The following is a 45240-nucleotide window of genomic DNA, read 5'->3' as shown; positions in this document are numbered from 1 at the left end:
GTAGAAGGCGACATCGTGAACGTGTACAGCGTAGCAACGGGCGGCACGGCCATCGGCACGGCAACGGTAGCTGCCGATGCCACTTCCGCAACGGTCACGATTGAACAAATCGGTGCGGCTGCAGGAACGGTTTACGTGAGCGTGAAGAGCGAAGACAAGCTGGAGAGCGCAAGAACGGCGAAAACGTACGATACGGAAATTAGCGCTCCCGCATTGGCTGCCAATATCGTGGTGCTTAATAACGACGGCGAAGACGATATCGTTAGAGTGACCGGTTTGGCCGCAGGCGATGTCGTAACCGTGTATGATGCCGCGAAGGGCGGTACGGCTATCGGTACGGCGACGGTCGCGAGCGGAAAAACATCCGTAAATGTATCCATCGAACAGCTTTCCGTCGGTGCCGGCAAAGTGTACGTCACGATTACGAAAGCTAACAAAGCAGAGAGCACGGTTGTAATTAAAGAGTACATTGCCGAGTAAGATCGGTATCATGTAAGTCGCAGCTCCTTGGCTTCTGTAATCAATTACAGAAGCCAAGTTTTTTTTGTTCTCCGATAACTATGTAAATGCAGGAAATCACCCATGCTCCCGGGCCACTAACATTGCGGGAACAGCCGCAAACTGTTACAATTTATGCAAACAGGCGTAACATCGAAAGGGGAAGACCATGCTCGGACTTGTAAAGAAATTATTCGGAGACGCCAACGAACGTGAGATTAAGCGTCTTATGCGTACGGTAGAGGAAATCAATGGCTTGGAGGCGCAGATCGCTCAGCTTTCGGACGAGGCTCTTCGAGAAAAGACGGTGGAGTTCAGAGCCCGTCTGGAACAAGGAGAGGATATCGACGCGCTGCTCCCGGAGGCGTTCGCCGTTGTAAGAGAAGCATCCAAACGCGTGCTGGACAAGCGGCACTACGACGTGCAGCTGATCGGCGGGATGGTGCTGCATGAAGGGCAAATCGCCGAGATGAAAACCGGTGAAGGTAAAACGCTGGTAGGAACGCTGGCCGTTTATCTGAACGCGCTCCTCGGCAAAGGCGTTCATGTCGTCACCGTCAACGATTACCTCGCGATGCGCGACAGCGAACAAATGGGCCAAGTGTATACGTTTCTAGGCATGACCGTCGGCTGCAACCTGCACGGCCTCTCGCATGACGAGAAGCAAGCGGCGTACGCATGCGACATCACATATGGCACGAACAACGAATTCGGCTTCGACTACCTGCGCGACAATATGGTGTTGTATAAGGAACAAATGGTACAACGCCCGCTTTATTTCGCGATCATTGACGAAGTGGACTCCATTCTCGTCGATGAAGCGCGTACCCCGCTCATCATTTCCGGCCAAGCGGCGAAGTCGACCGAAATGTACTTCGCGGCAGACCGTTTCGTGCAGCGGATGAAAGAAGAAGACGACTTCACGGTTGACATCAAGCTGCGCACCGTCACGATGACGGAAGCGGGCGTCGAGAAAGCCGAGAAAGCGTTCGGCATCGAGAACTTGTACGACCATGCGAACGTGCTCATCAATCATCATATCCAACAGGCGCTCAAGGCGCATGTCATCATGAAGCGCGACGTAGACTATGTCGTGCAGGAAGACGAAGTCGTCATCGTCGACGAATTTACGGGCCGTTTGATGGCAGGCCGCCGTTACAGCGACGGGCTGCACCAAGCGATCGAGGCGAAAGAGCAGATCAAGGTGCAGAACGAGAGCATGACGCTCGCGACGATCACGTTCCAGAACTACTTCCGGATGTACCGCAAGCTGGCCGGCATGACCGGTACGGCGAAGACGGAGGAAGAAGAATTCAAGAAAATTTACGGCCTGGAAGTCATTCAAGTGCCGACGAACCGGAAGAACATCCGGGACGATATCGCGGACGTCGTCTACAAGACGGAGAACGGCAAGTTCAAGGCCGTCGTCGAGGAGATCGTCAAGCGCCATGCGAACAGGCAGCCGGTGCTGGTCGGTACGGTTTCCATCGAGAACTCCGAGAAGCTGTCCGAGTTATTGAAGAAACGCGGTATCGAGCATAAGGTTTTGAACGCAAAGTACCATGCCGAGGAAGCGGAAATCATCTCGCGCGCGGGTCAGTCGAACTCGGTGACGATCGCGACGAACATGGCCGGCCGCGGTACGGATATTTTGCTCGAGACCGGCGTCGACGGGATCGGCGGTTTGCACATCATCGGTACGGAGCGCCATGAGAGCCGCCGGATCGATAACCAGCTCCGCGGTCGTGCCGGACGTCAAGGCGACCCGGGCTCGTCGCAGTTCTACCTGTCCCTCGAGGATGACCTCATGCGCCGTTTCGGCTCGGAGAACATCATGGGCATGATGGAGCGCCTCGGTTTCGAGGAAGACCAACCGATCGAGAGCCGTCTGATCTCGCGTGCCATCGAATCGGCCCAGAAGCGGGTCGAGGGCAACAACTTCGATCAGCGTAAAATCGTCCTGCAATACGACGACGTCATGAACCAGCAGCGGGAGATCATTTACAAGCAGCGCCGCGAAGTCTTGTTCTCCGAGAACATCCGCGAGATCGTCCTGGAGATGATCAAGCCGATCATCACGAAGATCGTGCAAGCGCATTGCCCGTCCGACGACATTCCGGAGAACTGGGAGCTGCAAGAGATCGTCGATTACGCCGAAGGCAATTTCCTGAACGAGGGCATGCTCACGAAGGATGACCTGTGGGGCAAGGAGCCGCAGGAAATCATTGATTTCCTCTACGAGAGCGTCATCGGCCTGTACGATCAGCGCGAAGTGGAAATCGGCACCGAAACGATGCGCGAATTCGAGAAGGTCGTCGTGCTGCGCGCGGTAGACAGCAAGTGGATGGATCATATCGACGCGATGGATCAATTGCGTCAAGGGATTCACCTTCGCGCCTACGGCGGCACGGATCCGCTGCGCGAATATCAATTCGAGGGCTTCGAGATGTTCAAGGAAATGATCGAGAACATTCAAGAGGAAGTCACGAAATACATCATGAAGGCGCATGTCGAGAACAATCTGGAGCGCCAAGAGGTGGCCAAGGGCCAAACGGAATCCGGCGGCAGCAGCGAGAACGCGCAGAAACGCCCGGTCCGCAAGGATGAGCGCGTGAAGCGCAACGACCCGTGCCCTTGCGGCAGCGGCAAGAAATACAAGCAATGCCACGGACAATAAGCCCGGCTTTCGCATAAAGTAAGGGCAATGAACCGAATGTTGAGGTGAAGCGATAGTCATGTTAGATATCACGGTGAAGCAAGATCTGCGTGAAATGGCGAAGCGTCTCCAAGAACTCAGGGGGTCTCTTTGACTTAGATATTAAGCAAGAGATGATCTTGAACTTCGAGGAAAAGATGAGCGCCCCCGATTTCTGGGACGACAACGAGCGCGCGCAAAGCACCATCGCCGAGCTCAATGCCGTCAAATCCGTCGTGGACCAATACGAACGGATGAGCGCCGAGCACGAGGACCTGCAGACGATGCTGGAGCTGGCGGAAGAGGAAAACGACGAGGACATGGACGCGGAGCTGAAGAAGAGCGTCTCGGACCTCGTGGCGAAAGTGAGCGAGTTCGAGCTGCAGCTGCTGCTGAACGAACCGTACGACAAACTCAACGCCATTCTCGAACTGCATCCCGGCGCCGGCGGCACGGAGTCGCAGGACTGGGGTCAGATGCTGTACCGGATGTACACGCGCTGGGCCGAGAAGCACGGCTTCAAAGTGGAGCTGCTCGATTATTTGGCCGGGGACGAGGCAGGCATCAAGAGCGTCACGATTTCCGTCAAAGGGTACAATGCATATGGATACCTGAAGGCCGAGAAAGGCGTACACCGGCTCGTGCGGATATCCCCGTTCGATGCTTCGGGACGCCGGCATACGTCCTTCGTATCCTGCGATATCATGCCGGAGATCGACGACGACATCGAGATCGACATCCGCAGCGAGGATTTGAAGGTGGATACGTACCGGGCGAGCGGCGCCGGCGGACAGCACATCAACAAGACGGAGTCGGCCATTCGGATTACGCACGTCCCGTCCGGCATCGTGGTGTCCTGCCAAACGCAGCGTTCGCAGATCCAGAACCGGGAGCGCGCGATGCAGATGCTGCGTTCCAAGCTTTACGAGCGCAAGATCGAAGAACAGCAGAAGCATCTCGCGGAGATTCGCGGCGAGCAATCCGATATCGCATGGGGCAGCCAGATCCGCTCCTATGTGTTCCATCCGTACAGCATGGTGAAGGATCACCGGACCTCGGTGGAAACCGGTAATGTCGGAGCGGTCATGGACGGCGATTTGGATATCTTCATCGACGGTTACTTGCGCAGCAAGATCCGCCACGACGAGAATTAGGCGCGAGCGGCATGCATAGGCGAGGCAAAGAGTTCCGACACTGATAAGTGTTGGAACTCTTTTTTTATGAGAACGGCGACGATAAAGGGGCGGAATACGGTCATGGCCAATCAATCGGATGAAGGGCAGCAATCGAAGCAACAGGGAAAGGAGCGGCTCGACGCAGCCGCGAAACAGCTCATTCGCGCCGAGCGGATCCGTAAACGAAAATCGCGCGTCATGAATGCCAGGACGGAAGCCATGCTTAGCGTGGCATTCCTGCTGGCGGGCTCCTTTCTGATAGCCGTCAGCTTCAATGTCTTTCTCGTTCCGCTCGGCATCGCGGCCGGCGGCGTTTCGGGAATCTCGATACTCGTGAATTACGAGACGGGCTTTCCGCCTGCGTATACGCAGTGGGCGCTGAACGTGCCCCTGTTCCTGCTTGGCCTCTGGCTGCTCGGCAAGCGGTTCGCGCTCAAGACGGCGCTCGGCTCGTTCGTGCTGCCGTTATTCGTGCTGCTCACGTCGCATTGGAAACCGTTGACGGACAACGCGATGCTGGCATCCATTTACGGCGGGATCGGCGTCGGGGCAGGCTTAGGGCTCGTATTTCGCGGCAAAGCGTCCACGGGCGGCCTTGATCTGGCGGCGCAGCTGCTCCACAAGTTCACCAACATACGCCTCGCATTGGCCGTTCCGGTTTTCGACGGCTTGGTGATCGCGGCCGCGGGCATCCTGATCGCGCCGGAGAATGCGCTGTATGCGCTCGTGGGCTTGTTCGCGACAAGCAAAACGATCGACTTCGTGCAGACGGGGCTCGCGATATCGAAGGTCGCCTTCATTATTTCCGGGCGGCCGGACGAGATTACGCAGGTCGTGCTGCATGATTTGGACCGCGGACTGACGAAACTGGACGGGCACGGGGGCTATACGGGAGAAGCGCGGACGGTGCTGATGGTCGTGGTCGGCAGGGGGGAGGTCTCGAAGCTGAAAAGCCTCGTCAGGGCGACGGATCCGAGCGCGTTCGTGATCATCAGCGACACGGCGGAAGTGCTCGGCGAGGGCTTCAATTTGCCCTAAAAACGACCGATTTTATCGTTGTATTTATATGAATTCGTATGTATAATAATACAGAACAAAAGCTATTTCCACGATCCTTCGCTTTGTGTACAATGAATTACTAGGAAGGATAAGGATGGGAGAGAACGGACATGAACACAGTGGTAAAAGCAGCGATTATCGGATCGACCGGCTACGGCGGCGTAGAGCTGATCCGGCTTCTGGCGGGTCATCCGCAAGTGGAAGTCACGTCGGTCGTATCCTCATCGAGCGCAGGCGCTCCGATCGCGGAAGGATATCCGCATTTAACCGAAATTCGCACCGACCTGCTGGACGACGTCGATCCTGCGCTGATCAAGAGCAAGGCGGATGTCGTGTTCATCGCGACTCCTTCGGGCATCGCGGCCAAGCTGGCCCCCTCGCTGCTGGCGGAAGGCTTGAAGGTCATCGATCTGTCCGGCGACCACCGGCTGAAGGAGCGTTCGGACTACGAGACGTGGTATAAGAAGCAGCCGGCCGAGCAGGAGTACCTGGACAAGGCGGTATTCGGGCTGTGCGAAGTATACGGCGAGTCCGTGCGCGGAGCGGACTTCGTGTCCAATCCGGGCTGCTATCCGACGGCGACGCTGCTCGGTCTCGTGCCTGCGGTGAAGGCGGGCTTCATCGATCCGGCTTCGATCATCATCGATGCCAAATCCGGCGTTTCCGGGGCGGGCCGCGGCGTGAACCTGGGGCATCATTTTGCGGAGATCAACGAGAATTTCAAAGCGTATAAGCTCAACCAGCATCAGCATATTCCGGAAATCGAGCAGGTGCTGACGGACGCGTCGGGACGCAAGATCGTGACGACCTTCTCGACGCAGCTGATTCCCATCACGCGGGGGATCATGAGCACGATGTACGCCAGCATGACCGGCACTTATACCAACGAAGATTTTATTTCGCTCTACCGTAATTACTATGAAGGCCGCCATTTCGTGCGCATCCGTCAGGACGGCACCTGGCCGGCGACCAAGGAAGTATCAGGCTCGAATTACTGCGACATCGGCTTTGCCGTCGATGCGCGCACGGGTCGCGTCACGATCGTATCGGTCATCGACAATCTCGTGAAGGGCGCCGCCGGGCAGGCCATACAGAACCTCAATCTGATGATGGGCTGGGACGAGACGCTGGGGCTTCGATTCGTACCGGTGTATCCTTAACATAGAACCACTACGCGCAAAAGGAGAAGCGATTGAACAATGGGACAGGGGAATGCATCCGCATCATACACGGTCGTGCCGAACGGCTCGGTCACGACCCCCAAAGGCTTTAAAGCCGCCGGCCTGCACTGCGGCTTGAAGAAAACGACGCGCCACGATCTCGGCGCCATCGTCTGCGACGTACCCGCGGCGGCGGCCGGCGTGTACACGACGAACGTGTTCCAGGCGGCGCCCATCGCCGTCACGCGCGAGAGCATCGGCGCGGGCGGCAAGCTGCGCGCCGTGATCGTCAACAGCGGCAACGCCAATGCATGCACCGGCAAGCAGGGCGATGCCGACGCGTACGAGATGCGCAGCGCGTTCGCGGACGCGATCGGCGTGCCGGCGGACCAGGTAGCGGTCGCCTCCACGGGCGTCATCGGCGAGCTGTTGAAGATGGACCGGATACGCGGCGGCATCGCTGAGCTTCCGGCCCGATTGGGCGATTCCTACGAAGCGGCGGACGACTTCTGCCAAGCGATTCTGACGACGGACCTCGTCAAGAAGGAAGTATGCGTCGCCGTAACCGTAGACGGCCGGACCGTACATATCGCGGGCGCTTCCAAAGGCAGCGGCATGATCCATCCCAACATGGCGACGATGCTCGGCTTCGTGACGACGGATGCGGCCATCGGCAGCGAGACGTTGCATAAGCTGCTGCGTCAAGCAACGGACCTCACGTTCAACATGATCACGGTGGACGGCGATACGAGCACGAACGACATGCTGGTCGCGATGGCGAGCGGATTTGCCGGCAACGACGAGCTCACGGAGAGCCATCCGGAGCTCGCCGCGTTCGCGGAAGGACTTCGTTACGTATGCGAAGCGCTGGCCAAAGCGATCGCGCGCGACGGCGAAGGCGCGACGAAGTTGGTCGAGGTACAGGTGCGCGGGGCGGAGAACCAGACATCCGCGCAAGCGATCGCGAAGACGGTCATCGGTTCGTCGCTCGTGAAATCAGCCGTATTCGGCGCGGACGCCAACTGGGGCCGGATTATCGCGGCCGTAGGGCGGGCAGGCGTGCCGGTCAACCCGGAGACGGTCGACATCGCGCTCGGCGAGATCGTGACGCTCGCGCAATCCCGTCCGGTAGCCTTCGACGAAGAAGCGGCGCTGGCGTACCTGAAGGGCGACACGGTCGTCATCTACGTCGACCTGCATATGGGCGAAGGCCATGCGACGGCATGGGGCTGCGATTTGACCTACGATTACGTGCGCATCAATGCGGCGTATCGGACTTAATCGGCAGAGAGGAACGGAAGCAACCATGGATACGCGGTTTGTCATGAAATGCGGCGGCAGCACGCTGGCGGCGCTGCCGGCTTCTTTTTTCGAGGATTTGCGGGACTTGCAGGCGCGGGGCGTGAAAGCGGTCATCGTGCACGGCGGCGGACCGGCGATCTCGGAGACGCTCGGCAAGCTCGGCATCGAGAGCGAGTTCGTCGGCGGTCTGCGCAAGACGAGCAACGAGGTGCTGGACGTCGTGGAGATGGTGCTGGCGGGGCGCATCAATAAGGAAATCGTTCGCCGCATCCAGCAGAGCGGCGCGAAAGCGCTCGGTCTCTCCGGCGTGGACGGGGAACTCATTCAGGCGAAGCCGGTGGCGAACGCCGCCGAGATCGGCTTTGTCGGCGACGTCACGGACGTGAACGCGGCGATCATCGAAGGCGTCATGGGCATGGGCTATATCCCGGTCATCGCCCCAATCGGCATCGACGCGGCGGCGCAGCGGTACAACATCAATGCCGACACGGCGGCAGGTGCAGTCGCATCCCATCTGGGCGTGGAGCGGATGATCGTCGTGACCGACGTGCCGGGCATCCTGAAGACGGTGGACGGCGAGAAGCGGGTGCTTCCGTCCGTGACCGTGGAAGAGATCGAAGCGATGATCGCGAGCGGCGACATCTACGGCGGCATGATCCCGAAGGTTCGCGCGGCGATCGCGTGCATTCAAGGCGACGTCAAGGAAGTCGTGATCGTGAACGGCGACTTGCCCGGCGTGCTGAGCAAGGTCGTGCTCGAAGGCGGCATCGGAACGCGGATCGTACGGCAATAATCAACTTATTTCGATTTCATTTCGATTTTATTTCCATTGAGAGGGTGAACGTAAGATGAGCGAATTGAACAAAATCGCGGCGGCAAACGAGGGAAGCTCGCTGTTCCCGACATACGCGAGATATCCGATCGCTTTGGTGAAAGGCGAGGGCAGCTGGCTGTGGGACGACCAAGGGAACAAATATTTGGATTTCATGTGCGGTATCGCGGTGACGAATCTCGGCCATGCGCCGAAGCCGGTGAAGGACGCGCTCGTGAAGCAGCTCGATGAGCTGTGGCATGTCTCGAACTTGTTCCACATTCCGAACCAAGAAGCGGCCGCGAAGCTGCTCACGGACAACAGCCACGCGGACGCGGTGTTCTTCTGCAGCACCGGCGCGGAAGCGAACGAAGCGGCCATCAAGCTGGCGCGCCGTTACCAGCAGAAGGTGAAGGGCAACGGACGCTACGAGATTCTTACGTTTGCCCAATCGTTCCACGGACGGACGCTCGCGACGCTGACGGCGACCGGCCAGGAGAAAGTGAAGGAAGGCTTCCTGCCGCTGCCGGAAGGCTTCCGTTATATTCCGCTGCATGACGTCGACGCGCTGGAGGCGGCGATCACGGACAAGACGGCGGCGGTCATGATCGAGACGATTCAGGCGGAGGGCGGCGTCGTGCCGGTCGATCCGGCGTACTTGCAGCATCTGTCGAAGCTGTGCAAGAAGCGCGGCGTCCTGCTGATCTTCGACGAGATTCAGACGGGGATGGGACGCACGGGCAAGCTGTTCTCGTTCGAGCATTACGGCATCGAGCCGGATATTTTCACGCTCGCGAAGGGGCTGGGAAGCGGCTTCCCGGTCGGCGCAATGCTGGCGAAGGGCGAGCTGGCCGAGGCGTTCTCGGCGGGCAGCCACGGCTCGACGTTCGGCGGCACGCCGATCGCGACGGCCGTCGTGAAGGCGACGATCGAGACGCTGCTGAGCGAGAACGCGGCGAGCCGCGCGGCGGAGACGGGCGAGTACCTGATGAACGAGCTGCGCGACAAGCTGGCCGGCAATCCGTTCGTGAAGGAAGTGCGCGGCAAAGGCTTGCTCGTCGGCATTGGTTGCAGCGGCCCCGTGGCGCCGATCGTCGCGGAAGGCCAGAAACGCGGGCTGCTGGTCATCACGGCCGGTCCCGACGTTGTGCGCCTGCTGCCGAGCCTGCTCGTGTCGCGCGAGGAAGTCGACCAAGCGGTAAGCATTCTGACTTCGATTTTTGCGGACCAAACGGCTGCGGCGCAGTTGTAATGAAAGGAGAGGCTTCCATGTCTCAACTCTTGAAAGAAGAGCTCGCGGTGAGTTTGAAAGGCCGCGATTTTATAGAATTGACCGATTATACGCCCGATGAAATCCGTTACCTGATCGATCTCGCGATCGAACTAAAACGCAAATTGAAAGCGGGCGAAACGCATCATCCGCTCAAAGGCAAGACGCTCGGCATGATTTTCGAGAAGTCGTCCACGCGCACGCGCGTGTCGTTCGAGGTCGGCATGTACCAGCTCGGCGGCCAGGCCTTGTTCCTGAGCCGCAACGACCTGCAGATCGGTCGCGGCGAGACGGTATCCGATACCGCGCAGACGCTGTCGCGTTATCTGGACGGCATGATGATCCGGACGTTCGCGCACCGCACGGTCATCGAATTGGCCCGCGCCGCGACGGTGCCGGTCATTAACGGCCTTACGGATCTGGCGCATCCGTGCCAGGTGCTGGCCGATTATCAAGCCGTGCTGGAGCACAAAGGCCGTTTGGAAGGGATCAAGATCGCCTACATCGGCGACGGCAACAACATGGTACACTCGCTGCTCATCGGCGCGGCGAAGCTCGGCATGCACATGTCGGTGGCGACGCCGGAAGGCTACGAGCCGGACGAGGATATCGTCCGCATGACCAAGGAATACGCCGCCGAGACGGGCGCGCGCATCCACGTCTGCCGCGATCCGCGCGAAGCGATCGAAAGCGCGGACGTCGTGTACACGGACGTGTGGGCGAGCATGGGCTTCGAAGCGGAGCAAAAGGAACGCGAGCTCGCGTTTGCGAACTACCAAGTCAACGAAGCGCTCGTGAGCCGCGCGAAGAGCGATTTCATCTTCATGCACTGCCTGCCCGCGCACCGCGGCGAAGAAGTCAGCGAAGGCGTCATCGACGGCAAGCACTCCATCGTGTTCGACCAAGCGGAGAATCGCCTGCACGCCCAAAAGGCCATCATGGCCGCCATCATGGGTTAACGGCGTTAAATATTAAATGTTAGATGTTCAGGTTCAGAGTTATGGTTCACGGTTCAAGAGCTTCTACCGGTGAACTTGTCTTTCGATTAAGCTTATGGCTTTGCACTGGCTGGCCATAAGCTCTGGCCTTTCTGCCCCAGCTCCCTCCGGGAATTCATCAAGAAATGCCCGGAGGGCGGGACGGAATCACAGCAACGAAGTGTTCGCCTGTGTAATCGGATTTTAACCGCTTAAGCTTTTATATGATAAAAAATCCGATTACAACAGCGAGCGAAGATCCGTTCCGCCCGCAGGGCATGCACTGTAGAACTTCCCGAAATTATTATTCTTTAAGGAGCGTACTCATGGCAAAGGAAAAAATCGTTCTGGCCTACTCCGGCGGTCTCGACACGTCGGTTATCCTAAAATGGCTCAAAGAAACCTACGACGCGGAAATCATCGCCTTCACCGCCGACATCGGACAGAAGGACGAGCTCGACGGCCTGGAAGCGAAAGCGCTCGCGACCGGCGCGTCCAAAGTTTACATCGACGACCTGCGCGACGAATTCGCGCAAGACTTCATCTATCCGATGTTCCAATCCGGCGCGCTGTATGAAGGCCAATACCTGCTCGGCACGTCGATCGCGCGTCCGCTGATCGCCAAGCGCATGGTGGACATCGCGCGCGCGGAAGGCGCGACGGCCATCGCGCACGGCGCGACGGGCAAAGGCAACGACCAAGTGCGCTTCGAGCTGACGGCCGCCGCGTTGGCGCCGGATATCGCCGTGATCGCGCCATGGCGCATCGAGGAGTTCCGCGAGCAGTTCCCGGGCCGCGCCGAGATGATCGCGTATGCCGAGAAGCACAATATCCCGGTACAAGCATCCGCGGCGAAGCCGTACTCCATGGACCGCAACCTGCTCCATATCAGCTTCGAGAGCGGCGTGCTGGAGGATCCGTGGTTCGATCCGAGCAGCGACGAGAACAAGGGCATGTTCGTTCTGTCCGTAGCGCCCGAGGACGCGCCGGATCAATCCGAATACGTCGAGCTGACATTCGAAGCCGGCAATTGCATCGCCGTGAACGGCGAGCAGCTGAGCCCGCTTGCGGTCATGGAGAAGCTGAACGAGCTGGGCGGCAAGCACGGCATCGGACGCGTCGACATGGTCGAGAACCGGTTCGTCGGCATGAAGAGCCGCGGCGTATATGAGACGCCGGGCGGCACGATCCTCTTCGCCGCGCACCGCAAGATGGAGTCGCTCACGATGGACCGCGACGTCATGCATTTGCGCGATTCCCTGATTTCCAAATACGCTTCGCTCGTCTATAACGGATTCTGGTTCGCGCCCGAGCGGCTCGCGCTGCAAGCGCTCGTGCTCGAAAGCCAGAAGAACGTCACCGGCGTCGTCCGCCTCAAGCTGTACAAAGGCAACGTGATCGGCGCGGGCGTGAAGAGTCCCGTCAGCCTGTACAACCCGGACATCGCGACGATGGAAGCCGATCCGTCCAAAGCCTACGACCAAGGGGACGCGACCGGCTTCATCCGCCTGAACGCGCTTCGCCTGAAAGTTTCCTCCGGCGTGGAGCAAAGCAAGCCGTAATAAGGAATTGAAGGGGTCCGCGCAGTCGGGCCAATGAAATCATATAGCCGTACCCCTCGGTCCGCGCGAACCTTCGAGCTGACCCGGACCGGCGCGCCATGCCGGTCCGGGTCGTTCGGCAGCACGGCACGAAACGACAAAGGAGTGCACCGCTTGTGAGTAAATTATGGGGCGGCCGGTTTACGAAGAAAACCGACCAGCTGGTTGAAGAATATACGGCATCGATTACGTTCGACAAAGAATTGGCGGAAGAAGATATTCAAGGCAGCGTGGCGCACGTGACCATGCTGGGCAAGCAGGGCATCCTGCCGGCCGCGGACGTGGAGACGATCAAGGACGGCCTGCACCGCGTTTTGCAGCGCATCAAGCGCAACGACCTCGAATTTTCGATCTCCGACGAAGACATTCATATGAACATCGAGAAGACGCTGATCGATGATGTCGGTCCGGTGGGCGGCAAGCTGCACACGGGCCGCAGCCGCAACGACCAGGTCGCGACGGATATGCATTTGTACCTGCGCAAGCGCGTCGTCGAATTCGTCGACATGCTGCAGAAGCTCCAGGGGGCGCTCGTCGCGCAGGCGAAGGCCAACCTCGATACGATCCTGCCGGGCTATACGCATCTGCAGCGCGCGCAGCCGATCCTGTTCGCGCATCATATGATGGCGTACGTCAGCATGTTCGGCCGCGACATCGAACGGCTGCAGGACAGCTACAAGCGCGTGAACATGCTGCCGCTCGGCGCCGGCGCGCTGGCGGGCACGACGTTCCCGATCGACCGCCATTTCGTGGCGAGCCAGTTGAAGTTCGACCGGGTATACGAGAACAGTCTGGACGCGGTAAGCGACCGCGATTTCATCCTCGAATTCTTGTCGCAGGCGTCGATCATCATGATGCATCTGTCGCGCCTGAGCGAAGAGCTCATCCTGTGGTCGAGCACGGAGTTCCATTTCGTGGAACTGGACGATGCGTTCTGCACGGGCAGCAGCATCATGCCGCAGAAGAAGAACCCGGACGTGCCGGAGCTTGTCCGCGGCAAGACGGGCCGCGTCTACGGCAATCTCGTCGGCCTGCTGACCGTGCTCAAGTCGCTGCCGCTCGCGTACAACAAGGACATGCAGGAAGACAAGGAAGGCATGTTCGATACGGTCCGCACGCTGCAAGGCGCGCTTCAGCTGTTCGCGCCGATGATCGCGACGATGAAGGTCAACAAGGACCGGATGCGCCAAGCCGTCAATCAGGACTTCTCCAACGCGACGGACATCGCCGACTTCCTCGTGGGCAAAGGCCTGCCGTTCCGCCAAGCGCATGAGGTCATCGGCAAAACGGTGCTGTATTGCATTCAGCAGGGCAAATATTTGCTCGACCTGACGCTGGACGAATTCAAGCAGTTCTCCTCGTTGTTCGACGACCGGATCTACGCGGTGCTGCAGCCGGAAAACGTCGTGAACGCCCGCAACGTCTACGGCGGCACGGCGACGGCGCAGGTCGCGGAAGCGATCGCCCGCGCGGAGGTAGAACTCGCGGGAACCGCGGCTTGGGTCGCGGAGTACGCGGAGCGCAGCCGCTAACGGGAAGCGCGGATGGAACAAAGCCCCGCATGGTGCTGACTTTAAAAGTCGGCCCATGCGGGGCTTTTTGTTGTTTCGAATGACAATGGCTGACGATGGCATAAGCCGATGACGCGCAGCACTGCCCGAAATGCGGCACGGTCTCGACAGCAGCATCGCATCGATTAGCGCCAACGATCGATCGTTTACTCCGACACGCCGTCTTCCAGCAACGGCTTCTGATGGTCCAGCTGGCCGCCCGGCGAAGATTGTTCGGGCGCGATCGCGTACACCGACGGCTGCGCCTTATAGGTATCCCGCGAGATCCGGTCGGTCGAGACGACCTTGCCGTTCACGAGCTTCGAACGGTAGGTCTCGACGACGTAGCCGGCTTTGCCGGGGGTGAGCAGCAGGCGGGAACCCGGATGCAGGGAGGCGCGCGCGACTTCCTTGACCGTCGGCGAGATCGTGCGAATGGTCTTGGACGAAATGGCGTAGTTGACGTTTTGCGGCATGGTGCCGAACAGCTTCACGGTCACCTGCCGGTCCGCCACCTCGGTGCGGATGACGAGCGTTTTGCCGGTCGTGTTCTTGAATCGGAAATTAATGGCGCCCTCCGCGAAGGTCGCATCCTGGCCAAGGGGGAGATAGGCGACGGGCAGCGAATGGTTGCGTCGCTCGACCAGCTCGAGCCCGGCCCGCAGCACCGCGTTGTACAGCGTGCTGGAGACTTGGCAGATGCCGCCGCCGACGCCCTGCACGAATTCGCCGTTCAGGATGACGGGCGCCGCGCGGTAGCCGTATCGTTGGTTCGTGGCCGCCACGACCTTGCTGTAATCGAACACTTCGCCCGGCGCCAGCACCCAGTCGTTCAGCGTGCGCGCGGTCACGCCCACGTTGTAGGCGCGCCCGGCGCCGCTCGTCCTGTAGGTCGTCGAGAAGGAGGCGATCATCCGGTCGACGCCCTCGGCTTTCAAACGGTCGAGCGTAACGCCCGGGTGGATGACCTTGAGCGCGACGGGCATGGAGATCGGCTTCAAGACCGCGCTCCAATCTTGTCCCAGCGTTTGCTCCACGGCCTTCACCGCTTGCTTGTACATGGCGTCCGCGTCGAGATGGCGGACGTCTTTGTGCGGCGTGTAGACCACTTTATCGTCGGCCGTAATCGTTCGTTTCGCGTTCTTGGGCTCTCCGGCGTTCAGATACCCCCACTGGCTCTTCATCTGCTTCGCGAATTTCGCCTGATTCCAGCTGACGCCGATGACCAACTGCTCGGGGAAATGCCAGCGGGCCTTCGCGCGTTCCATGACGCTGCCGTTCTCCAGCGTGGCGATCGCCGCCTCCGCGGCCTTCGTGTCGACGGTCAAGCCCAGCTCGGCCAACGTCCAAGACTTTTGCCTGGTGCCCGCCGGACCGTCGCTAACGGTCAAACGGAGCTTTTCCAGCGCGGTCTTGCGTTCGCTCAGCTTCTGCTTGGCGGCGGCTATGTTCAGGCTGCCGAGATCGACGGCGGCCCCGCTCTTTAGCGGGGTGAGGCCTTTTCCGACACCCGTGCCGTCTATCGTGAGGGAGAGTTCCCTAGGCAAGATATGCTGCGAGGCATACACCCATATGCCGCCCCAGCCGGCGGAGAACAGCAGCAAGCCAAGCACGATCAGCGTCCAGATCAGATGGAGCCGTTTGGTTTTCAATACGCGTCATCTCCTTGGGCGGGCTTCGTTCATGTATATGCACGTCCAAGCCGTTTTTTGCCAACGGGTTTCTCATTCCGAACGTTTGTCGAAAAATCTACGTTCGTGACCCCGTCGCCCCTGATTCCAACATGAGAAAAATTAAAAAAATGCAGAATGTGGGACTTTCGTAGAGGATTTAGCATCCTTCTGTCGAATAGGATTAAGCTGACTATCTACAGGATGTGATACCGTGATCGAGCTTCAAGACATTTGGAAAACGTACGCAGACGGCACCCATGCGCTTCGCGGCGTCTCCGTTCTCATAGAACGCAATGAATTCGTTTACCTGGTAGGGCCTTCCGGGGCTGGAAAATCGACGTTCATGAAACTGATCTACCGCGAGGAAATTCCGACCAAAGGGCAGATCTCCGTCAACGGATTCAATATCGGCAAGCTCAAGCCGCGCAAAATCCCGTTCGTGCGCCGCAACATCGGCGTGATCTTCCAGGATTACCGGCTGCTGCCGAAGCTGACGGTCTTTGAAAATATCGCCTTCGCCATGGAAGTCATCGAAGCGCCCAAACGCATCATCAAGAAAAGAACGATGGAGGTGCTCGAGCTCGTCGGCCTGCGCGGGAAGCACGGCAGCCTGCCGCAGCAGTTGTCCGGGGGCGAGCAGCAGCGCGTCGCCATCGCGCGCGCCATCGTGAACAACCCGTCCGTCATCGTGGCGGACGAGCCGACGGGGAACCTGGATCCCGAGACCTCGTGGGGCATCATGAACCTGCTGGAAGAGATCAATTTCCGCGGCACGACCATCGTCATGGCTACGCACAACAAAGAAATCGTCAATACGCTCCGCAAACGCGTCATCGCGATCGAGAACGGCACGGTCGTGCGCGACGAAGTGAGAGGAGAGTACGGCTATGAAGCTTAGCACCCTCTTCCGCCACTTCCGGGAAGGCGTCAAGAACGTGGTGCGCAACGGGTGGATGACCTTTGCCTCCGTCAGCTCCATCGTGATTTCGTTGTTCATTCTCGGCGTCTTCCTGCTGCTCGCGATGAACGTCAACAAGCTGGCCGACCAGATCGAAAGCCAGGTTCAGATCCGGGTCTATCTGCAGTTGAACACGCCGGCAGCCAAGATCGACGAGCTCAAGACCGCGATCGGCAACATCACCGAAGTGAAGCAGGTGACGTTCGTCTCCAAGGAGCAAGGGCTCGAGGAGCTGCGCAAAAGCATCGGCGCCGACGGCACGGAGCTGCTCGAAGGCTACGACAAGACCAATAACCCGCTGCCGGATTCCTTCACGGTCGACGTCTTCGATCCGCAGAACATCGCGTATGCCGCGAAGAAGATCGACGCGATCGGCAGCGCGGACGGGACGAAGCCGTTTTCAAGCGTGAAGTACGGGAAAGGAACGGTCGAGACGTTGTTCAAAATCACGAACGCCGTCCGCAACATCGGCCTTGTCATCGTCGCCGGTCTCGGCTTGACCGCGATGTTCCTCATTTCCAACACGATCAAAATGACGATTCTGGCACGCCGCCGCGAGATCGGCATCATGAAACTCGTGGGCGCGACCAACAACTTTATCCGCTGGCCGTTCTTTATCGAAGGCGCGCTGATCGGCATACTGGGCTCGGGCATTACGATCGCCGCCCTGCTGTTCGGCTACTCGCAGCTGGTCGAAGCCTCCCAGTTCGATTTGGGCTTGATGATGATCAAGCTGGTGACATTGAAGGACGCAGGCCTTACCGTTTCGGCGATCACGCTCGGACTCGGCATGCTGATCGGCATCTGGGGCAGTACCTTATCCGTACGGAAATATTTGAAAGTGTAGGTGACTGTGAACGTGAAGAAGGGTTTGCTGGTTCTCGCGATCATCGTTTTGGCGGGATACATCTTTCAACCGACGAAGGGCGAGGCTTCCTCGCAACTGGATAAAATCAATCAACAGCTCGCGCAGGTCCGCAAGGAAATGAGCGCGGCCACGCATAACCGCAACCAGGCGGACAAAGACAAGGAATACATCCTGCAGATGAAAGACAAGACGGCGAAGTCCGTCAATGAAATCGTCTCCCAGATCAACGAGGTCGGCGGGCAGTTGAACGACGTTCAGTCGCAGATCGACGACAAGGAAGCGCAGGTCAAGCAGACGGGAGCGGATCTCGAAGCCGCGGAAGCGCGCCTCGCGACGCAGGACAAGCTGCTGCAATCGCGCGTTCGCCTCATGTACACGAACGGGGTCGTATCCTATCTGGACGTGCTGCTGAGCGCGACGAGCTTCAGCGATTTCATCGATCGGATGGATTCGCTGTCGTCCATTCTGGGTCAGGACCGCGACATTCTCGCCAGCCGCAAGCAGGATAAGGCGCTGGTGGAAGTGAAGAAGCTCGAGGTCGAGAAATCGCTGGCCGAAGTGAAGACCATGTACGGCAAGCTTGCGGATTATCATGATCTCCTGAAGGACAAGGAGAAGCAGAAGGAAGTCATGGTGCTGAAATACAAGAGCCAAGCGGACGACCTTGACGAGATCAGCGAGGATCAGGAAGATCTGCTGATCCAGCTGGCGAAGAAAGTATCCGACCTCGAAGCCAAGAAGAACACGCTCAAAGTGTATTACAACCCCGGCGGCAAGCTTGGCATGCCGCTTAAGGCAAGCTGGCACCTGAGCTCGCCGTTCGGCTACCGCATTCATCCGATTACCGGCGCGAAGAAGCTGCATACCGGGATGGACATGGCGGTGGCGAAAGGCACGCCGATCTACGCGGCCGAATCCGGCGTCGTCATCGTCGCCCAGTGGTGGAGCGACTACGGCAACTGCGTCATCATCGATCACGGCGGCGGTTTGTGGACCGTATACGGCCATATTCGCGACGGCGGCATTAAGGTGGAGAAGGGCCAGCAGGTGAAGCGCGGCGAGAAAATCGCGGAAGTCGGCAGCACGGGCATGTCGACGGGCAACCATCTCCACTTCGAAGTGCGTTTGAACCAGAAGGCCGTTAATCCCGCGCCGTACTTGAAATAAATAACGGGCCCGAGCCGACAGGCTCCATGCCGACAGACAACGCCGCACCCGAGAGCAAATAATTGGGTGCGGCTTGTCATATACTAGGAAAGTTGGGAATATTGCTGCGGGCCGAACGGGCCGGCTCATGAAGGGGTGTTGACGTGCAGTTTAAAGGACGAACAGTGGCGGCGTTTATTTTGCTTACGATGGCGGCTTCCGTGCTGGTCACGCTAACGGTTGCGGACCGCTTTGTCGCGATCGGGAGCGAAGGGACGGCGGCAAGGGCGGCGTCATCGGAATCGTCCGGACAATACGGGCTCAGCGAGAAGGAGCTCCGCAAAATGAATACCGTGCTCGGCTTGATCGAGACGAAATATTTTCGCGACGTGGACCGGACGAAGGTAATGGACGGCGCGATCAACGGGATGATGGAAGCGCTCGGCGATCCCTATTCGGTGTATATGCAGAAGACGGTGGCCAAGCAGTTTTCCGAGACGATCGAGGGCTCGTTCACGGGCATCGGAGCGGGCGTTCAGATCAAAGAGGGCAAAATCACCGTGGAATCGGCGATCAAAGGATCGCCGGCGGAGCGGGCGGGCGTGCTGCCGAACGACGTCCTCGTGTCGGTCAACGGCGAGAAGCTTACGGGCCTGTCGCTCAATGACGCCGTGGCGAAGATTCGCGGACCGAAAGGCTCCAAGGTCAAGCTCGTCATTCAGCGCGCGGGCATGTCTCAGCCGCTGTCGCTGACGATCGTGCGCGACGACATCGATTACGAGACCGTCTACGCCCATTTGCGCGACGACGGCATCGGCGTCATCGAGATCCGCCAATTTTCGCTGAATACGGGAGACCGGTTCGCGGAAGAACTGGACAAGCTGGAGAAGCAGCATATGAAGGCGCTCATCATCGACGTGCGGGGCAATCCCGGCGGCGTGCTGCCGGTCGTCGTGTCCGTCGCGCAGCCGTTCGTGCCGAAAGGGCAGCCCATCGTCCAGGTGGAGGATAAGAGCGGCCATCGGGAGAAAACGGTGTCGAGCGGCACCGGCAAGGCTTATCCCGTCGCCGTGCTCATGAACAAAGGCAGCGCGAGCGCCTCCGAAGTGCTGGCCGGCGCGCTCAAGGAAGAAGCGCATGCCGTGCTTATCGGCGAGACGTCCTTCGGCAAAGGCACGGTGCAGGTCAGCTACGACAAACAGCTGGCCGACGGCAGCCTGATCAAGATGACGATCGCCAAATGGCTGACGCCGCTCGGCAACTGGGTGCACGAGAAAGGCCTGAAGCCGGACGTCGCCGTGCAGCCGCCGGATTACTATACCGCGGCGCGCATGTCCAAGGAGAAGACCCTGGTGCCGAATACGATCGACGAAAACACGAAGAGCCTCCAGATCATGCTGGCCGGGCTCGGTTACAAGGTCGACCGCAAGGACGGCTATTATAGTGCGGCGACGGTCAGCAGCGTCAAGGCGTTCCAGCTGAAAGCCGGACTTCCGGTGACGGGCAGCGCGGATAAAGCGACGGCCGAGAAGGTGGAGGAGCAGCTCATCGCGAAGATTCGCGACGAGAGCAGCGACACTCAGCTGCAGAAGGCCGTCAGCGTGCTCAAAGGCAAGCTCGGCGTGGCAAATTAATCCGGCAGGAGATCGAAGCGCCGGCGTCGAATAAGAAGGAGGTTGGAGTTCCGCCGCATGCGGGACCCGCCTTCTTTTTTATTTGCGATAGCGTCGGAACAGGGAACGAACATTCGGGGAATGAAGGGATTGGAAGCGGCTATGGATTTGCTTCGGCTGGCTGGATCGGCGGCTCTCGGATTGCTGCTGTCTCCGTTTTATTATATTGGCGTGCTTCTCATCATGCTGCAATATTTTCGGCAAACGCGGCTTGAACGCAAATTGTTTCATGTACGGCTTCATGCATGGCCGAATCAATTGGCGCGAACGATGCTTGCGGGTTTGATCGTCGGCGTGCTGCTCTCCTGCGCGGGCTTGTTTCTAGGCGTGACGGTCGACGGGGAAGCGGTGCTTTGGCTGTGGGGAACGGCCATCGTGCTCTTGATCGTGCGCGTCCGTTATCTTTGCTTCGCGTACAGCGCGGGAATGCTGGGCTTGCTTCAATGGGGACTGGCCTGGACTTCGTTCGACGCGCGGGGCGATTGGATCGGATCGGCTGCGCGGTCCGTCGGCGGACTCGACATACCGGGGCTGCTCGTGCTTGTCGCGCTGATGCATATCGCGGAAGGGCTGCTGGTCCGTTGGCAGGGGGCGCGATTCGCGAGCCCGCTCTTCCTCGAGGGCAAGCGGGGCAAGCTAGTCGGCGGTTACATGCTGCAGGGTTACTGGCCGGTGCCGATGCTGCTGCTTGTGCCCGCCGCCGCCGGGAGCGGGGACGTGACCTTGCCGTGGAAGCTGCTGTTGGACGGCGGCGCGGCGTGGAGCCACGGGGTGACGATGATCGGGTTTCCGATGATGATCGGATTTACGGAGCTGACGCGGACCATGCTTCCGGGCTCGAAAGCGCGAAGCTCCTCGAAGGCGCTGTTGGTCTACGGCGTCATTGTCGGCGCAGCGGCCGTGACGGCTTCCTTCTGGTCGCCGTTCATGTTGGCGGCAGCATTATGCGCGCTGTTGCTGCATGAAGCGCTGGTCGCCGTCAGCTATTACAAAGAAGACGCGAACATGCCGCTGTACGTAAACGATGATCGCGGATTGCGGATCTTGGCCGTCATTCCGGGCACGCCCGCGGAAGCCATGGGCCTGCAAGCGGGGGAGATCATCCAGAAGGTGAACGGCGTACCGGTTCGGTCGAAGGAAGACCTGCATGCCGCGCTGCACATCAACTCGGCGTTCTGCAAGCTCGAGGCGGTCAATCTGGAGGGTCATGTCAAATTCGCGCAGCGCGCGCGTTTCGCGGGCGAGCATCACCAGCTCGGCGTCGTGCTCGCGCCGGACGATCAAGCGGGTTTTTACGCCGCGGCTTCGCCGGCCTCGCTGTTCGATTTGCTGCGCAAGCGCACGGCGAAGAGCCGCAACCGTTCGACGTCGGCTTCGCTGTAACGGCAGCATGCAAAGTCCCGGCCTTTGTCGCATCCGCGGCAAGCCGGGGCTTTTTTCATACGCCCCGAGGGGGCAATTGCCGCTTATGGAAAGATGAACCGCGCATTGCATCGCAAGGGGTAAAACGGTATAATAAGCAAGAATGGGAACACATATTCTTATGTAAGATTTCGCTATGCCGACGGATTTCTCCGGCGGGAGCTTGTTTGCGGAATCCTATTACCGTTTAATTTACCATGGCCGTCTATTTTTCCTGCATTTATTGGGCATACAAATTAATAGGCCTTTTCATAGAAGACATAGGATCGGGGTGTAGCAAACTTATGGTTGAACAGCAGGAACAAGGCAGGCTCTTCTCGCTCAAATCGGATTATACGCCGCAGGGCGACCAGCCGGAAGCCATCCGGCATCTCACGGCCGGGGTAAAGGCCGGTACGATGCATCAGACGCTGCTCGGCGCGACCGGGACGGGGAAGACGTATACGATCGCGAACACCATCGCGAAGCTGAACCGGCCCACGCTCGTCATCGCGCATAACAAGACGCTCGCGGCGCAGCTATGCAGCGAGTTCAAGGAGTTTTTCCCCGATAACGCGGTTTCCTATTTCGTCAGCTATTACGACTACTATCAACCGGAAGCTTACATCCCGTCCTCCGATACGTTCATCGAGAAGGATTCCAGCATCAATGACGAGATCGACAAGCTGCGCCACTCCGCGACCAGTTCCCTGTTCGAGCGGCGCGACGTGATTATCGTCGCGAGCGTGTCCTGCATCTACGGTCTCGGTTCCCCGATCGAGTACGGGAAGCTGGTTCTGAGCCTCCGGGTAGGCATGGAGAAGCCGCGCGACACGATTCTTCATAAGCTCGTCGACATTCAATATCAGCGCAACGACATTAACTTCATTCGCGGCACGTTCCGCGTTCGCGGCGACATCGTCGAGATTTTTCCGGTCGCGAACAACGAGCGCGCGATCCGCGTCGAGCTGTTCGGCGACGAGATCGAGCGCATCACCGAGATCGACGTGCTGACCGGCGAGATCGTCGGCGAGCGCGATCACGTCGCGATATTCCCGGCTTCTCACTTCGTCACGCACGAGGATACGATGAAGGTCGCGATCAAGAATATCGAACGCGAACTGGAAGATCGGCTGGCGGAGCTGCGCGAGCAAGGGAAGCTTTTGGAGCTGCAGCGACTCGAGCAGCGGACGCGGTACGACCTCGAGATGATGCAGGAGATGGGCTTCTGCAGCGGGATCGAGAACTATTCGGGACCGCTGACGTTCCGCGAGCGCGGCGCGACGCCGTATACACTGATGGATTATTTTCCGGACGACATGCTGATCGTCATCGACGAATCCCATGTCACCCTTCCGCAAATCCGGGCCATGTACAACGGCGACCGGGCGCGGAAAGAAGTGCTCGTGGAGCATGGATTCCGGTTGCCGTCGGCCATGGATAACCGTCCGCTTCGCTTCGAGGAATTCGAGAAGAAAGTGAAGCAGGCCATTTACGTATCGGCGACGCCGGGTCCATACGAGCTGGAACATTGCCCGGACATGATTCAACAGATCATTCGTCCGACCGGATTGCTCGATCCGATCGTCGAAGTGCGGAAGACGAAGGGGCAAATCGACGATCTGCTCGTCGAGATCCGCGACCGGATCGCCAAGGACGAACGCGTCCTGGTGACGACGCTGACGAAGAAGATGTCGGAGGATTTGACGGATTATCTGAAGGATGTCGGCATCAAGGTGCGGTACCTGCATTCCGATATCAAGACGCTGGAGCGGTTGGCGATTTTGCGCGATTTGCGGATCGGGACGTTCCACGTGCTCGTCGGGATCAACTTGCTCCGGGAAGGCTTGGATTTGCCGGAGGTATCGCTGGTCGCCATCTTGGACGCGGACAAAGAAGGCTTCCTTCGTTCCGAACGGTCCTTGATTCAAACGATGGGCCGCGCGGCGCGTAACTCGGAGGGCCGGGTTATCATGTATGCGGACCGCTACACGGATTCCATGAATACCGCCATCGGCGAGACGGAGCGCCGCCGCGCCATCCAGGAAGCGTATAACGAGGAGCATGGCGTTACGCCGCAGACGATCCGCAAGAAAGTGCATGACATCATCGAAGCGACAAAGGCGGCGGAGCAGAAGAGCGATTATCTGACGGGCGTCGGCGTCGACAAGATGTCGAAGAAAGAGCGTCAGTCGCTGCTGCAGCGCCTGGAGGCGGAGATGAAGGAAGCGGCCAAGAGCCTGCAGTTCGAACGTGCGGCGGAGCTTCGCGACGCGCTGCTTGAACTCAAAGCGGAATTGGGCCTGTAGGCCGGGAGGAGAGGTAAGAAAGTGGCTAGCGATTCGATCGTAATTAAAGGGGCAAGAGCCCACAATCTCAAAAACATCGACGTAACGATTCCACGCGACAAGTTCGTCGTGCTGACCGGACTCAGCGGTTCCGGCAAGTCTTCCCTGGCCTTCGACACCATTTACGCGGAGGGGCAGCGCCGGTATGTCGAATCGTTGTCGGCGTACGCGCGTCAATTTCTCGGACAGATGGAGAAGCCGGACGTCGATTCCATCGACGGGCTGTCGCCGGCAATATCCATCGACCAGAAGACGACGAGCCGCAACCCGCGTTCGACCGTCGGCACGGTTACGGAAATCTATGATTACCTGCGGTTGTTGTTCGCGCGCGTCGGGAAGCCGCATTGTCCGGATCACGGCATCGAGATCACGTCGCAGACCGTCGAGCAGATGGTCGACCGCATCATGGAATATCCGGAGCGCACGCGGCTGCAGATTTTGGCGCCGATCGTCTCCGGCCGCAAGGGCGAGCATTCCAAACTGCTTGCTGACGTGCAGAAGCAGGGTTTCGTGCGGGTTCGCGTGAACGGCGAGCTGCGCGAGCTGAGCGAGAGCATCGAGCTGGAGAAGAACAAGAAGCATAACATCGAAGTCGTCGTCGACCGGATCGTGGTGAAGGACGACGTTCACAGCCGGCTGGCGGATTCGCTCGAGACGGCGCTGAAGCTATCAGGCGGCCAGGTGCTCGTCGACGTCATGGAGAAGGAAGAGCTGCTGTTCAGCTCGAACCTGGCTTGTCCGATCTGCGGCTTCAGCATCGACGAATTGGCGCCGCGCATGTTCTCGTTCAACAGTCCTTACGGGGCTTGCCCGGACTGCGACGGCTTGGGCGCCAAAATGATCGTCGATCCCGATTTGCTCGTGCCGGATTCGACCAAGTCCATTGCCGAAGGCGCATTCGAGGCATGGGCGGGCAGCACGTCAAACTACTATCCGCAATTTCTGGATGCGGTGTGCAAGCATTACGATATCCCGCGCAACGTTCCGGTCGGCGAGCTGACGCCGGAACAAATGAAAAAGCTGCTGAACGGGACCGGAGGCGAGCGCGTTCGCTTCCGCTACACGAACGATTTTGGCCATGCCAAGGAAGCGCTCGTGCCGTTCGAAGGCATCGTCAACAACCTCGAGCGCCGTTACCGGGAGACGGGATCGGAAGGCATCCGCGAGCATATCGAGCAGTATATGAGCGCGAAACCATGCTCTGGCTGCAAGGGCCACCGTTTGCGGAAGGAAAGCTTGGCCGTCACTATCGGCAGCCAAAATATCTCGTTCGTGACTTCGCTTTCGATCGGCGAAGCGGAACGATTCTTTAACGCCCTTGATCTGACGGAGAAGGAGATGCTGATCGCGCATCTCATCCTCAAGGAAATCAACAGCCGGCTCGGCTTCCTCGTGAACGTCGGGTTGGAATACCTATCGCTGAACCGGGCTGCGGGTACGCTCTCCGGCGGAGAAGCGCAGCGGATTCGGCTGGCGACCCAGATCGGTTCGAGCCTCATGGGCGTTCTCTATATTCTCGACGAACCGAGCATCGGCTTGCATCAACGCGATAACGACAAGCTTATTCAGACGCTTCTGCACATGCGCGACCTGGGGAATACGCTCATCGTCGTCGAGCATGACGAAGATACGATGTTGGCGAGCGATTACGTCATCGATATCGGACCGGGTGCCGGCATTCACGGCGGCCAGGTCGTATCCATGGGGACGCCGAAGGAAGTCATGGCGGACGAGAATTCGCTGACGGGTGCTTACCTAAGCGGGCGCAAGTTTATCCCCGTGCCGCTGAAGCGGCGGGAGACCAACGGCAAGTGGCTGGAAGTACGCGGAGCCAAAGAGAACAATTTGAGAGGCGTCAACGCTAAGTTCCCGTTAGGGGTGTTCACGGCGGTCACAGGCGTCTCCGGCTCCGGAAAATCGACGCTGGTTAACGAGATCCTGTATAAGACGCTTGCGCGCGATCTCAACAAAGCGAAGGTTCGTCCCGGCGAGTACAAAGAACTCCGCGGCTTGGAGCATGTCGAGAAGGTCATCGATATCGATCAATCGCCGATCGGCCGGACGCCTCGCTCCAACCCGGCGACCTACACGGGCGTATTCGACGATATCCGTGATCTGTACGCGTCGACGAACGAAGCGAAGGTGCGGGGCTACAAGAAGGGCCGTTTCAGTTTCAACGTGAAAGGCGGCCGCTGCGAGTCCTGCCGCGGGGACGGCATCATCAAGATCGAGATGCACTTCCTCCCGGATGTATATGTCCCTTGCGAGATCTGCAAAGGCAAACGCTATAACCGCGAGACGCTCGACGTGAAGTACAAAGGCAAAAGCATCGCGGATCTGCTCGAAATGACCATCGAGGACGCCTGCGAGTTTTTCCGCAACGTGCCTCGTATTCACCGCAAGCTGCAGACGCTGCTCGATGTCGGTCTCGGGTATATGAACCTTGGCCAGCCGGCGACGACGCTTTCGGGCGGCGAAGCGCAGCGCGTGAAGCTGGCGGCGGAGCTGTATCGCCGGAGCACCGGCAAGATGCTTTATATTCTCGATGAACCGACGACGGGTCTGCATGTCGATGATATCGATCGACTGCTCGTCGTGCTCCATCGTTTGGTTGATTCAGGCGAATCGGTGCTGGTTATCGAGCATAACCTGGACGTCATCAAGACGGCGGACTACCTCTTGGATCTTGGACCGGAAGGCGGAAAGGGCGGCGGCATGATTGTGGCCACCGGTACGCCGGAAGAAGTGGTGAAAGTCGAAGGATCTTATACGGGCCGTTACTTGAAGCCGATTCTGGAGCGCGATCGCGAGCGTACGATCGCCCAGCACCGCGAGGTTCAAAGCGTTGCCGCAGGAGCCGAACAATAATAAAATAAGGGGCTGCCTGAACATGATGTACGGTGGTGCAGCCCCTTTTGCTGTTCCGTAGGTGTCGTCGCAATTCAATAGAACTAAATGAAAAGAACTGCTCGTTCCGTGGAACTCGGGATTCGGTGGTTCTTTTTCTGTGTGCCCAACCCTGCATTGTTTAAATCTTGAACAAAAAGGACAATTTAATGTTACGGAAGATCTTTATATAATGAAGCAGAGTTGATTATAATAAAAAAACCTGCAAAAAATGGTGACAAACTTGTTACGATTGTCGTTTGTGGCTTGCAACGAGCTCGTGATGAGGCTAACATGAGTAATATAGGCAACGTGCGAAAATAAGGAGGATCTACCCCATGTATCTTGCAGAGACTGCATCAACGGCACTCGCGAAATTCGATCCCATGGATATTATGATGCTGCTGTTTACGATCGTCATCTTTATCGGATTGGTTCGGTTGGTCATGAGCCCGAAGAAAAATAAGTTCGCCATCGGATGGGCGACCGTATCGTTTCTCGTGTTTGCATTCGCGAACTACGTGATGATCTTCAAAGTGTGGATCTCGTAATACACCCGCAGCACGCATAAGAACGGATTGCCCGATTGACCAAGCCGATGGGATCTTGAATGCCAAGATTCCAGCGGCTTTTTTCGTTCAAAAGCAACGGTAAAGCTAGCCCTTCGAATCAAGAAGCTCCGGCCAATTGGCCGGAGCTTCTTTGCGTGCTATTTTAGCGTGGGATTACACCCACCACATTTCGCCAAGCGGCTCGCGGATCAGGATGGATTGCAGGTTTTGCACGGCTTTCGAGAAGCCTTCGTCAACGGACATCAGGCCGTCTTCGTGCTCGATGCTGACGACGTAGTCGTAGCCGACGAGGCGAAGTGCGCTGATGATGTCGGACCAGACTTTCATGTCATGGCCGTAGCCGACGGTGCGGAACTGCCAAGCGCGGTCAAGCATAAGCGCGTAGGACTGCATGTCCGTCACGCCGTGACGGTTGACGTTGATCGGATCGATCGACGTGTCCTTGGCGTGGAAGTGATGAATCGCGCCGGCGCGTCCGAGAATGTGGATCGCTTGTACCGGATCGATGCCCTGCCACCACATATGGCTAGGGTCAAGGTTGGCGCCGATCGCGTCGCCGGCCGCTTCGCGCAGGCGAAGGAGCGTGGCTGGCGTGTGCACGGAGAAACCGCCGTGCAGCTCAAGGCCGATTTTGACGTTGCTTTCGGTAGCAAGCTTGCCGATTTCCGTCCAGTAAGGGATAACTTTGTTTTCCCACTGCCAATCCAGGATTTCCTGGTAATCGTTCGGCCATGGCGCAACCGGCCAGTTTGGATATTTGGCATCCTCATGGTCGCCCGGGCATCCGGAGAACGTGTTGACGACCGGAACGCCGAGCTTGGAAGCTAAAGCAATCGTTTTACGGATGACGGCATCATGCTCGCTCGAGATCGCTTTCTGCGGGTGCAGCGGGTTGGCGTGGCAGCTGAGCGCGCTGATCGTCAGGCCGCGGGAATCGACCGCATCCTTAAACGCTTTCAGCTTGCTTTCGTCGGCAAGCAATACGTCCGGATCGCAGTGCGCGTTGCCGGGGTAGCCGCCCGTGCCGATCTCGATGGCATCCAAGCCTTTGGCGGCAATGTAGTCCAAAGCGTCTTCAAACGACTTTTGCGCGAATAAAACGGCAAATACTCCGAGTTTCATACGTGTATAGTTACCTCCCAAATGGATATGTACTGCAGGTCTGCAATCCATTATAGCATGGGCAATTTCCAAGGGTAAGATTCCGAGGGGTCAATGACAAAAAAGCATATATAATGAGCAAAAATGAAAACGCTTATCATATTAAGTCCAATATTGTTATTTATAGGAAGTTATAGTAAAGTGGACCTATGAAACTAGTAAATATTCACTAGAGAGAAAAATGAAGGAGGAGCAGTAGTGAGGCACAAAGGATTACGGCTGGCAGGCATCATCGTTGCCGGAGCGCTGCTCACGGCAGGAACCGCGCTCGCAGCCGGGGGGACGGGGTCGACCCAACTGGAGGCAAAAGTCATCAACGGCGAGGTTTACGTGAAAGCAAGCTCGCTGACCAAATCGCTCGGAGGTACCGGCGCGTACGACGAGAACACGCATAGCTATGCGTACACGCCGCCGCAGTCGCAGGTTCCGGACGTGATCAAGAAAGTATCGCCGTCCGTCGTCGGCATTATCGGCAAGTACACGGACGATCGGTTCGCCTTGGAGCACGGAACGGGCGTTATTTGGAAATCCGACGGCTGGATTGTCACGAATGCCCATGTGGTCAAGGACATGAATAATATAGTCGTTGTAACCTCGGACGGCAAGCAATATCAAGGCAAGCGCATGAATATCGACGAAACGAGCGATTTGGCTCTCGTCAAAATCAACGCGACGAATTTAAAGCCGGCTGTCTTTGCTCCGGTGCCGCTTCAATTGCAGGTCGGCGAAACGGTTATTGCCATCGGAACGCCGGTATCCTTCTCGCTGCGGAACACGGCGACGACGGGCGTGTTGAGCGGGATGAACCGTTCCGTTTCTTCTTACTACAAGCTGCTTCAGACCGATGCGGCCATCAATCCCGGCAATAGCGGCGGTCCGCTCGTGAACATGAAGGGAGAGGTCATCGGCATTAACTCCCTGAAATTCGTCAGCGACGGCGTGGAAAGCCTCGGTTTCTCCATTCCGACCGATACCGTACGTTACATCGTCAATCAATTTTTCAAATACGGTCAAGTCATGCGTCCGTCGCTTGGCGTCGAACTGGAAGAAAGCTGGTCTGCGATTGTCGGCTTGCCGACGACCGAACCGCTTGAAATCAAGTCCATATGGGGGGCCGGGGCCAAGAAAGTCGGCCTGCAGCCGGGAGATCAGATTTTCTCGATCGCCGGAAAACAAGTTTCTTCCGTCGGTGAAGTCAATGAACTCCTTAAGTCGTATCTGCCCGGCCAACAGGTCGATATCTTGGTCCAAACAGACGGCGATCTCGTTACAAAGAAGCTGACATTATCCAACGCGCAATCCTAATTGTCCATTATAAGGAGAGAATATCCACTCAATGAAGAACAAGCTGCTCGCGCTACTCATTACCGCATGTATGTTATTCGCACTTATTCCAGCCGTGGCAGGCGCTTCCGCCGAGCCGCTTGAAATCAAACTGGCGATCGGCAGCCCGACGCTTTCGGTGAACGGGGCAACTTCCGCGATCCAAAAGCCGTTCAAATCGAACGGCACGACGATGGTTCCGCTGAGCGTGATTACAAAAGCATTCGGAGCAGGCCTCAATCTGGAGAAGAACAAGATCATCACGCTCTCCTACAATAAAACGAGCGTCGTGCTGACGATCGGCAGCAAAACCGTCAAGGTCAACGGCAGCCCGGTAACGCTGGCGGCAGAACCGAAAATCGTCAACAGCATCACCATGGTTCCGCTGCGGGTGATCGTATCGGCATTCGGCGCGACGCTGGACCTGAAGGGCAACGCCATTACGATTAAAGGCTTCAAAGCTTCCTCGTCGGCAAGCAACGGCTCGAACACGTCGGGGATCGATTCCGATGCAGGCAAAACCAAGGTTGGCGATAGTTATTATGGATGGACGATGAAGTACCCATCCGATCTCGTGCTTTCCGGTCAAAGCGATAACGGCAGCGAAATGACTTGGACTTCCGTGGCGGAAGACAGCAGCATCTATCTATCGATCGACGACGTCGACCAGGAGTATACGCGCCAAGAGCTGCGCGACCATATCAAAGAGTATTTCAACGACAGCGAATTTGCCGTAGATTCGACGACGATCGACATCGGAGGCTTGAGCTTCGAGAAAACCGTAAGCCGTGATCGCAACGGCTGGTATTTCGAATATCATGTCATTCAAGTGCAAAACCGCATTTATATGATCGCGGCAGGCGTTAAATCGGATTCCCGTGACGACTTGAACCAATACAAGGATCTTTTGGAGAGCTTCAAACCTTCCTTCTCTTCGATCGATAAGTCCGTGAAGGATATTTCCAAAGTCCAAAACGGTTTCTATACGGCGATCGATAAAGATTATGGATTGACGGTCAAGCTGCCGGTCAAATGGTTGCGTGCGAGCGATAGTCCGAATCCGACATTCCTGAGCGAGGACGGCTACATGGACTTCAATATCAGTTCGTTGGCATCCGGCGATACGGCGGAAGCTTGGCTGGCACGGAGCAAGGATGAATTAATGAACGAATTCGTATCCGATTACGTGCGGAACACGAATGAATCCACGATCAATATCGCGGACGGCACGGCTCAAGTATTGAGTTATGAATACTCATGGGACAAGAAAGAGTGGTATAAGGAGTACGAGATTTTCTTTATCTCCGGCCAACATAAGTATGAAGCCAATTTCTTTTATAAGATCGATGGAACTTCCGAGGGAGAAACATTGTACAATCAAATCGTCGGATCCTTGGATATCGATACCGCTTTCGTCGACAAAAATTTCAGCCAATTGGACGACGCGGACGAACTCGACCAGTTGACCGTCACGAAGACGAGCAAGAAATACGGATATTCCATCACGCTTCCGCAGTCCTGGTACGGCAGCAAGAAGGACTTCGAAGCGGAAGAAATTGATTACAGTGTTCCGTACGGCTCGTTCAACATCGCTATCGAGGACGAGATAACGGCGAGCGAGTATCCGCAAGTAATTCAAGTCGCCGTACAGCAAAGCGACGATTTGAAGCAAGCGGGCGCTTCCGTTAAATCAAGCACCGTGACAACGGTCGGCGGCACGACAGCGTATAAAGTCGTCTTAAGCCTGGACAAATTGGATATCCCGGTAACGATAACTTATTACGCATTTGATCATAACGGCAAAATGTATTTGCTTTCTTACTCGATCAGTCAAGCTGCCGATACGGATGCGAATCGAAGCAAGATCGAGACCGTAATCAACACCTTCAAATTCAACAGCTAAGCGCCTGCCGTTCAAGCGCCGCTGCTCGCCGCAAGCAATACGGCGCGCAGCGGCTTTTCTCTTTTTCCGCCGTGAGCAGCGGTGAATTGGGGTCTCCAGCCGTTTCCTCCCCGATGGCGGCTTTTGTTTAACGGCCCGCTCTGGTACACTGAAAACAAATAAGGGTTAATAGATAGGGATGAGACTAGTTATATGAATACGATAAACCGGCAAGACGTCGAGCTGCTGGCTCCGGCCGGCGATTGGGATTGCATGCGGGCGGCCGTGGCGAACGGGGCCGATGCCGTATTTTTCGGCGTAGAGAAATTTAATGCGCGGGCGCGGGCAAATAATTTTCAGACGGACGAACTCCCGGAAATCATGGCGTTCCTGCACAGTTACGGCGTGAAAGGGTTCCTGACGTTTAATATATTGGTATTCGAAAACGAATTGGAAGACGCGAAACGGCTGATGGATGCATGCATCGATGCGGGCGTGGACGCGGCAATCGTGCAAGATCTCGGGCTGGTGAAGCTGATCCGCGAACTGTCGCCGGATTTCCCGATCCACGGGTCAACGCAAATGACCATCACGTCCCCGGAAGCGGTGGAATTCACGAAGCCGTTCGACATCGAGCGGGTCGTACTGGGACGCGAGAACAATCTGAAGCAAATCAAGACGATCGGCGAACAAGCGAAGCTGCCGATGGAAGTATTCGTGCACGGCGCGCTGTGCGTGTCCTACTCCGGGCAGTGCTTAACCTCCGAGATGTGGGGCGGACGCTCCGCCAACCGCGGGGAATGCGCGCAAGCCTGCCGCCTGCCGTACGACCTGATGGTGGACGGCGTGCAGAAGCCGATGGGCGACGTGGCTTACCTGCTCTCGCCCAAGGATCTCGCGGCGGTCGAACTCGTGCCGGAACTGATCGAAGCGGGCGTGACGTCCTTCAAAATCGAAGGGCGTTTGAAAAGCCCCGAGTATGTGGCCAACGTCGTGAGCAAATACCGCAGGGCGATCGACAAATATTTCGACGGCGACCGTTCGGCGCCCTCTAAGGAAGATATCCGCGAGCTGCAGCAAAGCTTCTCCCGCGGTTTCACGTCCGGCTTTCTGGAAGGCACGAACAACAAGAAGCTGGTCGAAGGCACGTTTCCGAAAAGCCGCGGCGTGTACCTCGGTCGCGTGGAGCGCATTTTGCGCGACGCCGTCGTATGCCGCATCGACGCGCCTCTGAAGCGCGGAGACGGCATCGTCTTCGATGCAGGAGACCCGACGAAGAAGGAAGAAGGCGGCCGTGTCTACGATCTGCGCAGGCAAGGCGTCAAGCTGGAAGGCGAAGCGCAGGAAGGTACGATACTCGAGCTGGTGCCCGGACGCAACGATATCGACCTGCGCCGCGTTCATGTGGGCGACCGGATCTGGAAGACGAACGACCCTGCCTTGGATAAACGGCTGCGCGCCACCTTCGAGACGGAGAAGCCTTATCGCGTGTTTCCGCTGCATGTCGTCGTAGAGGGAGAACTGGGGCAGCCGCTTCGCACGCGGTGGACCGACGTGGAGAAAGGAAACACCGTCGAGATCGTCTCCGAGCTGCCGCTCGAGCATGCGGAGAAGCGCCCGATGGACGAGGCGCTTTTGCGCGAGCAATTCGGCCGCCTCGGCGGTACGGTGTATCAACTGGAGGCGATGGATGCCCGGCTGCAGGGAGACTTGATCGTGCCGATGCGCGAGCTGAACCGGATGCGGCGCGAAGCCGCCGAGGCGCTCGCGGGCGAGCGGCCGAAACCGCCCGTTTACGTGAAGCGCAGCGTCGACGCGTACGCCGACGTGCGGCGCGGCGGAACCTCGACATCTGCCGAAGTCGGCCAGGCTCCCAAGCTGACGGTGCTTTGCCGGAGCTTGCAGCAGCTGGAAGCGGCGGTGCGATCCGACAAAGTCGGCATGGTGTACGCCGATTTCGAATTCATCAAGCAGTTTCCCGCTGCAATGGAGCTTGCGCGAAGCGCCGGCAAGTCGATCGCGTTGGCGACGCCGCGGATCCATATGCCGGGCGAGAACGGCTACCATGCCAATATCCTCAAGCTGAAACCGGATGCGGTGTTGGTGCGCAATACGGGCGCCTTGTACTATTATCTCCGCGCCAAGGCGGCCAATCCGCTCGAGCCGTTCCCGCGGTTGATCGGGGATTTCTCGCTCAACGTGGCGAATCATAAGGCGTCGGACCTGTTCTTGGACGCAGGCTGCGATTTCATTACGCCTTCGTACGACCTGAACGTACAGCAGATGCTCGACCTGCTGCGCAGCAGCGACACGTCGCGAACCGAGGTCGTTATTCATCAGCATCTGCCAATGTTCCATACGGAGCACTGCGTCTACTGCACGTTCATGAGCGAGGGGACCGATTTCACGAACTGCGGCCGACCGTGCGAAGAGCACCGGGCATCGCTCCAGGACCGGATCGGCATGTCCCATCCCGTCCGGGTGGACGAAGGCTGCCGGAACACCGTATACAACGCCATCGAACAGTCCGGAGCGGAATATATGGCGCAGTTCCGGGATTTGGGCGTCCAATCGTTCCGCATCGAGTTTTTGGAAGAAACGGCGGACAAAGTCGAAGAAGTCATCGATTTGTACAGCGACGCGCTTGCCGGACGCATCGGCGGCACGCAGGTATGGCGCAGCCTCAAAGCGATTAACCAGCTTGGCGTGACGAGAGGCCAATTGGTGAAATAACGGCATCGTAGAGGAGAGACCTGCAATCGGGTCTCTCTTTTCGCTTGGAGGCGCGAAATTCTTGCATTATTCTTTCAACTTCGACAAAATCGAAAGGATTTTGGGACGGCGGGAGCGAATAGTAGCAACTATTAGCGCCATGAATGGGCCAAACGGAGGATTGCTATTTCGTAAGGCCGGATGTCAATAATAGAAGCGCGGTGAGGATGCCAAATGAATCAGAACAGCAATCATGTCACGCAGCAGGATCAATGGCTAGGTCAAGTCATGAAAATCGAACAGACGATTCTGGACGGACAGATGCCGCCCATCGGGCAGCTGCTGTCCATTCCGGCCGACATAAGAATGAAATCGCCGCTTCTCCTTCGCGCGGAATGCGAGAACGGATTATTGAACGGGCGCCTCATGGAGACGAAGCAGCGCCTGGAAGCGGCGTTGCGCGGCTTCGCAGCCCAAGCGGACGAGTCCGCGATGCTGGCCATGATGGCGATGCTGGGTCTGTTGTACGTGCAGGTCGGCGACCTGCATGAAGCGAAACCGTTCATGTCGCTGCTGGCGCAGGAGTGGGACCGCAATCCGGAAAATTGCAGCGGCTTCGTCCCGTGGGCGTTGGCCCGCGCATCGGCGAGCGCCGCGGGACGGCCGTCCCGGTTCGAGGAAGCGCGCAAGCTGCTGTTTGCCGCCGCGGAACGTTTCCGGGAAGAGGGCAGGCCGCTTTGGACGAGTTTCGTGCTGCTCGACTGCATGCTGTTCGACCCGCAGGAGCAGTCGCGGCCGGACTGGCCGTTCTGGATGAACTGGTTGAAACGTCACGCGGCGGAGCAGCCGGGGGCGGAAGCGGTCGTGCGGCTGCTTGCGAGCGAGAAGCCGGACGCGGGATTGTGCGAGGAGCTGCCGATACGTTATGCGTACTTGAGCAAGGCGGTGCTGCTGAATCGGGCGGAGGAGCAGCTGCCCGCGGCGCTGACCGACGATATCGAGAGCAGCATTTACGCAGCGTCGGCGGCAGTCGATAAGCGGCTTGCGGAAGGCCGGCAGGAGGCGGCGGCGGAATCGCTCGGGACGCTTAACCGGCTGCGCCGGACCGTGTCGACTCCGGCCATCGAGCGGCTGGTTGAAGATATGCGGAAGCGGGTGGCGGCTTCGGAAACCGCGAAGCCAAGACCGTTCCGCCCGGAGCCGGAACGCGACCCGAAGCGGGACCGCGAAGCCGCGGATGCCCTTCGGCATGCAGCGGAGACCGGCCTGAAATGGAACATCAAACTATTCGACGGCATCGGCTTCAGCGCCGATAACGGACCGATGGCCGAACCGGTGTGGAAGCGCCGGAAAGCCGGCGAATTGTTCGTCTACTTGCTGCTGCAGACGGGGTACAAAAGCAACCGGGAGCATGTCATCGAGCGGGTCTTCGGCGAAGGCGACCCCGCGAAGCGTTCCAACCAGCTTTACGTTACGCTGCACGATTTGCGTTCCGCGCTCAAAGAGATCGGTTTGCACGAAGAAACCGTGTATGCCAAGCGTGGCGTTATCGGCATTTCGGAGCAAATCGTCGAATCCGTCGACGTCGAGACGTTCATGACGCTGTCTCGCGTCGGGGATCAGCTTTGGATGGACGACCGGGAAGCGGCCAGCCGTCTCTATGACAAAGCATTGCCGCTGTACGGCATGCTAGGCACGGAGCTCCCCCACGCGGATTGGCTGGACCGCGCGAGAGAACAGTTGATGGATCGGCAGACGACGATGATCAAGCGGCTGGCGGCGTTCTACGGCGAGCAGAACGACGAAGCGCGCGAGGAGCAGCAGCTATCGGATTGGATCGCGCTGCGGCCCGATCAGGAGGAGGCGTACGAAGCCATGATCAGGCTTTGCTTGCGAAGCGGCCGGCGCGTGGAGGCAATTGGCTGGTACCGGCGCCTGGAGCGTATTTGCAGGGAAGAGCTCGGTACGGAGCCGCTGGAAGAGGTTAGGCGATTGCTATGGCCTTGACGAACGAGCGGCAGTATCAAGCCGCCTACCATAACGGAACCCTGCTCAACCGCCTGCTCGCCGTTTATCTGATCACGATGCTGGCCGGCGTTGTCATTTTGCAGGGCGACACGATCTTGGCCTCGCATTTCGGGAAGATGTTTCCGTTCCCTCTTGTCATCGTAAGCTTGGGCGCGCTCATACTCGCGTTTGCGCTCCTTTGCGTCACGGCTCTTCGGCTGAAACCGGTCTTCGGACTGCTGCAAACCAATCTCGGCCAGGATTCCGATGCGAATGCGGAGAGCCGAACGAATACGGCGCTGCGCCGGCTGTACCGGCTGCCATATGAGCTGCTCGGCGGGATCTTCATCGTCGGGCTGTCGTTTTCGATCGTGTTTCACGGCCTTGACATCTTGCGGAACCTTGCCCGAGCGGAATTGGACGGGCTGCGGCTGTTGGGAACCATCGTAGGCGAGCAAAGCTTGTTTATTTTCATCGCCATCGTTTTGTTTACGTCCGTGCGGCGCATTCTGAGGCCGGTGCTGATGCGGCTGCAGCCGCTGCCCGGGGGATTCGACGGCCGCTCGTCCGTCGCGCAGCCGCTCGTCATTACCTATACCTGCACGTTCGTGGTCACGATCCTCAGCTTGATTCAGCTGGCGATCGTCACGGCGAGGCCGCACAGCGCGCTGGATCCCTACAAATTTGGCATCATCGCGCTGTTTTATTTTATAATGGGGTTAAGCTTGTTCTGCTACGTGACGATGCAATTCAGGCAGGAGCTGCGGGTGCTGATCCGCGGCATCCGCGGATTGGTCGGCGGCCACGAGCTGCCGAGAAACGGGGCGGCGGCGGTCGTGCACGACGAGGCGGGGGAGCTTGCCATCGCCTACAACGAGCTTCAAAACCGGATCAACCGGGAATACGAATCGCTTGAACGCGAACTGAAGCTGGCCTATAACGTCCAGCAAAAGCTGCTTCCTCCCGGCGATTTGACCATCGGCGCTTATCGGATAACGGCGCGTTGTCAGTCCTACAGCGAAGTAGGCGGGGATTTCTTCGACGTGGTATCCCTCGGACCGAGCCGCTTCGCGATCATGATCGGCGACGTGTCCGGCAAAGGCATGCCCGCCGCGCTCCTCATGTCCGCCCAGCTGCTCGTCTTTCGTTCCGAAATCCGCCGAAACGGCAGTCCCTCCGAGGTGCTTGCGCGCATGAACCGGCAGCTCTGCGAAGCGATGGGCGAGGAAGGCTCCGTGACGATCGGCGTGGGCGTCATCGACTTGACGAACAATCAGGTGCAGTATGCGAGCGCAGGTCATTTGTCGCCTTACGTCATCGCGAAGGACGGGCATTTTAATGCGGTCGACTGCAGCTCGCTTCCGATCGGCATCGACCCGGAAGCCGTCTATGAGGAGTTCAGCCTGCAGCTCGAGGACGGCGACCGTTTTCTTCTGTATACCGACGGCTTGATCGAGGCCGTCAATCAAAGCGGGGAGATGTACAGCTTTGAAGGCCTGGAAGCGGAGCTGGCGACATGGAAGCCCGCCATGGATCTGGCCGTCGTCATCGATGATTGGCTCGCACGCGTCGACCGGGAGTGCGGCCCGGGCCAAGACGACCGGACCGTCGTCGTCCTGGAATTAGCCGGCGAATACCGGAGCGTGCTTTCGAAGCTGAATCTGTCCCCGGAAGAGCGCGGAGCGGCGGTCGGCGCGTTCGACAATCCGTTCATGTCGCGGGAATGGTCGCTGCGCAGCAAGCTTGGCGACGAACGGCTGATTTCCATGAAGCTCGGCGACTGGATGGAAGAGCGGTGGCCGGAGAGCGACATTCGCGAGGATGTGCAGAGCGCGCTGTGCGAAGCGATGATTAATGCCATTGAACATGGCAACAAGCTGCAGCCGAATAAATACGTGACGGTCATAGCCCAGGTCGGGAGCATGCTGGCGGTATGCCGGATTTATGACGAGGGCGGGGGGTACTTCCCGCATCTTTCCAGGGACGAAGGAGAGATGCGCAAGAAGCTGGAGTCCGAGGATCCTCGCGGATGGGGGCTCGTCATGATCGATTCGCTGGCGGACTATTGGACGACGGGACGGGACGAGCGCGGCTTTTATACCGAGCTGTATTTTATGCGCAAATCGACCCAGGCTCCGAACGGGCAGCCTACATAGAAAGGAAGTAGACGAAGTGGCAGAACAACCGTTTTCGATGCATACGCGAAAATTTCCGGGCGGCATGGTGCTCGAACTGAGCGGCGATTTGACCAAGTCGGCGGAGGCGAAGCTGATCGCCGGCTTGGAGCAGGAAGCGGAGCTTGGCCGCGGCATTCGGTTCCTGGCGCTTGATTTGACCAAGGTGGATTATATCAACAGCGGAGGGATGGCCGTGCTCATTAGGCTTGCCCGGATGGGCGGCAAAGCGGGCGCCCACACGTTTTCCTGGGGTGTCACGTCCCATTACGAGAAGCTCTTCCGCATGGTAGGGCTGACGGAGTATTTGATGATTTATCCGAACGAGTTCGCGGTCATGCAGCGGATTGAAGCGCTTAATCTTTAACGGCGCAAAGCAACTGGGTAGTGGAGGGTAGTCATGGAGCTGCAATCGGCGATATACGAACATTGGCGGCATGTGTTCAAGCTGGATCCCGAACGCGAGATCAGCGACGAGCGGCTGGACGCGGTGTGCATGTCCGGAACGGATGCCGTGATCGTTGGCGGCACGACGGGCGTCACGTTCGATAACACGGTCGATCTCATGTCGCGCATCCGGCGCTACGAAGTGCCGTGCGCGCTGGAGGTGTCCAGCGAGGAGGCGGCCGTTCCCGGCTTCGACCATTATTTCGTTCCGCTCGTGCTGAACACGGACCGTGCGGAATGGATGGCGGGCAGGCAGATCGGAGCGCTTCGCAAATTCGGCGCGTTCATTCCGTGGGAGATCACTTCGGCGGAGGGCTACCTGATCTTGAACGGGGAAGCCGAGGCGGCCAAGTTGACCGGAGCGCGCGCTGAGCTTGATGCGGAGACCGTCACCGCGCATATTTATTTAGCGGACAAGCTGATGAGGCTGCCGATCGTGTATATGGAGTACAGCGGGATATTCGGAGACATGGCGCTCGTCAAGCGCGCGACGAGACTCGTATCGGGCGCGCGAGTATTTTACGGCGGCGGCATCGACGATGCGGATAAAGCGAGACAGGCCGCGGAGGCGGCGCATACCGTCATCGTCGGCAATGCGATCTACGACAACCTGGAGGCGGCGTTATCGACGGTCTCCGCGGTTGCGGAGGTGCCCAGCGGCAGATAAAGCAAGACCAACACGGCTGTGATAACGAATCGGGCATATGCGATGCGGTCCCTCGTTACATGGCCGTTTTGTTTTGACGCGGCGCTTCATGTAGCAGGGTGCATTGGTCAAAAACAGGAAACGACCGTCTTTTGCAGAAAGCAATCAGCAGCTAGGGAACGGTCGTTTCTGCCTCTGCGGGATGATCGGGATTCATGTCCGACCGGCGGGCGGCGTATGCAATCCTGCCCAGCCAATTCTAATTGACACATCCCGGGCGGTTGTCTAGACTGAAGGATAGGCGAACAAATGCGAACAAAGGAGTTAACGTTCACTATGTTGAATGAATTTAGCATCGATCAAGCTGTCAGTAAATTGAACCCGCCGCAGCGCGCGGCCGTTCAGGCGACAGAAGGGCCGCTGCTCATTATGGCGGGAGCGGGAAGCGGCAAGACGCGCGTGCTGACGCACCGCATTGCTTATTTGATGGAGAAGAGACGCGTAGCGCCCTGGAGCATCCTGGCGATTACCTTTACCAATAAAGCGGCGCGGGAGATGCAGCAGCGGGTCGGCGCGCTCGTCGGCGCGTCCGCGCAGGACATATGGGTGTCCACGTTCCACTCCATGTGCGTGCGGATCTTGCGCCGGGACATCGGCCGGATCGGATTCACGAACAGCTTTTCCATCCTGGATTCGGCGGATCAGCTGTCGGTCATCCGCAACTGCATGAAGGAATTGAACATCGACACGAAGAAATTCGAACCGAAGAGCGTGCAGGCGGCGCTCGGCGGCGCGAAGAACGAATTGATATCGCCCGAGCAGTTCGAGTTGAAGATCGGCGATTATTTCGACGGCATCGTCGCCAAGGTATATACGCTCTATCAGAAGAAGCTCAAGAGCAACAACTCCCTCGATTTCGACGATTTGATCATGAAGACGATCCAGCTTTTCAAGGACGAGCCGGACGTGCTGACCTTCTACCAAAATAAATTCCGTTATATTCACGTCGACGAATATCAGGATACGAACCGCGCGCAATATATGTTATGCAAAATGCTTGCCTCCAAGCATCATAACATCTGCGTCGTCGGCGACAGCGACCAGTCGATTTACCGCTGGCGGGGCGCGGACATTTCGAATATTTTGAACTTCGAGGAAGATTACCCCGAAGCCAAAGCGATCCTCCTGGAGCAGAACTACCGCTCGACGTCCAACATTCTGAACGCGGCGAACGCCGTCATCAAGCTCAACAGCAGCCGCAAGGACAAGAAGCTGTGGACGGATCAGGGCGAAGGCGAATCCATCACGGTGTACCAGGCCGACACGGAGCACGACGAAGGCTATTTCGTCACGGGACAAATTCGCCAGCAGGTGAACAAAGGACGCCATTATGCCGATCACGCGATTCTTTACCGTACGAACGCGCAGTCGCGGGTCATCGAGGAAACGCTCATCAAATCCGATATCCCGTACCAGATCGTAGGCGGCGTGAAGTTCTACGACCGCAAAGAGATCAAGGATCTGCTCGCGTACCTGAGGCTGATTTCGAATCCCGACGACGATGTCTGCTTCCAACGGATCGTCAACGTGCCGAAGCGGGGAATCGGGGACACGACGGTCGCGAAGCTGTTCGATGAAGCGGGCCTCCGCGGCGTATCGGTCTTCAATCTGCTGGAGCAATTGGATTGGCTCGAGCTGACGGGCCGCGCGCGCACGGCGCTGCGGGAATTCCGGGAGATCATTCTCAACCTGACGCGAATGGTGGAATACCTGTCCGTGACGGAATTGACGGAGAAGATCCTGGAGCTGAGCGGCTATCGCGAAGAGCTGCAGCGCGAGAATACGCTGGAATCGAAAGCGCGCCTCGAGAATATCGACGAGTTCTTGTCCGTGACGCAGGATTTCGAGAAGCGCAACGAGGACAAGTCGCTCGTGGCGTTCCTGACGGATCTGGCGCTCATCGCCGACATCGATACGATGGATGCGGAGGAGCCGGAGAATGGCGTGAAGGACGCCGTCGTGCTGATGACGATGCACAGCGCCAAAGGATTGGAGTTTCCGATCGTCTTCATCATCGGGATGGAGGAAGGCGTCTTCCCGCACAGCCGCGCGCTGAACGACAACGATGAGCTGGAAGAAGAGCGCCGCCTCGCGTACGTCGGGATCACGCGCGCGGAGAAGCAGCTGTTCCTGACCAGCGCGCGGATGCGGACGCTTTTTGGGCGGACGAATGCCAACATGCCTTCGCGCTTCCTGCGCGAGGTGCCCGACGAGCTGAAGTCGGACGCTTCCGCCGTAGGCCGCGGCCGACCGGCAGGCGGCGGGATCGGCTTTGCCGGAGGCAGCCGCACGAGCGCATTGGGATCGCCGGGCGGGGGTTTTGGTTTTAGAGGCAATGCCGCAACGCCGCCGCGCCCGGGTCCGGGACAGCAGCGCACGTCAGCGCCTGCAGGCAGCAGCGGCGTGCGCGTGACGACTCCGATGGACGGCGCGCGCAATGCCGCAGGAGGGGGAGCGGCCGCCCAGGGCGGAGGCGACTTTGCGGCTGGCGACAAAGTTTCCCACGGCAAGTGGGGCATCGGCACGGTCGTCTCAGTTCGCGGAGTCGGCAACGATAAAGAGCTTCAAATCGCCTTCCCGGCACCGGTCGGCCTGAAGAAGCTGCTTTCGAGCTTCGCGCCGATTACGAAAGTAACGACTTAGCAAGACTATTAAATACAATTCGATGCGTGCATGAAAGGGAGGACGTCAATGACGACTGCGATGGAACCGGGACAGAACGCCGATCCGGCGAAGCTTATGCGCATGCGCGAGCTGGTCGATCTGCTTACGCTCCACAGCCATAACTATTACACGCTCGATCAGCCGACGATCAGCGACAAGCAGTACGACGAGCTCTACGATGAGCTTGCGGCACTGGAGCAGCAAACCGGAAGCGCGCTCGCGGATTCCCCGACCCAGCGGGTAGGCGGCGATATATTGAAGGGCTTCGAGCCGCACCGGCACCTTTCGCGGTTATGGAGTCTGGATAAGGCGCAGGACGCCGAGGATCTGCTGGCCTGGAACGCGCGCATGCGCAAAGCAGTCGCGGACTTCAACGCCAAGAACCCGGAACTGCCTCCTTTACCCGAGCCAAGCTACGTCATCGAGCTCAAATTCGACGGGCTGACGCTGAATTTGACGTATGACGGCGGGAACCTTATCCAAGCTTCCACGCGCGGCAACGGCACAGTCGGAGAAGGCATTTTGGCGCAGGTCAAGACGATTCGCTCCATTCCGCTCACCATCCCGTTCACGGACGGCCTTATTGAGGTTCAGGGCGAAGGCATCATGAACCTGTCCGTGCTGGAAGCATACAACCTGACGGCCGCGGATCCGCTGAAGAACGCCCGCAATGCGGCAGCCGGCGCGCTTCGCAACCAAAACCCCAGGATTACGGCGGAGCGCAAGCTGAGTGCGTTCTTTTACAATGTCGGATACGCGGAAGGCGTTTCTTTCGATACGCACCAAGAGATGATTCGATTTCTCCGCGACAATCGATTCAAAGTGAACGGCTATACGACCTACTGGTCCACGATCGAAGAGGTGCAGGCGGAGCTGGAGCGCGTCGCCGCAGGCCGCCACGAACACGATTTCCTCATCGACGGAGCCGTCGTGAAATTAACCGATATGCGCACGCGCGAAGTACTCGGCTACACGGATAAATTCCCGCGCTGGGCGGTAGCCTTCAAATTCGAGGCCGAAGAGACGACGACGATCCTGGAATCCGTCTCATGGGAAGTCGGACGCACGGGCAAGATCACGCCGGTCGCGCGCGTCGAAGCGGTCGATCTCGCGGGCGTTACCGTGCAGAACTGCACCCTCAATAACGTAGGCGACATTGAACGTAAAAACCTGAAGTTCGCGCTGGGCACTCCTGTGTTTATTCGCCGTTCGAATGACGTCATCCCTGAGATTCTGGGCAAAGCGGACGATGAGCCCGGTCAGGAAATCGTCATCCCGACGGAATGCCCTTCCTGCGGAACGCCGCTCGAGCTGCGCGGAGCGCATCTGTTCTGCAACAACAAGCTTGGCTGCAGACCGCAAACGATCGGCCGCATTACGCATTTCTCCTCGCGGGACGCGATGGATATCGAGTCCTTCAGCATCATGACGGCGGAGCAGCTGTTCGACGAATGCGGCGTGCGCGATCCGGCGGATCTTTATGAGCTCACCTACGATAACTTGATCGGCTTGGATCGGTTTGGCGACCGAAAGGCCCGCAAATTAATCGAGGCGCTGGAGAAATCCAAGGACCGGGATCTCGCCGCATTCTTGTTTGCGCTTGGTATCCCGAACACGGGCAAAGCGACGACAAAGATGTTGGCCGAGCATTTCCGCAATCTGGCCGCCATACGAGCTGCCGAAGTTGAGGAGCTGATCGGGCTGCCCGACGTCGGCGGAATCGTGGCCGAAAGCATCAATTCCTATTTCCGGGATCCGGTGATCGCGGAGAGCCTCGACCGCATGCTCGCGCTGGGAATCAAGGCAGAGGGCGAGCATAGCGCGCCTGCGAGAACGGACAGCGTGTTCAGCGGCAAGACCGTCGTGTTGACGGGGACCTTGTCTATAATGACGCGTGATGAAGCGGCCAAGAAACTGGAGGCGCTCGGCGCCAAGATCAGCGGCAGCGTGTCGAAGAAGACCGATTACGTGATCGCCGGGGAAAGCGCCGGCAGCAAGCTGACCAAAGCGCAAGATCTCGGAGTCGCGGTCATTGAAGACGAGCAGGAGTTCCTGAGAATGCTGGGTGAATAAAGGATGAGGAGACCGTGTTTGAACCATGAAAGGTCCAGACGCGGTCTTGTCATATTTTACAAGTTGTAATTAGTTTTCGATTGTGGTAGATTATTTCTTGTCGCTTTTGAGGCGAACGACAACATCGATTAACAACTTTCGACAAGAAAGTAAAAAAGATGTTGACGAACGAGGGAATTGCTGATAATATACTTTCTTGTGACCACGAAAGTGATCGCGAGTAAAACAAGTTCTTTGAAAACTGAACATATGGATCACGTCAGATTCAACAATTGCTTTAAACGGTTGGCTTTGGCCAATTCGTACAAGCTAGCATGTAATGAGCTAACAAGCTTGTTCTATACATTGGTCTTCGGACCACTTTTATGGAGAGTTTGATCCTGGCTCAGGACGAACGCTGGCGGCGTGCCTAATACATGCAAGTCGAGCGGAGTTACCCTTCGGGGTAGCTTAGCGGCGGACGGGTGA

The 45240-nt window shown here is 58.1% G+C and carries 30 protein-coding genes and 1 rRNA gene; 29 read left to right on the top strand and 2 right to left on the bottom strand.

Translation table 11 applies throughout. The annotated features are described in order from the left end of the window. From AC50YL_RS35710 to argH, 11 genes are all read left to right on the top strand, one after another. Nucleotides 1-480 (top strand): IMP dehydrogenase (locus tag AC50YL_RS35710; protein WP_494838151.1); only part of this gene is annotated, 480 nt, incomplete at its 5' end. 187 nt (nt 481-667) lie between these two features. Further along, nucleotides 668-3175 carry a preprotein translocase subunit SecA gene (gene secA / locus AC50YL_RS35705; RefSeq protein ID WP_494838150.1) on the top strand — a complete coding sequence of 836 codons (2508 nt, stop codon included), beginning with the start codon at nt 668-670 and terminating at the stop codon, nt 3173-3175. Nucleotides 3176-3233: 58 nt separating this feature from the next. Next, nucleotides 3234-4347, top strand: a protein-coding gene (gene prfB / locus AC50YL_RS35700; RefSeq protein WP_494838148.1) for a peptide chain release factor 2 whose coding sequence is annotated in 2 segments (ribosomal slippage) — nt 3234-3305 and nt 3307-4347 — 1113 coding nt in all. Because the reading frame shifts where the segments join, the coding sequence is not laid out codon by codon here. Between the two features lie 219 nt (nt 4348-4566). Continuing rightward, nucleotides 4567-5406 carry a YitT family protein gene (locus AC50YL_RS35695; RefSeq protein ID WP_494838152.1) on the top strand — a complete coding sequence of 280 codons (840 nt, stop codon included), beginning with the start codon at nt 4567-4569 and terminating at the stop codon, nt 5404-5406. Between the two features lie 131 nt (nt 5407-5537). Then, nucleotides 5538-6587 carry an N-acetyl-gamma-glutamyl-phosphate reductase gene (gene argC, locus AC50YL_RS35690; protein WP_494838147.1) on the top strand — a complete coding sequence of 350 codons (1050 nt, stop codon included), beginning with the start codon at nt 5538-5540 and terminating at the stop codon, nt 6585-6587. A gap of 39 nt (nt 6588-6626) precedes the next feature. Next, on the top strand, nt 6627-7868 hold the full coding sequence (argJ, locus tag AC50YL_RS35685; protein WP_494838146.1) for a bifunctional ornithine acetyltransferase/N-acetylglutamate synthase: 1242 nt from the start codon (nt 6627-6629) through the stop codon (nt 7866-7868). Between the two features lie 25 nt (nt 7869-7893). Beyond that, nucleotides 7894-8682: an acetylglutamate kinase gene (gene argB / locus AC50YL_RS35680; protein ID WP_494838145.1), complete on the top strand. Its 789-nt coding sequence runs from the start codon at nt 7894-7896 to the stop codon at nt 8680-8682. A 55-nt stretch (nt 8683-8737) separates the two neighbouring features. After that, entirely contained in the window at nt 8738-9952 is a 1215-nt protein-coding gene (gene argD, locus AC50YL_RS35675) for an acetylornithine transaminase (protein WP_494838144.1), read from the top strand. Between the two features lie 17 nt (nt 9953-9969). Beyond that, nucleotides 9970-10929: an ornithine carbamoyltransferase gene (argF, locus tag AC50YL_RS35670; protein ID WP_494838143.1), complete on the top strand. Its 960-nt coding sequence runs from the start codon at nt 9970-9972 to the stop codon at nt 10927-10929. A gap of 344 nt (nt 10930-11273) precedes the next feature. Continuing rightward, the gene (locus AC50YL_RS35665; protein ID WP_494838141.1) at nt 11274-12509 is read left to right on the top strand and encodes an argininosuccinate synthase; all 1236 of its coding nucleotides are present in this window, start codon (nt 11274-11276) and stop codon (nt 12507-12509) included. A 155-nt stretch (nt 12510-12664) separates the two neighbouring features. Further along, entirely contained in the window at nt 12665-14080 is a 1416-nt protein-coding gene (argH, locus tag AC50YL_RS35660; protein ID WP_494838139.1) for an argininosuccinate lyase, read from the top strand. 185 nt (nt 14081-14265) lie between these two features. Here argH and AC50YL_RS35655 read toward each other — a convergent pair whose 3' ends face one another. Beyond that, nucleotides 14266-15750, bottom strand: a complete 1485-nt coding sequence (locus AC50YL_RS35655; protein WP_494838137.1) for a VanW family protein — start codon at nt 15748-15750, stop codon at nt 14266-14268. Nucleotides 15751-15982: 232 nt separating this feature from the next. Between AC50YL_RS35655 and ftsE the strand changes: the two genes are divergently transcribed. The 8 genes from ftsE (at nt 15983) to AC50YL_RS35615 (ending at nt 27602) form a co-directional block, all read left to right on the top strand. After that, nucleotides 15983-16669: a cell division ATP-binding protein FtsE gene (gene ftsE / locus AC50YL_RS35650; protein ID WP_494838136.1), complete on the top strand. Its 687-nt coding sequence runs from the start codon at nt 15983-15985 to the stop codon at nt 16667-16669. After that, nucleotides 16659-17576, top strand: a complete 918-nt coding sequence (gene ftsX / locus AC50YL_RS35645; RefSeq protein WP_494838134.1) for a permease-like cell division protein FtsX — start codon at nt 16659-16661, stop codon at nt 17574-17576. The genes ftsE and ftsX overlap by 11 nt, the downstream gene beginning before the upstream one ends. A gap of 12 nt (nt 17577-17588) precedes the next feature. Next, nucleotides 17589-18764 carry a murein hydrolase activator EnvC family protein gene (locus tag AC50YL_RS35640; RefSeq protein WP_494838133.1) on the top strand — a complete coding sequence of 392 codons (1176 nt, stop codon included), beginning with the start codon at nt 17589-17591 and terminating at the stop codon, nt 18762-18764. A 143-nt stretch (nt 18765-18907) separates the two neighbouring features. Beyond that, nucleotides 18908-20377: a S41 family peptidase gene (locus AC50YL_RS35635; RefSeq protein ID WP_494838131.1), complete on the top strand. Its 1470-nt coding sequence runs from the start codon at nt 18908-18910 to the stop codon at nt 20375-20377. 120 nt (nt 20378-20497) lie between these two features. Further along, nucleotides 20498-21799 (top strand): PDZ domain-containing protein, encoded by a 1302-nt coding sequence (locus AC50YL_RS35630; RefSeq protein ID WP_494838130.1) that lies wholly within the window; start codon nt 20498-20500, stop codon nt 21797-21799. Nucleotides 21800-22122: 323 nt separating this feature from the next. After that, nucleotides 22123-24126, top strand: a complete 2004-nt coding sequence (gene uvrB, locus AC50YL_RS35625; RefSeq protein WP_494838129.1) for an excinuclease ABC subunit UvrB — start codon at nt 22123-22125, stop codon at nt 24124-24126. 21 nt (nt 24127-24147) lie between these two features. Then, on the top strand, nt 24148-27033 hold the full coding sequence (gene uvrA / locus AC50YL_RS35620; RefSeq protein WP_494838127.1) for an excinuclease ABC subunit UvrA: 2886 nt from the start codon (nt 24148-24150) through the stop codon (nt 27031-27033). Between the two features lie 356 nt (nt 27034-27389). Then, complete coding sequence (locus AC50YL_RS35615; protein WP_161745682.1) at nt 27390-27602, top strand: hypothetical protein; 213 nt, start codon at nt 27390-27392, stop codon at nt 27600-27602. Nucleotides 27603-27776: 174 nt separating this feature from the next. On the opposite strand, the gene AC50YL_RS35610 is transcribed toward AC50YL_RS35615, so the two are convergent. Further along, on the bottom strand, nt 27777-28745 hold the full coding sequence (locus tag AC50YL_RS35610) for a sugar phosphate isomerase/epimerase family protein (RefSeq protein WP_494838125.1): 969 nt from the start codon (nt 28743-28745) through the stop codon (nt 27777-27779). Nucleotides 28746-28982: 237 nt separating this feature from the next. Between AC50YL_RS35610 and AC50YL_RS35605 the strand changes: the two genes are divergently transcribed. The 10 genes from AC50YL_RS35605 to AC50YL_RS35560 all read left to right on the top strand — a co-directional run. Further along, nucleotides 28983-30089 carry a S1C family serine protease gene (locus tag AC50YL_RS35605; RefSeq protein WP_494838124.1) on the top strand — a complete coding sequence of 369 codons (1107 nt, stop codon included), beginning with the start codon at nt 28983-28985 and terminating at the stop codon, nt 30087-30089. 31 nt (nt 30090-30120) lie between these two features. Then, a complete protein-coding gene (locus AC50YL_RS35600; RefSeq protein WP_494838122.1) occupies nt 30121-32010 on the top strand; it encodes a stalk domain-containing protein in 1890 nt (629 codons plus the stop codon). A gap of 192 nt (nt 32011-32202) precedes the next feature. Then, nucleotides 32203-34722 carry a U32 family peptidase gene (locus tag AC50YL_RS35595; RefSeq protein WP_494838121.1) on the top strand — a complete coding sequence of 840 codons (2520 nt, stop codon included), beginning with the start codon at nt 32203-32205 and terminating at the stop codon, nt 34720-34722. 213 nt (nt 34723-34935) lie between these two features. Further along, on the top strand, nt 34936-36708 hold the full coding sequence (locus AC50YL_RS35590; protein WP_494838119.1) for an AfsR/SARP family transcriptional regulator: 1773 nt from the start codon (nt 34936-34938) through the stop codon (nt 36706-36708). Continuing rightward, nucleotides 36699-38864 (top strand): ATP-binding SpoIIE family protein phosphatase, encoded by a 2166-nt coding sequence (locus AC50YL_RS35585; RefSeq protein ID WP_494838118.1) that lies wholly within the window; start codon nt 36699-36701, stop codon nt 38862-38864. Before AC50YL_RS35590 ends, AC50YL_RS35585 begins: the two co-directional genes overlap by 10 nt. 16 nt (nt 38865-38880) lie before the next feature. Next, complete coding sequence (locus AC50YL_RS35580; RefSeq protein WP_494838116.1) at nt 38881-39249, top strand: STAS domain-containing protein; 369 nt, start codon at nt 38881-38883, stop codon at nt 39247-39249. 33 nt (nt 39250-39282) lie between these two features. After that, on the top strand, nt 39283-39996 hold the full coding sequence (pcrB, locus tag AC50YL_RS35575; RefSeq protein ID WP_494838114.1) for a heptaprenylglyceryl phosphate synthase: 714 nt from the start codon (nt 39283-39285) through the stop codon (nt 39994-39996). Nucleotides 39997-40311: 315 nt separating this feature from the next. Next, nucleotides 40312-42678: a DNA helicase PcrA gene (pcrA, locus tag AC50YL_RS35570; protein WP_494838113.1), complete on the top strand. Its 2367-nt coding sequence runs from the start codon at nt 40312-40314 to the stop codon at nt 42676-42678. A gap of 48 nt (nt 42679-42726) precedes the next feature. Continuing rightward, nucleotides 42727-44772, top strand: a complete 2046-nt coding sequence (gene ligA / locus AC50YL_RS35565) for an NAD-dependent DNA ligase LigA (RefSeq protein ID WP_494838111.1) — start codon at nt 42727-42729, stop codon at nt 44770-44772. Between the two features lie 362 nt (nt 44773-45134). Next, nucleotides 45135-45240, top strand: a 16S ribosomal RNA gene (locus AC50YL_RS35560); the annotation flags it as partial.

Source organism: Paenibacillus sp. J22P277, assembly GCF_059383675.1.
This window is presented reverse-complemented; position numbering and strand designations above follow the sequence as displayed.

What these genes read in the sequence shown, in the direction of transcription:
- ftsX (WP_494838134.1), top strand. Translation starts at nt 16,659, where the DNA reads ATGAAGCTTAGCACCCTCTTCCGCCACTTCCGGGAAGGCGTCAAGAAC.
- pcrB (WP_494838114.1), top strand. Translation starts at nt 39,283, where the DNA reads ATGGAGCTGCAATCGGCGATATACGAACATTGGCGGCATGTGTTCAAG.
- AC50YL_RS35695 (WP_494838152.1), top strand. Translation starts at nt 4,567, where the DNA reads ATGAATGCCAGGACGGAAGCCATGCTTAGCGTGGCATTCCTGCTGGCG.
- argD (WP_494838144.1), top strand. Translation starts at nt 8,738, where the DNA reads ATGAGCGAATTGAACAAAATCGCGGCGGCAAACGAGGGAAGCTCGCTG.
- pcrA (WP_494838113.1), top strand. Translation starts at nt 40,312, where the DNA reads ATGTTGAATGAATTTAGCATCGATCAAGCTGTCAGTAAATTGAACCCG.
- argF (WP_494838143.1), top strand. Translation starts at nt 9,970, where the DNA reads ATGTCTCAACTCTTGAAAGAAGAGCTCGCGGTGAGTTTGAAAGGCCGC.
- argJ (WP_494838146.1), top strand. Translation starts at nt 6,627, where the DNA reads ATGGGACAGGGGAATGCATCCGCATCATACACGGTCGTGCCGAACGGC.
- AC50YL_RS35665 (WP_494838141.1), top strand. Translation starts at nt 11,274, where the DNA reads ATGGCAAAGGAAAAAATCGTTCTGGCCTACTCCGGCGGTCTCGACACG.
- AC50YL_RS35590 (WP_494838119.1), top strand. Translation starts at nt 34,936, where the DNA reads ATGAATCAGAACAGCAATCATGTCACGCAGCAGGATCAATGGCTAGGT.
- argB (WP_494838145.1), top strand. Translation starts at nt 7,894, where the DNA reads ATGGATACGCGGTTTGTCATGAAATGCGGCGGCAGCACGCTGGCGGCG.
- AC50YL_RS35595 (WP_494838121.1), top strand. Translation starts at nt 32,203, where the DNA reads ATGAATACGATAAACCGGCAAGACGTCGAGCTGCTGGCTCCGGCCGGC.
- AC50YL_RS35610 (WP_494838125.1), bottom strand. Translation starts at nt 28,745, where the DNA reads ATGAAACTCGGAGTATTTGCCGTTTTATTCGCGCAAAAGTCGTTTGAA.
- AC50YL_RS35630 (WP_494838130.1), top strand. Translation starts at nt 20,498, where the DNA reads ATGAAGGGATTGGAAGCGGCTATGGATTTGCTTCGGCTGGCTGGATCG.
- secA (WP_494838150.1), top strand. Translation starts at nt 668, where the DNA reads ATGCTCGGACTTGTAAAGAAATTATTCGGAGACGCCAACGAACGTGAG.
- uvrB (WP_494838129.1), top strand. Translation starts at nt 22,123, where the DNA reads ATGGTTGAACAGCAGGAACAAGGCAGGCTCTTCTCGCTCAAATCGGAT.
- AC50YL_RS35600 (WP_494838122.1), top strand. Translation starts at nt 30,121, where the DNA reads ATGAAGAACAAGCTGCTCGCGCTACTCATTACCGCATGTATGTTATTC.
- argC (WP_494838147.1), top strand. Translation starts at nt 5,538, where the DNA reads ATGAACACAGTGGTAAAAGCAGCGATTATCGGATCGACCGGCTACGGC.
- AC50YL_RS35615 (WP_161745682.1), top strand. Translation starts at nt 27,390, where the DNA reads ATGTATCTTGCAGAGACTGCATCAACGGCACTCGCGAAATTCGATCCC.
- ligA (WP_494838111.1), top strand. Translation starts at nt 42,727, where the DNA reads ATGACGACTGCGATGGAACCGGGACAGAACGCCGATCCGGCGAAGCTT.
- AC50YL_RS35585 (WP_494838118.1), top strand. Translation starts at nt 36,699, where the DNA reads ATGGCCTTGACGAACGAGCGGCAGTATCAAGCCGCCTACCATAACGGA.